Consider the following 56098-nt stretch of genomic DNA (forward strand, 5'->3'; position numbering starts at 1 on the left):
CCTGCCTCTGTAGCCCAGCCAGGCAAGGGCTGGCCCTTGACCTTGGCGAACAGCCGGCCATCGTCGAACGCCCGGTTGATCAGCACCGCAACGCCCTTGTCCTGGCACAGCGGCAGCAGTTCGCGCGCGGCATGTGGCGCATTGACCGAATAGTTGATCTGGATGAAATCCAAGGGCTCGCTGCGCACGATCCTGGCGACTTCATCCTGGCCGCTGTTCAGGTAGTGGGTGATGCCGACGTAGCGGGTCTTGCCCTGTTGCTTGAGTTCACGGGCATAGGGCAGCTGGGTCTGCCAATCGCGCAGGTTGTGGATCTGCAGCAGTTCGACCTTGTCGGTGCGCAGGCTGCGAAGGCTGCCGGCCCACTGCGCTTGCGCATCGGCGAGGCTGTCAGCGGCGATCTTGGTGGCAAGGAAGCACTGCCGGCGCCAACCGCCTTCTTCCAGTAATTGGCCAAGGATACTGTCGGCGCCGCCATAGTTGGGCGAGGTGTCGATGACCCTGCCGCCACCCTGGAAGAAGGCCTTGAGCACCGTGGCCAGCTGTTGGTATTCGGCAGTGTCGGCTTCGACCTCGAAACTGCCAGAGGTACCGGCACCAATCACCGGCAGGGCTTCACCGGTGGACGGGATCTTGCGGGTCATTAGCCCGCTGGGTGCGGCAGCGTGCAACCAGGGGCTTGCGGCCAGCAGCCCCAAAGCTGCGCTGGCGCGCAGGACATCACGACGTGCGTACATGGAAAAGCTCCCGTCATGAATCGGAAACTTTCAAGGCTAGCCGCTCTACCCTGCGCCGGCGAGTGATTCTGTATCTGGATGTTTAGCGATCAGGCCTGCAGCAGCAGGCGCAGGTCCAGGCCGGTATCACCCAGAGGTGGGCACCAGTAGTAGCCGCCGGTCAGTGGCCGGCTGAAACGGTAGAGGCCATCGATGATGCCGTCTTCCAGGCCGCTCATGCGCCGCAGTTGCACTTCGAAGGCATCGAAACTGTGGCCCAGGGCAACGAAGGCAAGGCCTGCGCCTCGCGCGTCGGCCCAGGCGACCGAACGACGGACCATGAACGCTTCAGGTTCGAAGCTTTCCTGGGCGGTACGCTTGACGTGTGCGGATGCCGGGGCGTCGTCGAGTTCTTCGTTATCTGCCAGGCGGCGGCCGATGATGTTGTCCTGGTCTGCCTGGGGCAGCGACTTGAAGTACGTCAGGTCATGCTTCCACAACTGGAACGCGGCAAAGCTGGAACCACTGAGGCCGGGCTGGCCAGCGTCGAGGATGGCCGCTTGCACAGCCTCTTCGTCCACCGGGTTTTCGGTGCCGTCTTCATAGCCGGTCAGGTCGTGCCCGCCCCGGTGCAGGAAGCCGTCGATGCAGTCAGCCAAGTGCAGTGCCGGTGCCAGCGCTTGCTCCAGGGCCTGGGCGCGCAGCAACAAGTCACCCCGCTCGTTACCCCGCAGCCAAAGCCACAGGGCGTGCTGGGTACTTGGGTTCTCGACCGCAGCATCCAGCAGCGGGAAGGCACGCAAGCCCGGGACTTCACGGCCCAAGGCCTTGGCCAAGGGTGCGCCGACGCCAAGGATCAGCTGTTCGCCATCGACCTGCGGCAGCAAGGCGTCGAGTGCAGCGGGCAACGCTTCGGGGGAGTGCAGCGTGAAGAACAGGTGGCGGGCATGGGCCGGCACCGGCGTGGCAAGCAGACCTTGCTGAAACGGCATGACAGGCTAATCCTTGGTAAAAGCGCGCATGCTACTGCGCCGGCACGCCCTTCGCAACGCGGCATGCAGACGCTGCAGGCGACCAGTTCGGTAACAAAAGGTTACCAAGAGATGGCGCTTTGCAATTAGCTATCAATACAGCGCGGCCTACACTTCTCGGAATCCTTCGTACGACGCCTTGACCCGAGAGCCCTCCATGACTGCCTCGCCCCTGCTTACCGCCTTCCTGCCCTTGGCATTGGGCATCATCATGCTCGGCCTTGGGCTGTCACTGACCCTGGCCGATTTTGCCAGGGTGGTGAAATACCCCAAGCCGGTGGTAATTGGCCTGGCCTGCCAGATTCTGTTGTTGCCACTGGTGTGCTTCCTGATCGCCAACGGCTTTGGCCTGGAGTCTGCCCTGGCGGTGGGGCTGATGCTGCTGGCCGCCTCGCCGGGCGGCACCACGGCCAACCTGTTCAGCCATCTGGCCCACGGTGATGTGGCGTTGAACATCACCCTGACGGCGGTCAACTCGTTGATCGCGATCCTTACCATGCCGCTGCTGGTGAACCTGTCACTGGGCTGGTTCATGGCGTCGGACCAGGCCATCCCCTTGCAGTTCGCCAAGGTCATGCAGGTGTTCGCGATTGTGCTGCTGCCGGTGGCGTTGGGCATGTTGATCCGTCGTTTTGCACCGGGCTTCGCTGCACGCATGGAAAAGCCCATGAAGCTGGTGGCGGCGCTGTTTCTGGCCTTCACCATCGTGCTGGCCTTGGCCAAGGATTGGCAGACCGTGCTGGCGTACGCCCCGGTAGTCGGCTTGGCCGCCCTGCTGTTCAACCTGCTGAGCCTGTCGGTGGGCTACTGGGTGCCGCGGCTGCTGAACATTCCCAAGCGCCAAGCCATCGCCATCGGCATGGAAATCGGCATCCACAACGGCACCCTGGCGATCGCCTTGGCGTTGAGCCCTTCGCTGCTGAACAACCCGACCATGGCGGTGCCGGCGGCGCTTTACAGCCTGATCATGTTCTTTACCGCAGCCGGCTTTGGCTGGTGGGTAAGCCGTGGGCACGGCGCAACCACGGCAGAGGCCAAAGGCGAGCCGGTCAACTGAGGTCAGGGCCGGACGCGACGGCTGTGCAATTGGCGCTTCAGCACCTTGAGCGGGGGGGCGTAGAAGAAGCCGAACGACACAGTGCCCTTGCGGCCCTTGATCGCATGGTGCAGACGATGGGCGCGATGCAGCCGCTTGAGGTAGCGATTGACCGGCCGCGGTTTCTGCGGCCAGTGGCGATGGAACACGCCATCGTGGGCCAGCACATACAGCACGCCGTACCCTGCCACTCCCCCGCCCACCCATTGCAGCGGTGCATACCCGCCTTTGCCCAGCGCCACCAGCCCGGCGGCGATCAGCCCCAGCGCCACCAGGTAGAGGTCGTTGGTCTCGAGCATGCCCAGGTGCGGCTCGTGGTGCGAGCGATGCAGCCACCAGCCCCAGCCATGCATGATGTACTTGTGAGCCAGCGTGCCAACGCCCTCCATGGCCACCAGTGTGCCGAACAGCACGGCGAGATTGAACAGCATGTAAGGGCCCGGGCAGTATCAAGGGAAGGCGCAAGGGTAACGACTGCCGGCTTTTTTTTCCATGAAGCCGTGACGGGCTGTAGGCACTTTCTGGATGAAGCCGTTGTCATGTTTTTGCCCTTGACCTCGTCTACCTCGCGGCGTAAGGTCCGCGACGCAATTTCGCATCCCTGAACAGGAGTCCTGCATTGGACAGTAGCCCCAGTCGCTTGCGACAGGCCCACTTGGCGAGCTAGTCCGGCAGTGTCCTGCCACTGTCTCGCCGTCATGGTGTGATGGTGGTTTTCTCCAGCCTTCCTGGCTGAAGCCTTCCTCTTTCCCCTACCCTTTGTGGCCCTGCGCATTTTCTGGTTATTCAACCACGCCAACACGTGATGGCGTTCATGCGGGCCTGTGCCCGTGGAAGAGGTTTGCTATGGATTGGAAAGTCTTTCTGCTGCGCGTCAGCGTCGCCCTGCTGCTGGGCGCACTCATCGGCGCCGAGCGTCAACTGCGTCAACGCCTGACCGGCCTGCGCACCAATGCACTGGTCAGTACCGGTGCCTGTCTGTTCGTGCTGATGACCCAGGCAGTGCCGGGCATGGCCGCCAACGATGCCTCGCGCGTTGCTGCCTATGTGGTGTCGGGCATCGGCTTTCTGGGCGGCGGCGTGATCATGCGCGACGGCTTCAACGTGCGCGGCCTGAACACCGCCGCCACCCTCTGGTGCACGGCCGCCGTTGGCGTACTGTGCAGCCTTGGCCTGCTGCTGGAGGCCACCCTGGGCAGCCTGGCGGTGTTGTGCGCCAACATCCTGCTGCGTGATATCGCCCAGCGCCTGGACCGCCAGGACATCGTGCCGGCCACTGAGGTGGAACAACGCTTCGAGGTGCGCGTGGTGTGCCGCGCCGAGGACGAAATCCAGGTGCGCAGCCTGATGCTGCACAGCCTGGGCGACCCTGAGCTGCGCCTGCAGTCGCTGCACAGTGAGGACCTGCCCAACCCGGCGCGTCTTGAAGTACGCGCCGAGCTGCTTGGCAACCCGCAGGCGCCGGCGCAACTGGAGCGGCTGGTCAGCCGGGTAAGCCTGGAAAAGGGTGTAAGCTCGGTGCGCTGGCAGCTGCAGCCGCAGGTGGCGGCGGCAGACTGACGCCCACCCACCCGACGGCTTGCAGGACCGACTTGTGCTTATACGCCCTACCCTTACCCGTGACATCCCCAGGCTTGCCGAGGTCGAGCGATCAGCCGCTCAGGCTTTCGCCAGCCTGCCGGCGCTGGCCTGGCTGGCTGCAGGTGATGTGCTGGACATCACCACCCATCAGGCCTGCGTCGACGGCGGTGCAAGCTGGCTGGCCGAGGCTGACACCGGACAGATTCTGGGTTTTGCGTGCGCAGGGTATGAGCAACAGGCATTGCACATTCATGAGATCTCCGTGCGCCGTGAGGCGCAAGGGCAAGGTATCGGGCGCAAGCTGCTCGATCAGTTGGTCACGGTGGCCCGCGCATCAGGCGCCCGGGAACTGACCTTGACCACCTTTGCCGACGTGCCCTGGAATGCGCCGTTCTACAGACGCTATGGCTTCGAAACCCTTGACGAAGGCCTGCTGCGCGCGCGGCTGCGGCAGATTCTGGCCAGCGAAGCTGCCCACGGGCTCAAGGGCCGCTGCGCGATGCGCCTGCGTATCGACTGAGCTGCGCACCCTTGCTGTCATGTCAGTTCAGGGGTCTACACCTGCCGCCACGCTATCCGCCAGGCAGTAACGGTCCCGGCCCTGCCGCTTGGCCTGATACAACGCCCCGTCCGCCGCCGCCATCAGGCGTTCGGCGGTGATCGTGTCGCGGGCCAGGTCGCCGATCGCAATCCCAGCGCTGAACGACACGCGCCCCAATGGGCTGCCGCCATGCTCGATCACATGCCGGCGCAGCAGCTGCTGCAGCGCCTGAACGACCAATTCGGCGCCCGGCCCATCAGTGTCGGGCATCAGCAGCGTGAACTCCTCGCCGCCGTAGCGCACCGCCAAGTCCGCCGGGCGCCTCAATGCCTGTTGCAACAGCTCGGCGAAACGCTGCAGGCACTGATCCCCGGCAAGGTGCCCATAACGGTCGTTGTAAGCCTTGAAGTAGTCCAGGTCGAGCATCACCAGCGCCACCGAGTGCCCCTGCCGGCGTGCCCGCCGTAGCTCCGGTGCGAGCACCGCGTCCAGCCGCCGACGATTGCCAAGCCCGGTCAGGCTGTCGGTCAGCGCCAGTGAGCGCAAAGTCTGGTGCGCCTGGTGCAGCGCACGCTCGATGACAATGCGCTCGCGCAGCTGGCGCAAGACAACCCCGCCAAACGCCGCCAACCCCACCAACAGCAGCAGCAAGGCAGCCACCGACTTGATCGCATCGTGCCGCCACGGTGCCACGATGGACTCCCGGGAAAGCCCGGCTTCGACCACCAGCGGGTAACTCGACAGGGCCCGGTAGGCATACAGCCGTGGCGTGCCATCCACTACCGCCACCGCCTCGGCCACCCCTTCGCTGGCATAGGGCAAGTGGTTGCGAAAGATATCGCTGTTGGCCAGTGTCCGCCCCACCATCCTGGAAACGAACGGCCGCCGAACCAGAATGGTGCCGTCGCGCTTGGCCAGTACCAGCGCGCCACGCTCGTCGATCTTGAAATCGCCGTAGTAGCGCACGAACCAGTCCACCTTGATGGTGCCCAGCAATACCCCGGCAAAACGCCCATCGCCATACTCCAGGCGCCGGGAGATGGGGATGATCAGGTCGCCCGTCGAGCGGCTGCGCACCACCGAGCCGATGCGTACCTGGTGATCGGCATGGGTGCGGTGATAAACGAAATAGTCGCGGTCGGCATTGTTGGCATTGGGCGGTATGGCCGCCTGGTCGGTGACCAGCCAGTTGCCATCGGGGCCATACACGAACAGCCCATGCAACTGCGGCATCAGCGCCTTTTGCTGGGCCAGCAAGGCATGCAGCCGCGGGCGATCCATATGCTCGAAGCCGTCACCTTCCAGGCGTTCGGCCAAGGATGCGGTCACTACATCCACCTGGCGTATGGCGTCTTCGGCATGTTGGGCCGTGGCGCGGGCGAGGTTGGTCACCATGTTCTCGGCGTTGCTGAAGGCATGGCGGTAGTCGCGCCAGATGCGCCAGCCCTCCACCACCACGAAAGCCAACATCACCACTACCATGAACGCCAGGACCAGGCGGAACAGCCCCACGGCACGGCCCTCGCTGGTTACCGCGAGGTGCCCTTCATCATCCTGTTGCCTGGCTGCGCACATTCTATTCCCTTGCGATCCCGCGTTCGCCGCTTATCACTATAGTTCAGCGCCGCTTGCGTGACGCCAGTTCGATCCACACCGGGGCATGGTCGCTGGCCTTGGGTTCGTTGCGCACCCAGGCATCTACCCCGGCGGCCTTGAGGTAAGGCGCAAGTTCCGGGTTGAGCAGCAGATGGTCGATACGCAACCCGGCATTACGCTGCCAGTGGTTACGAAAGTAGTCCCAGAAGGTATAGACCCGCTCGTCCGGGTGCAAATGGCGTAGCGCATCGGTCCAGCCCTGGCTTAGCAAGCGCTGGTAGCAGTCTCGGGACTCAGGCTGCAGCAGCGCGTCCTTGAGCCAGGAGCGCGGGTTATAGATGTCGAAATCGGTGGGCACGACGTTGAAGTCTCCCGCCAGCAACACCGGGTGCTCACTCGCGCGCAAGCGGGCTGCATGTTCGATCAGGCATTCGAACCAGCGCAGCTTGTAGTCGAACTTTGGCCCGGGTTGCGGGTTGCCGTTGGGCAGGTACAGGCAGCCGATGACCAGCCCTTGCACGGCGGCCTCCAGGTAGCGGCTCTGCTCATCCACCTCCATGCCTGGGAGGCCGCGGCGCACTTCCAGCGGCTCGCTGTCACGGGCGAGAATGGCAACGCCGTTCCACGAAGGTTGCCCCTGATACAAACAGCCGTAACCCACGGCTTCGAGCGCGTCGCGGGGGAACTGCTGATCGGGCGCTTTCAGCTCCTGCAGGCAGGCGATGTCAGGCTTTTCTCGCTCCAGCCAGGCAATCAAAGCCGGTAGCCGACTGCGAATACCGTTGATATTGAAGGTGGCGATCTTCAGCGCTTTCATGCGTCCGGGTCTTCCACATGCGCCCGCACCGCATCTGCGAGCGCGTTGATGTGCGCCTGGTCGGCCATCGCCTTGAGTTGCAACCAGTCATCCCAGTCGATGGCGCCATCGTCGCGCAGGGCTTCGGCCGTGCGCACCAGCTCATGATGGTAGGCGTCCGGCGACTCGCGCCGGTAACTGACATCGTCATACTGGGCGTACCAGGCCTCAAGCTCGGGGATGCTGCGGTCAATGCTCATGTGCGTGGCTCCTCGCTGCCTGCTTTGAATGTGTTGAGCCCTGCCCTCGCTCAACGTTCAACCTTGCTGGCGAGGTGAGCGCCAGTCGGGAAAAACTTTAAACCTTTAGCGCCTGCGCATGCTCAACCGTACGCGACACTGAAGTCGCGCCAACGGTTAAGGAGTGAAGCATGAGCAGTCTGTTCATCAAGCGCGTGGGGCTATCCATGGCGCTGGGCCTGGCGTCGGTGCATGCAATGGCAGCGAGTTCCGATGATTTCGTCGACGCGGCGACCGAAGCGGGCATCGCCGAAGTGGTAACGGGCAACCTGGCCAAGGAGAAAAGCCAGAATGCCGACATCAAAGCGTTCGCCCAGCAGATGGTCACCGACCATACCCAGGCCAACCAGAAACTCGGCGACATTGCCCGCAAGCTGGACATTTCGGTGCCCGATGAGGCGGCACTGACCGACAAGGTCAAGAAGATGATCCTGGAATGGCGTGAAGAATCCTTCGACAAGTCCTACATCAACAACCAGGTCGACGCCCATGAAAAGGCCGTCGAACTGTTCAAGAAAGAAGCCGCATCGTCCGACAAGGCTGAACTGAAGGCATTCGCCAGCGACACACTGCCTAAACTCGAACAGCACCTGGAGCATGCCAAGGCGCTTCAGGCCAAACACGGCAAGTGAGGCCAGACATGACTAATGATGCATTGCGCGCTGAAGTGTTGACCCGTCTGCTGCACGCCCACCCTGAGGGGCTGGGCAAGGAAGTGCTGGACAACTACCGGGGTGAAAAAGTGGTAGCCGGCATGCTCAAGACGCTTCAGGACGACGGATTGATTCACGACGGCAGCGTCGCTGTCGATGGCAACCACCAAGTCAGCCTGCACTACCCGATCAAGCTGTCCTCTTCGGGCGTGGAAGCCGCTAAGCAATCGCAAGGCTAACCACGGTGAATGCGGGGCCGCTCGGCGGCCCCGTAGCTCACTGGTCTTTCTCGACGTCCCGGGGCGCGATGGCCGGGCCTTGCGGGTCTACCTGGGGGTCGTCCAGATCTGGCGAGTCAGGGTCAAAACCCAAGTCTTCCTTTTTATCCGCGTGATCGGACGAGTGAGGCCCCTTCTCCGGGGTTTGCTTTGGTCCTGGCGTATGCATGGCACTGTCTCCTGTGAAGGTCTACGGAAGAAAGCACCCGCCCGAGGAAGTTTGATTTATCTAAGGGCTTATTTGGCTTGGGTGTGTTCACTCAATTGCGTGTGGCAGGTCTTCAGCGCCTCATCGCGCTCCAGTAGCTCAGCCTCCAGATGCTGCACCTGGCGCACCTGTTCGGCGTGCTGCTCGCGCTTGGCGTCAAGCAACTGCGTTTGCACGTCCAGTTGCCGGCGCATCTCCTCACTGGCGCCTTGGGCCTGGGCCAGGATCGTGCGCAAGCCCTGGATCTGCGCGTCACGCTGCTCCAGCAGTTCGTCACGCGCCTTGCGGTCGTTGCTGGCCTGCCGGTGTTCGCCCAACAAGCGCTCGTTATCGCGGTGCAGTCTGGTCAGTTCATCCTGCTTGACGATCATGCCCTGCTGCAGTTGGCGTATTTCTACTTGCAGTTGCTGCAGCTGCGCCTCGTGGCGGCGTTGCTCCTGCTCGCGCTGCTCACGGCTAGCGCTGCGGTAATGCTCCAGCGCATCGCGGGCGTGGCGATGCTTGTCTTCCAGTGAGCGCACCTGCTCTTCCTTGTCGCCCAGGCGCACCTGCAACTCGCCCAATGCCTGGTTGAGGCTGGCGCTGCGCAGTTGTTCTGCCTGCAAAGTGCTCTGGGTCGAAAGCAGTTTTTCCGACTCGGCGGCCAGTGCAGCGGCCTGTATCTGCTGTTGCTGGTGGCCCGCAGCCAGGGCCTGCTGGGCCAGCTGCAACTGCCCTTCAAGCTGCTCGCGCTGCTGGGTGAAAACAGCTTCGGCCTCTTCGATGCGCGCGTCCGCTTCTTCCTGCAGTTGGCTGGCCAACTGCCCGACAAAGCGCCCAAGCGTCTCGCTCAACCCTGCGGGCCCTGCCTTAGCCACGGCCTGCTGCTCGTTGAGCTCTTTCAGGTAGCGGTGAATGGTGCTTTTCGAGCCCGTATTCCCCAGCTCGATGCGTACTGCATCGATGCTGGGGTTCTCGCCACGGGCGATCAGAGCCTGACGCGCCTGCTGCACCACCACCTTGTTGATACCGCCCCGGGCCATGCTTGCTCCTACGATTTTGTACCATGGTACGTAACATGTAATTACATGCCAATTTTGACTGCGCGGCGAGGGTATTTCAAGTGCTAAATCACATGGAATAATCACGGCTTATCGCATGTGAGGCGCTGGAAATGACAATGTCGAGTGGGAAACGCGTACGGCAGTCGTCAAGTAGCGTCACGCAGAATGCAAAACGCCCCGCCAGGCCAAAGCCTGCGGGGCGTTCGATTGAAGCCTGTAGCGGGGTCAGGCCAAGCGTTCGACCTGCGAAGGTGTACGTCGCATCAGCACCTTGCCATTGCGCACCGACACCAGCGCGTACCCTTGGCTGCGGACCATCTCGTAATCATCCGGCGCCGACAGCAACAGCAGGTTCGCTGGCCGCCCGACCTCGATGCCATAGCGATCCCCCAGGTTGAGCGTACGTGCACTGTTGTCGGTGATCAGGTCCAGGCAGCGTTGCAAGTCTTCATAGCCGAGCATGTGGCAGATGTGCAGCCCGGCCTCGAGGATGCGCAGGATGTTGCCGTTGCCCAGCGGGTACCACGGGTCGACGATGGAGTCCTGGCCAAAACACACGTTCATGCCCGCGCGGTCGATTTCCGCCACGCGCGTTACCCCGCGGCGCTTGGGGTAGCTGTCGAAACGCCCTTGCAGGTGAATGCTCTCGGTCGGGCACGACACAAAGTTGATGCCCGACATCTTGAGCAAACGGAACAGCTTGTAGCAGTAGGCGTTGTCGTAAGAGCCCATCGCCACGGTGTGGCTGGCCGTGACCCGGGCGCCCATGCCCCGCACGCGGGCCTCCTCGGCCAGCACTTCGAGGAAGCGCGACTGCGGGTCGTCGGTTTCGTCGCAGTGCACATCCACCAGGCAGCCGGTGCGCTCGGCCAGGTCCATCAGGAATTTGACCGACGACACGCCCTGGTCGCGGGTGTTCTCGAAATGCGGAATACCACCGACCACATCGGCGCCGATGGCAACTGCTTCGGTCATCAGCGCCCGGCCGTTGGCGTACGACTCGATGCCTTCCTGGGGGAAGGCGACGATTTGCAGGTCGACCAGGTGGCGCACCTCTTCACGCACCTCGACCATGGCCTTGAGCGCGGTGAGCTTGGGGTCGGTGACGTCGACATGGGTGCGTACGTGCTGAATGCCGTGGTCGACCAACATGCCGATGGTCTTGGTGGCGCGGGTCTTGATGTCTTCGTGGGTGGTGATTTCCTTGCGTTCGGCCCAGCGCTCGATGCCTTCGAACAAGGTGCCACTCATGTTCCACTTCGGCTGGCCGGCAGTGAGGGTGGCGTCGAGGTGGATGTGCGGCTCGACGAAGGGGGCTACCACCAGGTTCTGCCCGGCATCCAGGTCATCGCTGGCCCCTGGTGCCACCGTACCGCTCTGGGGCTGGATACTGGCGATGCGGTCGCCGTTCAGTTCGATGCGAAACAAGCCAGCCTTGCCCCGCAGGCGTGCATTGATGATGTTCATGGCGTTACTCCTTGCCTTGGGCTTCGGTCATGCGCCAAACCAGCATGGCCACCGAAGCGTTCATACGAAAAAGCGGATCGTCCAGGGACTGGCCACTCAGTTGTTCGATGCGTTGAATGCGTTGGTTGATGGTATTACGGTGCAGCCCCAAGCGCTGGGCGGCCTTCAGCCCATTGCCATTCTCCTTGAGCAGGGCGTCGAGGGTATGCACCAGGGTATTGGGATGCTTGCGGCCCGGCGCGATCAACGGCCCAAGTGTCTGGGCGACGAAATCGTCGATCAACGAGCGATCGACGATACCTTGCAGCAGGCGCAGTACACCCAGTTCGCTGAAGTCGCAAAAGCCGTTGGCCGGGCGCAGGTTTTGCGCCACCTCCAAGGCCTGACGCGCCTCGTTGAGTGCATGGCGGTAGTGGGCACACTCCTCGGCACGGCTCGACAGGCCCATGTACAGGCCCAACTCCCCGGCCACAGCGACCAATTGCCGGTGCAGCGCGGCCAGCGTGGCTGGCAGGCCGGCAGCGTCCGGCAGCAACAGCACGAACAGGTCACCCGGCAAGTGCGCGGTCACGGTGCCCGGCCTACCACGGCTCCACGCTTCCAACTGGTCTTCCAGGGCCTGGCGAACGCCTTGCCACACCCGCTCCCCCTGGGCCAGCCCATGGCGCTCGAACAAGCCATCGACGCCCGACAAGCGCAGCGCCAGCAGACGCCGCGGCTCGTCCAGCGCCAGTGCCAGGTGGGCCGCGCGTTGCCGGGCGATCGCCAGGCTTGGATAGTCACCGGTCAACAGCTGGCCCAGGATATCGTTGCGCGAACGCCGCACCTGGGTCATTTGTACCAGCGCCGTCCCGATCAGGTGGGTGACCACCACCATCTTCAGCGCATAAGGCTGCTCGATCAACGGCAAGCCCAGTTGCTCGGCACGCGTGAGCACGTTGGCCGGGATACCCTGGATGTACGTACCACCGGTAAGGATAACCAGGCCCGCGATGCCCACGGCCTCGCCGTCCTCCACCAGGCTCAGCAGGTTGGCCTCGCCACGCGGGTGGTTGATGCCCGTAACGAACACCAGCTCGCCGCCCATCACCCACTCGGCGATGCCTTCGTTCTCGGCTACATAAGGCCAGCGCACCCACCGCTGCAGGTTGCGCGCGCCAGCGCGCACGGTCATCTCCTGCAGGCCGGGCAGGTGCAGAATTTCATCCAGTGCCAGACTCACGGCTCGACACCCGCCTCGCCTACCACCCGGCGCCGCCCGCTCAGTTCAAGCATGACGATGTAACACAGCGCCGAAGCAGCAATGCCCACCAGCGGCGCGACCCAGGGCGAGGCATACGCCAATACCGCACCTACGGCATAAGCAAAAAGCCCCACCCGGTTGTAACGCGGCAGGGCCGTTGCGCCCAGCGCCGGATACTGGCCGCGGTGGCGGTACCAGAAGTCGGCCATGATTACACCGCCCACCGGCGGAATCACCGAGCCCAGCAGCACCAGGAACGGGATCAGCATTTCGTACATGCCGCCGATGGCCAGCATGATCCCCACCCCGGCCGCGACCAGTGTCGCGGTGCGCCGGCGCTCGCTGCGCAGCAGGTGGCAGGCCGCTGCCGACACGTTGTAGAGGGTCGGGCCCTGAATCGTCCACAGGTTCAGGCACAACATCACCACGGCCGCGAATGACAGGCCTTGCAGCAGCATCACCTCGACGATGTCGGCCTGCTGATACACCATCGCGCACCAGGCCCCGGCGACCACCATCAGGCCATTGCCGAGCAGAAACGCGACGATGCTGGCCACCACCGCCACCCGCCCGCTGCGCGCCAGGCGCGTCCAGTTGGTGGCTTGGGTGGCGCCACTGGCGAAGGTGCCGAATACCATGGTCACGGCCGCCGAAAAAGTCATGGTTTCGTGCGGCACCACCGCGGCCAGGCCGGCAAACCCACCGGCATCGCGCGTGGCGATGTACATCGACACCAGCAGCAGCGCGAACATCAATGGCACCGAAACCCGTGATAGCACGTCCAGCCCTTTGAAACCGATGATGGCCGTGATACTGAAGCCCAAGCCGAACAGCACCATCAAGGGCACGGCAAAGCCCCCTGCCAGCCCCAACAGCTTGACCAGCACGATTGCCACCGTGGCCGTGCCCCAGGCGTACCAGCCGAGCTCAGCGAAACCCAGCAGAAAATCCGAAAGCCGGCTGCCCGCCTCACCAAAGCAGAAGCGGCCCATCAGCACGGTGTTGAGGCCGCTGCGTGACGCGATGAACGCCAGGGTGGCGGCATACAAAGCCAATAACGTGTTGCCGACCGTGGCCACCCACAGCATGTCGGCAAAGTTGAAGGCCATGCCCAGCTTGCCACCGGCGAACATCGTACCGGTAAAGAATGTGAAGCTGAACAACACCATGGCAATGGGCAACAGGCCCTTGCGGGAAGCGCGCGGGGCTTCGCAAAGCGGGAATTCGGTAGGTGAGCTCATTGCACGGGGCTCCGGGTGGTAGTTGGAGCAGGTAGAGCAATATGCGGGCCGCTTTCACAGCAGGTGGCAACCCTCGAAATGGGTGGCGAACGGCACAGCATAAGATGTGCACTGTGCCTATTAAAGCAGGGCTCATCCGAACAGGGTGTGTGCTTGATGCCTTGATTTGATGCAGCTACGCACCAAAGGTGAACAATACTGGGTAGTTTTTACCCAGCCCGGCGGCGTTGCCCAGGCGGCTTCATACAGCCTAGTAAAATCAGTTACTTAGGTTTTTTTTGATTACAATGCGTGCCCGTCTCTGAAATCTGCTTTCCCCCATGAAAAAACTGCTCTACGCCGTATCCCTGTTTCTCGCCGTCAACCTCCCCGCCTTCGCCAACCCGCCTTCGACCTTCACCGAAGCCAAGGTCGTCGCCAAACAGAAGATCTACCTGGACCAGGCAAGCAGCGCCATGGGCGACCTGTATTGCGGTTGCAAATGGACCTGGGTGGGCAAGTCGGGTGGGCGCATCGACGCCGCCTCCTGCGGATACGAGACCCGCAAGCAGCAAAACCGCGCCGAGCGTACCGAGTGGGAACACATCGTGCCCGCCTATACCTTCGGTAATCAGCGCCAGTGCTGGAAGAACGGCGGTCGCGAGCATTGTGTCGATGACGACCCGGTCTTCCGCGCCATGGAAGCCGACCTGTTCAACCTGTACCCGGCCGTGGGCGAGGTCAACGGTGACCGCAGCAACTTCAACTACGGCATGGTTGCCGGCAACGCCGGCCAATATGGCCAATGCCCGACCAAGGTCGATTTCGTACAGCGTGCTGCCGAACCCCGTGACGAAGTCAAAGGCCTGGTTGCCCGCACTACGTTCTACATGTTCGACCGCTACAAGCTGAGCATGTCGCGCCAGCAGCAACAACTGCTGATGGCCTGGGACAAGCAGCACCCCGTCTCGGCCTGGGAGCAGGAGCGCAACCGGCGCATCGCCGCCATCATGGGGCACGCCAACCCGTTCGTGACCGGCGAGCGCAAATGGACAGCCGACTACAAGCCCGTTGGCAGCGGCGTTGTGCAAGCCCTGCCGGCCAAGCCCGGGAAGGACGCGGCCAAGCCCAGCCTGGCCAGCAGCGCAGCGACCGGCGCAGTGCTCGGCAACCGCAACAGCCATGTCTATCACCTGGCCAATGGTTGCCCGGGTTACACCCAGGTGGCCTCGAAGAACCAAGTGATGTTCGGCTCCGAAGGCGAGGCGCAGGCTGCGGGCTATCGCAAGGCTGGCAACTGCCGGTAACGGCCGCGCCCTGTCGGGTCAGCGCCTGGGCGTTTCGTTCACCAGGTTCGCCGGGCGTTCACCGGCCAGCGCGCTGAGCAGGTTGTCTACGGCGCAGCGCGCCATGGCCTCGCGGGTATCATGCGTCGCCGAGCCGATATGCGGGGTCGCCACCACGTTGTCCAGTAGCAATAGGGGCGAATCGTTCGGCAAGGGTTCCTGAACGAACACGTCCAAGCCCGCGCCACGGATACGCTTTTCACGCAAGGCCGCGATCAGCGCGGCTTCGTCCACCACCCGCCCCCGTGCAATGTTCACCAGAAACGCCTGCGGCTTCATCAGTGCCAACTCGCGGGTGCCGATCAGGCCCTCGGTGCTGGTACTCAGCGGTACGGTCAGGCACACGAAATCCGCCTGTTGCAACAGATCGTCCAGGCTGCAATGGCGCGCGTCGTAAAGCGCCTCCACCTCTGGCTTGGGGCGTGGGCTGTGGTAGAGCACGCGCATCCCGAAGCCGGCCGCACCGCGCCGCGCCAGCGCTTGGCCAATGCGCCCCATGCCGACGATGCCTAAGGTCTTGCCATGCACGTCGCTGCCAAAATGCGCCGGCCCGAGGCTGGCCTGCCACTGGCCGTCACGCACCCAGCCCGCCAGCTCCACCACCCGACGCGCACTGGCCAGGATCAGGGCAAAGCCAGTATCGGCGGTGGTTTCGGTGAGTACGTCTGGGGTGTTGGTCAGCATGATGCCGCGCCGGGTCAGGTCGGCAATGTCGTAGTTGTCGACCCCCACCGACACACTGGCGATCACCTTCAATTGCGGGGCCAGGTCGAGCAGGTTACTGTCCAGGCGCAGGCTCGCGCCCAGCAGCCCCTGAGCGCCGGGTAAGGCATCACGCAGGCGGGCCAGGCCGTCCGGCCGCGTGGTATCCACCCAGGTCACTTCAACCTGTTGTTGCAGGCGCGCCATGAGGTCGTCGGACAGGCGTTTGTACAGCACGATTCGCTTTTTCATACCAGGGTTTCCTGTTGGCTCATTGCCAGGTGGGAGCCGCCCCGTTTGGCACGGCCAGGCGTTTGGGTTGTTTTCAGCGCTGCCGTGAGCGCGACGGCGGTCAGCAACGCGCCGCACATAAACAGATAAGAGGCGCCCGGCCCGCCGGTGGCGCCATTGAGGTAACCCACCAGCCAAGAGCCGCCGAAGGAACCCAGCGCGCCCATGCTGTTGATCAGCGCCATGGCGCCACCGGCAACGTTGCTGGGGAGGATTTCCGGGACAATCGCGAAGAACGGGCCATAGGGCGCGTACATGCAGGCCCCGGCGATCACCAGCAGTGCGTAGGACCACCAGAAATGCTCGCTGCCCAAGGCATACGAGCCATAGAAGGCCAGCGCCGCGATCAGCAAGGGTGGCCAGACGAAACGCTTGCGCTTCTGCAAGCGGTCCGAAGCCCAGGACACCCCGACCATGGCCAGCACCGCTGCCAGATACGGCACCGACGACAGCCAGCCCGCCTGCACGATGTCGACGTTCGCCGCCTGCTTCAGAATCGAGGGCAGCCAGAGCACGAAGCCATAAACCCCGATGCTCCAGCAGAAGTACTGCATCGACAGGATGATCACCTGCGGCGAACGGAACGCCTCGCGGTAGTTTTTCACAGGCTTTATGCCCTGCTGTTCCGCTGCCAGGGCTTGCTCCAGGCTGGCCTTTTCCTGCGCGCTCAACCAGTTGACCTGGGCTGGCCGGTCATCCACCAGGCGCCACCAGAAGAACGCCCAGATCACCGCCGGCAGGCCTTCGATGATGAACATCCAGCGCCAGTCGTAGTGTTTGATGAGGTAGCCCGACACCACCGACATCCACAGGATGGTCACCGGGTTGCCGAGCATCAGGAAGGTGTTGGCCCGCGAGCGTTCGGCGCGGGTGAACCAGTGGCAGAGGTACACCAGCATCGCCGGCATTACCGCGGCTTCCACCACCCCGAGCAGGAAGCGGATGCCGATCAGCATGTACACATTGCTGATCATGCCCGTCAGGGTAGCCAGGCCGCCCCAGAGGATCAGGCTGACGAAGATCAGCTTCTTCACGCTGCGTTTTTCGGCGTAGATGGCGCCGGGTACCTGGAAGAAGAAGTAACCGAGGAAGAACAGCGCCCCCAGCAGCGACGACAGCACCGGGGTGATCTTCAGGTCGTCGGCCATGCCGGAAGCGGCGGCGAACCCATAGTTTGCGCGGTCGAGGTACGCCAGGCTGTAGGTGACGAACACGATCGGGATGATGTACCACCAGCGGCGGCGCGCGAGACTTGTCGTTTGCATGATGTGTGCTCCTGAGCTTTTTGTTTTTGTTGCAACAGGTACCAAGGGTTCGGGATCAGGCCGTCAAGCGCGCCTGCGCAGGTCGTGCTCCTCCAGTTCGCGGCGCAGCGGCAAGCCTTCCATATCGCCGCGCGACTGCACGGCGCGGCTGCCACACCAGTTGCCGCGTGCCACCGCCTGCGGCAGTTCGCGGCCTTCGAGCAAGGCACTGAGTACACCGACGGCAAAGGCGTCACCGGCGCCGACGGTGTCCACCACCTTGGCCACCGGCACCGCAGCCACCTGGCCCTCGCATCTGCCGGTGCGAAAATAGGCGCCCTCATCACCCAGTTTGATCACCACCAGCTCCACCCCTTTGTCGAGGTAGAACGCGGCGATGTCCGCCGGGGTGTGCTGGCCAGTCAGCAGGCGCCCCTCCTCCAGGCCGGGCAGCACCCAGTCGGCCTTGACAGCCAGGGCGTTGATCTCGCGGACCATGCACGTGCGGTCTGGCCACAGCGAGGGGCGCAGGTTGGGGTCGAACGAAATGCTGCGCCCGGCCGCGCGCATGGCGTCCACCAGCGCGTGGGACAACGCCCTGCACCCGGTCGAAAGCGCCAAGGGGATGCCGGTGGCGTGCAGATGCCGGGCCTGCAGCCAATGCGGGCGGACCTGGTTCGGCGATAGCAGGCTGGCAGCGGAGTGGCCGCGGAAGTACTCCACGGCGGGGTCGCTGCCATCCTCGCAGCGGGCCTTGAGCTGAAAGCCGGTGGGGTGTTTGCAGTCGACTTCGACATCAGTGCAGTCCAGCCCTTCGCGGCGCAGGCTGTCGAGAACGAAGCGGCCCAGCGAGTCGTTGCCGACGCGGCTCAACCAGCGGACCTTGAAGCCGAGGCGCGACAGGCCGATGGCCACGTTGCTGTCGGCCCCAGCGATACGCTTGCCGAACTGCCCGACCTGCGCCAGGTCGCCGGTCTGCTCGGCCACGAACATGGCCATGGTCTCGCCAAAGCACAGCACGTCATGCTCATGCATGGCTCACCTCCTCGCCCAGTTTGGACAGGGCGGCGACCTGAGCACGGGTCAATGTCAGCAAATCGTCGCTGACCAAGGGGTATTCCACCGCACGCACCACACCGGGCGTGAACTCGCCCAGCAAGGCCTCCCAGGCCTGCAGGTCTTCAACGTGCGGGGGCACTGCGGCCAGCCGGCCGTCAGGCTTGCGTTCGACCGCCTTGCAGTGCACATAACGCACCCAGCGCCCAAGCGTGCGGGCCGCTTGCTGCGCCGATTGCGCTTGCCATTGCCAGTTACCGATGTCGAAGGTCATGCCCAGCGCCAGGCCAAGGTCGTCGGCGCGCTGGAAGAACCGGCGCATCGGCTCGATGCGCCCGCCCTGCTCGGTCTGGTCGTTTTCGACCAACAACACAGGGCCGTCGTGAGGTATCAGCGTTGCCAACGCCCCCACATCGCAGCGGTCGTTGTAGTGCCCCAGGGACACCTTCAACGCGACCGCGCCTAGTGCGCGCGCCAACGCCAGTTTCTGTGTCAGCCGGGCATCGGGCAGGCCTTGCTCGGTCCACAGTTCAAGGGGTGTCGAGTAAAGGCATTCGAGCTTTGACGCGGCGATGGCGTTGGCCAGCGCGGCGGTGTCCGGCGCACTGTCGAACAGCTCTTCGCGAAATTCGACACGGGCAACGCCTGCGGCGGCGAGCAAGCCCAGAAAGTGCGCCTGACCGCGCTGGCGTACCAAGGTGGCGCCGTAGCTGGAAAGACTGATGGAAACGGGGTTCGAGCGCATTGTTATTGTCCTTATGAAACCGGTTTCATTTTTCGACACGGCCTAACCGCCACGTGCCTGTGGTTCATTCGCGTGAGTGTGTTGAGCCTCGGATGATCAGGTCGGCTTTGAAGTCGATACGTCGGGGTGCCGCGCTTTCGCCGCGCAGACGGTCGAGCAGGCAGTTGAAGGCGGCCACGCCGATTCGCTCGGTGGGCTGGGCCAATGCGGTGATGCCGCTACCGACCAAGGGGTACCAGTCCAGTTCGTCGAGGGCGATCAGGCCGACGTCCTCGAACAAGCTGCAACCCGAGTCGTGCAGGGCGCGGGTAACGGCCAGCGTGGCCACGCCGTTGCAGGTGAAGATGGCCTGCGGGCCATGGCCGCTGGCCGCAAGAAACGAAGCCAGGCCGGCTCCCAGGCCTGGGGTGACTTCCAGCACCTGGTGGCGCATCCCTGAACGCCGGCTGATGGACGCACCGAACGCCTGCACCCGCTCAACACGCGAGCTGGTGCCGTCGAGGGGTTCGGTGACTGCCAGAATGTCGCGGTAGCCCTGCGCCTGCAGGTGGTCCAGGGCTTGTTCGACGGCATCGGCATTGTCCAGGCCGACCAGGTCGACCTTGAGCTCCGGCAATTGGCGGTCGACGAGGACCATGGGGATTTCGCGCTGCAGGTTGAGCAGTTCGCCGGGATGATGGCCGAGGGTGTTCACGATCAACCCCTCGACGTTGTAAGACTGCAGGGCCACCAGGTGATGGCGCTCCTGCTCGTCGTCGCGGTTGGTGTTGCACACCACCAGGCTGTAGCCGTGCTGGCGGCAGGCGGTTTCGACGCCATGCATCACCGCCACCGAATAAGGGTTGAGGATGTCCGCCACCAACATGCCGATCAGCCGGGTCTGCCCGCGCTTCAGGCCTCTGGCCATCTGGTTGGGGCGATAGCCGAGGCGCTCGATGACCTCTGCCAGGCGCTTGGCGGTGGCCTCGGCCAGCAACTGGCGATCACCCCCGATGTAGCGCGAGACGGTGGCTTTGGATACGCCGGCGACACGGGCTACTTCGCTGATGGTCACCCGCTCACGGGTATTGGCAAGCATGTCGGTCATCGGTGTCCCTTGTGATTATTGTCGGTGACGGTATGAAACCGGTTTCAATACATCAAAACCGGCGCATTTAGTCATCTACCGTTCGTCGGGATTTACCTTGACCAAAGCGTAAGGGGCGCAGAGCGCCCCCTGAGGGTTAATGGGTTGTCACCTGCCCAAGGTCATCCCCCGACGTATGCTTCATGTCATCGGTCCGCAACTTGGCGACCTCGCCCGCCTTCACCGCCCCACCTTGGTTCCCCCAGCTGGTGCGTATGAAACTGACCACATCCGCCACTTCCTGGTCACTCAACCGCCAACCGAACGCCGGCATGGTCAAGTTCGACGGGGCCGTGTGTGTGGCAGGCACCGTGCCGCCGGCCAGTACCACATGGATCAGCGAGGTCGCATCGGCCGTCTGCACCACCGGGTTGCCGGCCAATGCCGGGAATACCCGGGTATAGCCGTGGCCATCGGTACGGTGGCAGGCCGCGCAGTTATCGATGTACACCGACGCGCCGGGCTTGCTGTCATCGCCGTTCCAAAGCGCTTGTGCGACCTGCTTGTCATACACATGCGGCTTGTCGTCAGGATTGCTCGCGGGCAACGTCTTGAGGTAACGGGCAATGGCGGTGAGGTCTGCGTCGCTCATGTACTGCATGCTGTGCTCGACCACATCGCTCATGCCGCCGAACACGGCGCTGCGCTCGCTTCGGCCAGTCTTGAGGAACTGCACCAGTTGCGCTTCGCTCCAGCTGCCCAGGCCATCCTTGTGGTCGCCGCGAAGGCTCTTGGCGATCCAGCCCTCAAGCGGGGCGCTACCTGCCAGAAACTGCTCGCCATCCTGCGGGCTCAGCGCCTTTTCCTGCATAGTCAAGGCGCGCGGGGTATGGCAGGCACCGCAGTGGCCAAGCCCCTCGACCAGGTAGGCGCCGCGATTGACCACCGGGTCGGCAGCCGCCGAGGCCTGCCAGGCTTTCACTTCTGGGGCGAACAACCCGCGCCAGATCGCCAACGGCCAACGCATGCTCAACGGCCATGGAATATCCGTCGCCTTATTGGGCTGGGCAACCGGCTCGACGCCTTGCATGAAGTAGGCATACAGCGCACGCATGTCTTCATCGTTGACGCGCGCATACGAGGGGTACGGCATGGCGGGGTACAAGGTGCTGCCGTCCTTGCCGACGCCATGGCGCACGGCCTGGTCGAAGTCTTCAAAACTGTAATGGCCGATACCGCTGGCGTCAGGCGTGATATTGGTCGAGTACACTGTGCCGATGGGTGTTTCCATGGGCAGCCCGCCTGCGAACGGCTTGCCGCCTTTGGCCGTGTGGCAGGCCACGCAGTCACCTGCGCGCGCCAGGTATTCGCCCTGCTTGATCAGCGTACTGTCGGCCTGAGCCGTCAGGCTTGCAGCGCACAGGGCCGTTGCGATCAACATTGTCTTCATGCTCATCGCTCCTCAAGCCTGAACCAGTGGGCCAGGGTTTTTCAGGTACTGCTCGCGGATCGCGCGGGCAGACCAATACGTCAGGGCCGCCACCAGCCCGGTCGGGTTGTAACCCAACCCCTGCGGGAACGCAGACGCCCCCGGGACGAAGACGTTGGGCACGTCCCAGCTCTGCAGGTAACGGTTCAGTGCGCTGGTCTTGGGGTCGGTGCCCATGATCGCGCCGCCGTTGAGGTGAGTGGTCTGGTAGCTGGCGGTGTTGAAGTGTTCCTTGACCTTTTTGCCCAGCACGGCAATGGACTTGGGGTTCATCGCCTGGGCGACCTTGCTGAGTTTGTCGACCATGAACTGGTTCATCTTGATGTCGTTTTCCTGCCAGTCGAAGGTCATGCGCAGCAACGGTTGGCCGAAGGCATCGCGGTAGGTTGGGTCCAGGTCCAGGTAGTTGCCCCGGTACGACTGGTGCGCGCCATGTGCGTCCATTGACACCTGGTGGGTGTAGTAGTCGGCGGTGGCCTTTTTCCAGGCGCTGCCCCAGGCGGGCGTGCCGGGCGGGTTGGCGATGCCGGCGATCGGGCGGCTGCCGGCCTGGTTCACCCACATGGGCGAGCCGCCGACGAAACCATATGGCCCGTGGTCGAAGTTATCTGCGTTGAAGTCATCGATCGCAATGCCGTTGCCACCGGCGCCGATGAAGTTGTTGGTGTAGGTGTCCTTGTCGAAGAACGCCTTGACCGTGCCCATGTTCTGGTAGGCGAAGTTGCGCCCGACCACGCCTTCGTTCTTGACCGGGTCGTACGGTTTGCCGATGCCCGATAGCAGCATCAGGCGCACGTTGTTGAACTGGAAGGCCGCGAGGATGACCAGGTCCGCCGGCTGCTCCACTTCCCGCCCTTGCGCGTCGATGTAGGTCACGCCGGTGGCGTTGCGCTTGCTGTCGTCCAGGTTCACCCGCAACACATGGGCGTTGGCGCGCAGCTCGAAATTCGGTACCTGGCGCAGCGCCGGCAGGATGTTCACGTTGGGCGAGGCCTTGGAGTACATGTAGCAGACGTAGCCACTGCAGAAACCGCAGAAATTGCACGGCCCCATCTGCGCCCCGTAGGGGTTGGTGTAGGGCCCGGAGGTATTGGCCGAAGGCAGGTTGTACGGTTTGTAGCCCAGGCTGGTCGCGGCCTTTTCAAACAGTTTTGCCGACACCACGTTCTTCTGTGCGGGCAGCGGGAACGGGCTGGAGCGATCAGCGGCATAGGGGTTGCCGCCCTTCCCCGCGCCGACCACCGTACCGTTGACGGTCCAGGCCTGGCCCGAGGTGCCGAAGACCTTCTCGGCAAAGTCGAAGTAAGGCTCAAGCTCCTGATACGTGACGCCGAAGTCCTGAATGGTCATGTCTTCGGGGATGAACGCCTTGCCGTAGCGTTCTTCGTAGTGGCTGCGCATGCGCAGCTCGATCGGGTCTACCCGAAAATGCACACCAGACCAGTGCAGGCCCGCGCCGCCTACGCCCTTGCCTGGCAAGAACGCGCCCAGCTGGCGGTTGGGCAACGCGACATCGTTGACGCTGTGGCGGATGGTGACGGTCTCTTTCGACACATCGACGAACAGCTTCTTGCGCACGCTGTAGGTGAGTTCATCGATCACCTGCGGGTAGCTGCCCTCGGGGTAGGTATCCTGCATCGGGCCACGTTCCAGGGCAACGACCTGCAGCCCTGCTTCGGTAAGCTCCTTGGCCATGATCGCGCCGGCCCAGCCGAAACCGACGATCACAGCATCAACTTTCTTCAACACATTCGCCATGGTTCAGGCCCTCTCGCCGCGGATGGACACAGCCGGGAACGGATACGGCTCATTGCGCTCGACCCAGTCCATGAAGTCGGCCCGAGCACCGGGGAAACCGATCTGGGTCCAGCCCACCATGCCTTTGTTGCCGCCGTGAACCGGGTCGCAGAAGAACCCTTCGCGGGTGTTCTGCACCAGCAAGCTGAAAAACAGCTTGGCCGGAAGCGCGTCGAAAACCAGCTCACCGGCTTCCACCTTGGCGAGAATACGGTCCCGGGTAGCGCTATCTTGCGCAGCAAAAACGTGTCCGGAGTTGGCTTTGCACCAGTCATCCACGGCGGCGATGCCCAGGCGATAGATCTGTTGCGGGCTGAGTTGCAACTGATAACCCAACTCTGGGGCGGCGTCGGCATTGAACGGCCCCTGCATGTACCACTGCGCGCCGGTTGCATACGGGGTATTCATCTGGCGGTCGATGAATTCGGCGGCGCCGGCCTCAAGCGCGCCAGGGCCAAGCTCATCGGCGGGGATGATACGGGCAACAGCGGCTTGCAGAAACGCCCACTCCTCGGCGGTAAAAAAGGTCGGCTGGTAGTGCCCCGCCGGCGGCGTGGCAGGCACTTTGGGTGCGTGCTGCGGGGCCGCAAGCAACTGGCTGGCACCCACGCCCAGCCCCGTGCTGGCCACGGTCACGACGGGTATCAGGGTCAAGGTCTTGCGCAGGAAGTCCCTGCGTGGGTTATCGGGGGCATGCTCAGGCATTACGAATCCTCATCGGCTTGGGGGCGGCCTCGATACGAACCGTCTGATGTTCAATGTGGGGGGGATCTTGATAGGCCATCAAGAAGACAGCCGAATAATCTAACGCGTTCAGAAATGTTTTGAAACCGGTTTCATGCTTGACTTTCTGGCCACAGCTAAAGCCCAGCTGCGGGAATCCGTGGCTCGCCAAGGTTTTTCACACCCGGCACTTTAAAGCACCCACCGCCTTCTCTAGCCGCAACCAATAGTTTCCTAGCAAAGTAGAAAACGAAACTTCCTACAACTGTTTAGGACGCTCAATACTCTCCAGTGAACTGATTCCTCGTTAGTGTTCAGGCTCCAGCTAAATGCTTACGTCTGATCGCGCGGGTGGCCCATGCCCTTTGCAGACGCTGCCTGACTTTCGAGGGAATCCGCATGCCCAGCCAGTCCGACTTTTACTTCACCTTCCAGCCGCTGGCTGGTCAGAGTGAATTCGAAGTGGTTTCGTTCGAACTCAACGAAGCGATAAGTACACCCTACCAGCTGAACCTGGAGCTGATCAGCTTCGACGATGAAGTCGATTTCGGCCAACTGCTCGACAAACCTGTGCTGTTTACCATTTGGCGTGGGAAGCGCGCGCTGCGCTACGTGCACGGCCTGGTCAGCACCTTCAGCCAAGGCGACACAGGTTTTTGCCGCACACGTTATCGCGCCTTGGTCGAACCCATGCTGGCGCGCGCCGGGCTGCGCTCCAACTGGCGCATCTTCCAGCAGAAGACCGTGCCGCAAATACTTGAAATCATGCTTAAGCGCCAAGGCATCCTTCATTTTCAGCTGAACAGCAGCGGCGAGCATCAAGTACGCGAGTTCTGCGTGCAAGCCGGTGAAACCGATCTCGCTTTCATCGCCCGCCTGGCTGCCGAAGAAGGGTTCGTCTACCGCTTCGAGCACACGCCGAAGCAACACATGCTGCTCTTCACCGACCGCTTGCTGTGGCTGGGGCAGATCAGCCGTGGTGTCATCCAGCGCGACGACGATGAAGGCTTCGATGACGACGACATCGACCCCAACCAGGTGCTGTACCGCTCCAACCGGGGTGGGGACCAGGCCATGCCTTGCCTGCACCGGTTGCGCTACAGCGAGCAGGTGCGTACTGCGCGCCAGGTGCAACGGGATTACACCTTCACCAACCCGGCCTACCGGCAGGAGCATCGCGCAGAAGCCAGTGACCTGAAACATCAATCTACAGCGTACGAGTACTTCGACTACCCCGGCCGCTACAAGCGTGACGCTGTCGGCGTGCCCTTCACGGCCACCCGGATCACCGCTCTGCGCCATGATGCCCGCATTGCCGAAGTGGAAGGCGATGATGTGCGCCTGCAACCGGGGCTGAGTTTCACCCTGATCGAGCACCCTCGGGACGACTTGAACGTGCACTGGCGTGTGATCAACGTGCACCATGAAGGTACCCAGTTTACCAGCCTGCAGGAGGAAGCCGCGGGCGCCCAGCAAGGTACTCGTTACTCGCAGGCCGCAGTGCTGGTGCCGGGCAGAGCCGAGTGGCGCCCGGCGCCGCTGGCCAAGCCGCGCATCGACGGCCCGCATATGGCAACCGTCGTCGGCCCGCCTGGCGAGGAGATCTATTGCGATTCGTGGGGCCGGGTCAAGGTCAGCTTCCCCTGGGACCGGGAGAGCGAGAACAATGAATTCAGCTCCTGCTGGGTGCGGGTTTCGCAAGGCTGGGCCGGTGGTAGCTGGGGCTCGATGGCCATCCCGCGTATCGGCCAGGACGTGATCATCCAGTATGTCAACGCCGACCCGGACCAGCCGATGATCACCGGCCGTACCTACTGCGGGAATCAGCTTCCGCCCTACGACCTGCCCGAACACAAGACGCGCATGACCATCAAGAGCCAGACCCACAAGGGCGGTGGTTACAACGAGCTGCGCTTCGAAGACGAACTGGGCCGACAAGAAGTGTTCATCCACGCAGAACGGGACCAGAACAACGTTGTAAAGCACAACGAAACCACGCAGGTCGGCAACGATCGCGCCGAACGCGTGGAGCAAGACGAAACGATTTCGATTGGCCGGGACCGCCGGGAAGATGTCGCCCAAGACGAGTCACTCAGCATTGGCCAGAACCGCGTACACGAAATTGGTAATGACGACAGCCTGTCAATCGGCCGAACCCATACCATCGTCACAGGGCAGGACCGGATCGAAAAAGTTGGCAATCACCGCCAGGACTTCACCAAAGCCAACCACACGGTAGAGATCGGTGGCCACCTCGAACAAGTGGTGGCAGGTCATAACCTATTGCAAACCGGGGAAGCCATCCGGCACACCACCAAGGTGTACGACATACAGGTCAGCGAGAGCCTCACAATCAGAAGCCCGGGCGGGCTGCTGCGGATCGATGGGGCCGGTGTGACGTTGGATGGCGTGGCACTCGCGTTCAGAGGGCCGGTCAGCCAGCAGGCAGTGGGCAGCCAACGTACAACGTCGACCGCCGGCATACCGGAGCCCGGCGAGCCCATTTGCCTCAGCTGCATGCTGAAAGCGATCGCGGACGGCCACAACATGATCCGCATGGGGGGCACCCACTGATGCCGAGCCCTTTCGTCAGAGCACTGGTCGAGGTACTGAGAACCTCCGATCGGTATCGCCTGAGCGCCATTGTCGAAATGGCCGATCTTTCACCTCAAATTCGTGAAGAGCTGACCGAGTATTACTCGGGGCGCTGTTGGCCACTGTTGCAGCAAGCTCAATTCAGCAACTTGCGAGCAGTAGGGCCCTGGCTATTCGGTTCGCGCCCCGGTTCTGATGTCTCAGCCCAATACGACTTTCAATGGCAGCTCGAACAAGGCGCAGTGGGTGCGGTATGCGGCTGGATAGTCAGCGCGTTGCCACCTGGCCTGCTCGCCCGACACTTGAGCCAGGCCAACATCGTCACCGGTGCAGATGGCCACGCGTACCTTATGCGCTACCACACCGCTGCAGCCCTTGGCGTGCTGGCTGCACACCGCCAGTTGCCTGGGGTCAGCGAGTGGTTGGCGCCTATCTATCACTGGTGGGCACCCGTGGCGGACCCGCACAAAACACTGTGGTTGAAGATAGCCGGCGGCAACCAAGCGCCACCTGCACAGATCACGCCCATCACGCTGGACGATAACTGCTGGGCTGCATTGGCGGGAGACCCACTGAGCTATCAACTTGCCGAGATACTGAAGGGCGAGCAGTCCTGCCCCACCTTGGCCGCTGCTTGCCACGGCACACGGGTTGGCCTGATCCAGCACTACCTCGATCGGGCACGTGAGCAAGGCCTGGACCGTGAGGAGGACCTCATCACCTATGTACTGATGACGGCGCGCGACGGTGAACATCTGAGCACATCACCGGCCTGGCAGGACGCAATCGCTGCGACACGCGAGCAGCGGACCGCCCTTATCGACAACGTGCAGCAATACCTGCGCACCAAGGCCTGAGGCCCCCCATGGACTCGCTCACCCAAACGCTCGAACTGTGCAGACGTGTTACAGCCGGCTACCGCCCAGCACTACGTAACAGCCCTGTCGCCGATTGCACACGCCGTTTCGAACTGCTGCCCCTGCGCTATGCCGCTATCGGCGGCAACTCGGCACAGCGCGCCCGCTTGCCCAAGTTGCCAGGCTACCTCAGCCCCTTTCAGGATGTGGGTGAACTGACCCACTCCAGCTATGCCATCCGCCCGCTGCGCGAAGGCTTTCTCTACCTGCTGATCAAACGCTACAGCGCGCCGGCCTACGAATGGCACAGCCAGTACCGCGTAGCGCCCAATGGCTCACTGCTGTACATCAACGCCGACGCCCCTTGGGAGCCTGCCCCCAGCACAGGCAACCTGGACGAAATCCTGAGCGCCTTCGGTTGGACCATCACCCTCTACGACCTGGACGACATCCAGGAACTGCGCCCGTTGTTCAGCCCCTCCCCACTCACGCCGCGCATGCTCGACAACTACCGCGTGCTGGAAGACGAATATCGCAACAGCCTGCCCTCCATCGATATCGCCCGCTTCATCCAGCCTTCGGATGCACCGCCTCAGCCAAACGTACTCAAGCACGATCAACTGGGCTGGGTGGCTGACTTCAAGGCGCAAGACGATGCACAGCTGCAGGCGCTGCTGGACCTGCAGCCATTCAACAACGACCAGATCGTATCGCCGCATGCCTCACGGCAAGCCCTGGCGCCGCTTATGAATCAAACCAAACCCCGTGGCGCCGCCATCGTGATCGAAGACGCCATCGGCATCACTCAGGAGCTCAATGCCTGGCGCAACGCAGCCGTCGACGAGGTGAAGACGACATGGCTGCAGCGCACCGTGGAACCTGGCGTGGACAACGAGCGCAAATTGCTGGTCGCGCAGTCGTTCCTGGAAATAGAAAAGCTCTACCCGCAGATGGTAGCTGAGCAGATCGTCAAGCGTCAGGTCATGGCTGAGACCATCCGCAACCAGCCAGCCACGCCCGTGGAGTTCTATGCGTTTTCCGAACGCGCAAGGCAACAGGCCGACGCCCATGACGAACGCATCAAACCTCATCTCGCGCAGTTCGAGCGCGAAGTCCGTGCCAAGGTCCAGGCCCGTCAGGATGCTGGCGAATTCAGTAAGAAGTTCGACGATAAATACGGCCATCTGGTCGACCGCCAGGCCATGCACGATCAGCTCGAAGGCTTCGAGCAGGCGATGCAGCAGGCCCAGCAGGCTGCACAGGACCGCGCCAAGGACCATGCCCACTGGGTGACAAGCGAGCGTTTGCTACAAACGCTGGACCGCTACGACAACGCCGACCTGATCAATGGCTTGGCCTTTGCCGAACAGACCGGCCAGTGCGTGATCGGCATGGAGCTCAGCGAACTGGGCACGGCCATCCTTGACCACTGGTGGCGCAGCGATGTGGCGGACCGCTGCAACCTGGCGATGCGCGGCATCACCTATAACCAGGACGACATCCGGGAAGCGCTAGCAGCGTTGCAGGAAGCGGCCAAGGCCGAACCGCCGGCAGAGACATCGTTCGTGTTGCGTGAAGCGCTCGCCCGCCAAGCGCACATTGCGGCGAATGCCTTCGGGCGTATCAATACGCTGTATGAGGAGCTACAGAGCAGGAACAGCACTGCCAGCATCGGTTTGCATGCCTGGTACGTCGCGCTGGGACGGCAGGTGCTGCGTACCGGGTCACCAAACAGCATGGACCGTGCCCTGCACCATGGCCTGCGCCTGACATTGTTTGCCTCGGTGCATGAAACGGCTGTCGACATTCGCCTGGGCGACGCTGCTCGCAGTGGGCAACCACTGAATGCACAGCGCAGCGGTGCTCAGGTTGCACGCTATCTGGATCAGGCCTGGGCTGAAGGGCTGATGCAGGCCAACAACAGTGATTTCTACAAAGTGCGTGTCTCCGGGTTGGTTTGCCTACTGGAAGGGATGCTGATGGCATTCAAGGCGCGAGAGCTGCCCGACAGTGATGCGCGGGTGAAGACCGAGCTTTTGGCAGCGGCCATGACCACGGCTGCGGCCGGGTTTGAAGTTGGCGCCAGTTATGTGGATCAGGTGGTGGTGAGGTATGGCGCGAATAGCGTGACCGGGAGAGGCGCTGCGGCGACGTTGGGGAGATTGAAGCTTTGGGGGGCTGGTCTGGCGGGCATGGGAGGGATGGTATTGGCGTGGTGGGATTTCGCCGATGCGGCTGAACATTTTAACTATCGTCAAGACGATCTTAACGGGAAAAGCACAACAAAATCCCAAGCTTTGGCCCCCGCTTATGCATTGAGATCCCTGGCAACTATTACACTTTCCTTCGCAGAGGCAGGAACAGCCATCGCAATCGCCAAACCTTTTTTTGACTATCTATCTCACAACGCAAAAACTAAACTTGTAAGAATGCTGGCCTCATCGTCGGGAGTGCTTGCAAAAAAATTGGGTGCACAAGCTGCTCGCCTCCTACTAGCGCGTTTGGTACTGGGAGCTTTTTGGATAGGTCTCGCCCTGACGATAGTAATTTATCTTTTTGAAGACGATGCTTTGGAAAAGTGGTGCAAACGCAGCTGCTTCCGGATCGGAAAAAATTCGAAACTCTTTGAGGAACTAGAAGAGTTGAGCGCTCTCCATGCAGCTTTCAGTGAGGCCTTATAATGTACTTGGTTGAATGGGGCTTCTGGCAGATGGCAACAGAGTCAGAGAACGCACGGAAGGCGTACGAAGCAGAAATGACACCTGCAGAAAGACGCTCTAGCCAAGATTATTATGAGGGTGACTTGGAAGAAGAAATACATTTTCAACAGGTCAGCGACAAGCCTCACACACGCGGCCCTATTTTTGCTTTCAATGAGAGATTTCTTGAAATGCGCTGTGGCGGCTCCGAAGACAAGCGAGGCCTTATCACCCTTATCACATTAGGCGGAATCTTACCCGGTATCATTGTTGGAATAGTTATTGCTGTAGGTTCTATTTGGCTAGATATCACCAGGCCCGGCCCAAACTCTTTTTTAGGAGTGGTACTTACAATTGTCTTGGGGTTGGTTTCAGGAGCTGCATTATACTTCTACTCAAAATACGGCATAAAAATTAGCCGATTCGAAATACTGACCAGCCGCCATCTGCTCATTCGCTTCAACCGAATAACACAGCAGGTCCACCTGCATAGACCAAGCTATTGCGGCGGCATCGTAACATTTCCCTGGAAAACCACCGGAAGCACAGGTCTTGATCCAGAAGACGACTCGCTGAGCGTCGGAATGAGACTTGGCTTGATCTGGCACCCCAGCCGTACCGGCCTTCCCCACATGGAAATGGCCCTACTCGGCAAACAAGGCCAAGGCGGCAGTGAACTCCGTGATGAATGGGAATTCATCCGCCGCTACATGGAAGAAGGCCCGCACGCCGTCCCCCGCCCCCGCCTGAGCACTCAACTGCCCTCACCCATCCAGGCATTCAGCGCCCAGTTCGAAGGCCTTGGCCGTTTCTTCCGCAATAGCAGTTGGCTGTTCAAACTTGCAATGCTCATGGTCTGGCCCGCTTTCGTCATCATCGGCACCGCGCACTGGGTCAGCCTGCTGCTGTGCTGGCGACCCCGCTGGCCGAAGGTGATCCGTGAGGCCGGTTTGCCTGGTAAACCCGTGCCTTCACCCACTACCTTGAGTGACTACCCGCCCGAAATCCAAGAGCGACTGCTCGCCAATGCCGACCGCTGGCAGCTCAAACCTGGCAAGCGCCCAGTGAAAAAGCCACGTAAACCGCGTACACCCAAAGCGCGAAAAATACCGACATAAAAGCTCACGCAAGCAGCGGACCGCCCTTATCGACAACGTGCAGCTATACCTGCGCACCAAGGCCTGAGGCACACACCCATGGACTCGCTCACCCAAACGCTCGAACTGGGCAGACGTGTTACAGCCGGCTACCGCCCAGCACTACGTAACAGCCCTGTCGCTAAGTGCGTGTCTCCGGGCTGGTTTGCCTACTGGAAGGAATGCTGATGGCATTCAAGGCACGAGAGCTGCCCGACAGTGATGCGCGGGTGAAGACCGAGCTTTTGGCAGCGGCCATGACCACGGCTGCGGCCGGGTTTGAAGTTGGCGACAGTTATGTGGATCAGGTGGTGGTGAGGTATGGCGCGAATAGCGTGACCAGGAGAGGCGCTGCGGCGACGTTGGGGAGATTGAAGCTTTGGGGGGCTGGTCTGGCTGGGATGGGAGGCTTCGTGCTGGCTTGGTGGGATTTTGCGGATGCATCTGAGCATTTCAAGAATAGTCTGGATGGACCTATCGGACAGAGCAAAAAAAACTCCAAGCTCTTGGCTATTACCTATTTTGTACGAGCGGCGGCGACTATCACACTCACACTGGTTGAATTGGGAACAGCCGTCGCAATTGCCAAACCACTTTTTGACCATTTATCCCGTAACGCTAGGACTAAGTTTGTAAGGATGCTGGCCTCTGCCGCCGGATCACTCGCCAAATCACTAGGAACGCAAACCGCCCGCCTAGTACTTGCCCGCTTAGTTTTAGGTGCCTTCTGGGCAGGCCTAGCCCTAACGATATTGATTTATTTGTTTGAAGACGACAGCTTGGAAAAGTGGTGCAAGCACAGTAGCTTTCGCATTGGAAGAAGCTCAAATGCCTATGAAAAACAGGAAGAATTAATAGCATTGCATTCAGCGTTCAGGGAGGTTTCATAATGTATTTGATCGAATGGGGATTTTGGCGAATGGCAACCCAGTCTGAATCTGCACGCGACGCGCTCGAAGCAGAGATGACTCCTGCGGAAAAACGTGCTGATCAAGATTTTTACCAGCGTGACTTAGAAGAAGAGATGCATTTCCAATCCGTAAGCGAAACGCCTCATACTAGAGGTCCCGTTTTCGCTTTTAACGAGATATTTCTGGAAATTCGATGCGGAGGGTCTGAAGAAAAACGTGGTCTTATTACGCTCGCGACTCTTGGAGGGATTGCGCCGATCATCGTTATGTCTGCAATCATGACCATTGGCTTTATATGGATGGACATAACCGATCACGAAAGCCGCTCATTAATCACGATACTCACCACACTTATAATGTTATTTATCTCGGCCACTATATTTTACTTGTATTCGAAATATGGCATACATCTAACCCGACTGGAAATGCTGACCAGCCGCCATCTGCTCATTCGCTTCAACCGAATAACACAACAGGTCCACCTGCATAGACCAAGTTATTGCGGCGGCATCGTAACATTTCCCTGGAAAACCACCGGAAGTACAGGACTCTACCCAGAGGATGACTCGCTCAGCGTGGGAATGAGACTTGGCCTGATCTGGCATCCCAGCCGCACCAGCCTTCCCCACATTGAAATCGCCCTACTCGGCAAACAAGGCCAGGGCGGCAGTGAACTCCGTGATGAATGGGAATTCATCCGCCGCTACATGGAAGAAGGCCCGCACGCCGTCCCCCGCCCCCGCTTGAGTACCCAGCTACCCTCGCCCATCCAGGCATTCAGCGCCCAGTTCGAAGGCCTTGGCCGGTTCTTCCGCAATAGCAGTTGGTTGTTCAAACTCGTAATGCTCATGGTCTGGCCCGCTTTCGTCATCATCGGCAGCGCGCACTGGATCAGCCTGCTGCTGTGCTGGCGACCCCGCTGGCCGAAGGTGATCCGTGAGGCCGGGTTGCCCGGTAAACCAGTACCTTCACCCACCACCTTGAGTGACTACCCGCCCGAAATCCAAGAACGCCTGCTGGCCAATGCCGACCGCTGGCAGCTCAAACCTGGCAAGCGCCCAGAGAAAAAGCCACGTAAACCGCGTACACCCAAAGCGCCAAAAACGCCGACATAGAAGCGGGCTACGCACAAGCCCAACCGGTTCTAGGGAGTGGGTCGCAACCACCGGCCCAACCCCCAATGCTGGGGATACGGGGCCCATAGGCAAGTTGCCGATAAACCTGACGAAAAGTCTGCAGCCCTTGCGCCGCAAGGCCTGCAGCCCGACAACCACGGTTTGGCACGCCTATTGCCGATCTCCTGCCAGACGCCCCAAGTCCATGGGCCCGTTTGCAGGAGGAATTGACTCATGCACCGACCGATACCCCACCCGCTGGCAGTGGCGATTTTCGCCGGCATGCTCCAGCTCCCGGCGCAGGCTGCGTTGAACGCTGTCGACCCCGGTCCCTATAACCTTGGCAACGGCAACTTTGCAGGTTGGTACCAGGATAGCCACGGTCGGACCCTCGACCTGTGCCTGACCAAAGCGGTGAGTTCCAGGGCCGCCGGCGCGCCCGGCGCACCGGCGTACATGTGCACACTGCTGCCAACCCCCGGGGTGTTCGATGACACCCAACCCATCGCCTTCCCCACCAACTTCCCCGACGAGGCCTTCTGGTTTACCGCTGACGCCGCCATCGTCGACGCGGCACGCGGCATCGACCTGAGCTACGGCACGGCCATCGAGGCGGCGTTCGCCGCCGAAGAACCGGTCGAAGGCGATCAAGTCAGCTTCGCCCGGGTGCGGATCCGGGTGGATGTGCCGACGGCAGGCACCTACGTGGTCACCCACCCCTATGGTGTCGATGTGTTCGATGTACCGGCCGGCGGGCGTCGGGCAATCAACATGACCCGCGACATCGGCATCGCCGGTGCAGGCGACTTTACCGGTGCGCTCAAAGGCGATGTCGGCCCGTTCCTGCGCAGCGTAAACGGCCCTTACACCGAGGGCAGCGAACGCTTCATCGGCGACCCGAACCTGGAAGAGCGTGTGACCGGCAGCCCGTTCAACACCAACTTCGTGCGCATCGAAGGCCCCGGCGGCATCGACCTGCGTACCGAGCTGTTCTCGATCTCGGGCAAGCTCTCCAACGTCGCCCTGCCTACCCCGTTGATGCCGCTACGCACCACCTACTCGCGGCGTGCCGAAAATGGCGACCTGCGCGCCCAGCAAGATGTGTTCGTCATGGCCCCGCCGCCGCCTGCGACCGTTACCCTGACCAGCCAGACCCCAAACCTGAGCCTGACCGAAGCCAACGGCACCGGTGCCTGGTATGCCCAGTCGGTTCTCAACCCAGCGGTGCCAACAACGCTGGTGCTGACCGCCGACAACAGTGTGGCCATCCCGACCAGCAGCCTGACCACAGCCAACCTGCCACTGACCGACCTGGTGACCATCACCCAGGCCGAATACCGCCTGTCAACCGGCCAGCTGACGCTGGTCGCCAGCACCAGCGATGAAACCAGCCCGCCTGTGCTGACCGCCCACACCGCCAACGGCACGTTGATCGGCAACCTCAGTGGCAACGGCGCCGTGAAGACATTGAGCACAACCCTCTCGCCCATCCCCCCGGCCAAGGTGCAAGTCACCAGCGCCAATGGTGGCAGCGACAGCGAAGACGTGGTGCTGGTGCCATGAACAGACAAAGGCTCAGCCTTCAAGGAGGCAGCATGAACACTTGGCCACGCCGTGCGCTGTTCGCCGCCGGTTTTTCCCTCACCGTCACCAGCGCCGCCTTTGCTGCGCTGTCCGATGTCGACCCAGGCCCGTACACCTTTGCCACTGGCGGTTATCCCATGTGGTACAAGGACGCCAACGACCTGTCGCTGGAGTTGTGCCAGTCGCGGGCCACCAGCACCCGAGCACCTGGTGGCCCCGGCGCCCCTGCCTATATGTGCACCCTGCTGCCCGAACCTGGCATCTATGACGATACCCTGCCGCTGGTATTCCCCGATAACTGGCCGCCAGAGATGTTCTGGTTCCTGGCCGAGACCGAGATACCGCAGGTAGGCAACAGTGGCTACGAGCTGGAAGTATACGTCGCCGGCCTGGAAGCGGCGTTTGCCGCCGAGAACCCGGTGGACGGCGACCAGCAGAGCTTTGCCCGCATCCGAATCCGCGCCTCGGTGCCGCGCACAGGCGTCTACACCATTACCCACCCTTATGGGGTAGAGACGGTCAACGTCACCACGGCCGGGCGGCGGGCGATCAACATCACCCGCGACATCGGTATCGGCGCGCCAGGCAACTTCCGCGGGCCACTCAACGGTAACCTCGGGCCTTGGCTACGCGGCGTCGGCGGCCCCTATACGGCGGTCAACCCGGACACCGGCTCGACCGAAACCTTTATCGGCGACCCGAACATCACCGAAGCGGTGGTCGGCAGCCCCTTCAACACCAACTTCGTGCGCATCGAAGGCCCACCTGGCGCCATCCAGACCAACGCCTTCACGGTGTCCGGCAAAGTGCTCGATCAACGCGCGCAAACGCCCGTCACCCTGGAACGTGCCACCTACTCGCGCAACGGCGCCGGGACCCGTGTCGAGGTCTTTGCCAAAGCGCCCAACAATGCCAGCGTGTGCATGCGCAATGGCTTGGCATTGATCGGCTCACCGCCTTCGCCTTGCCAGTTCAGCCTGCTGCCGGACAACAACGGGCTGTTCTTCAGCCAGCAACTGAGCCAGGCCGCGCCGCCACCGGTGGTGGTGGTTACCGGCAGCAGCGCCACCGGCACCACACAGCCAACGGCGTTGTCGAGCAAGCTCAGCGATGTGGTCAAGGTAAGCACCGCACGCTACGACTGGGCCAACAAACGCCTGTTCATCGAAGCCCGCTCCAGCGACGAAGTGGCGATCCCTGACCTGGTGGCCCAAGGCTACGGACGGCTGTCCAAGTCCGGCACGCTGCAAAGCCTGACGGTCAACGATATTGCCCAGCCGCCTGCGACCGTCACGGTCAAATCTGGCCATGGCGGCAGCGATGTCGAGCCTGTAGTGGTGGTGGGCAATGCGCCTGTCGAAGCCGCCAACCAGCCACCGCTGGCCCAGGCCGATATTGGCAGCACTAGTGTCGGGGTGCCGCTGAGCCTGAACCTGCTGCTGAACGACAGCGATCCGGATGGCAACGTACCGCTGACCATCAGCGACCTGACCCAACCGGGTACCGGCCTGGGCGGCGTGGTACTCAACGGCAGCACGTCGGTGACCTACACCCCGCCAGTCGGGGCCACGCAACCGCTGGTGGCCACCTTCAGCTATCGGGCCGTGGATGCCAAAGGCCTGAAGTCGGAACCGGCAACGGTTACGGTCAATGTCGCACCCAACCAGGCGCCGACCGCAGCCGCTCAAACCGTCGCCACGCTCGGTGTAGCGCTCACCATCAACGCGCTGGCCGGCGCTACCGATCCAGAAGGCAATCTGCCCCTGGTGGTTGCCAGTGTGACCCAGCCGGCGGCAGGCAGAGGGACCGTCAGCACTGACGGCACCACTGTCACCTACACACCACCGGCGACCGTCACGACGGCCTTCACCACCACCTTCACCTACCAGGTGCGTGACGCGCTGGGGGCGCTGTCCAACAGCGCCACCGTCACCGTCAACGTGTCGCCACGCCCCGCCGCCGAGACCTTCGCGGTCACCGCAGCCACGGTCACGGCACGCTCCAACAACCGTTACAACTGGGACATCAGCGGCACCTCATCGGTGACCACCGGCAACGTCGTTACCGTGCGGGTCACCACCACCACAGGCGTGCAGACATTGGGCACCACCACGGTACCGGTCACCGGCCGCTGGCGCCTGGCCGTCAGCAACAGCACCACGGTGATCCCGACCGCCGCGCCGACGGCGACCATCACCACCAGCCCAGGCACCACCCGCACCGTCAACGTAGTCGTGCAGTGAAAGGCCGGAGAACGCCATGAAATGCCTGTATCCACTGCTGCTCTGCCTGGCCCTGGCGGGCCAGGCCAGGGGGGCCGAAGACCTGATGGACAACGCCGACCTTGCGCCCGGCAGTGACCTCGGCGACCCCGTGATCATCCGTCTGTTACCGGTCGGCGCCGGCCAGGCCGCGGTGATCGAGCAGCAAGGCAACGGCAACCGCGCCGCCCTCGACCAGAACGGCCAGGCCCTGCTGGGCCGCATCGTCCAGGCCGGGGGCGCACAGGAGGCGTACATCCTGCAAGAAGGCAGTGACCTGATGGCCAGCATCAGCCAGCAGGGTAATGGCAACAGCGCGTCGATCCGCCAGAGCGGCAGCAGCAACAGCGCTGCCATCGACCAGATCGGCAACGACAACAGCGCCAGCATCGTGCAGTCCGGCACGGGCCTCAACAGCTCCGTGACCCAAGCCGGCAATGGCCAGCATGTTCAGATCACCCAATACCGATAGACCTGGAGGCACCACCATGTTCAAGCTCGCTCCCCTAAGTGCCGCTATCGTCCTGGCCCTTGCAGGTCAGGTCATGGCTGCCGACAGCACTTCGACGCAGACTCAGGACGGCAAGGAAAACATTGCCGAAGTGACCCAGACCCTCGCACCGTTCGCCTCGGCCACCCAGACCCAGACCGGCAAGGGCCACAACCACCTGGCAGTGCAGGCCGACAGCACCAGTGATATCCAGCAGAGCGCTACCGGCTCGTACAACGCAGGGTACGCCGAGCAACTGTTCGAAAACGGCAGCCAGATCACCCAGCAGTCCGGGGGCAGCTACAACGATGCCTTCGCCAGCCAGTCGCTGGGCGAAAACAACCAGGTCCTGCAGACCCAGCAAGGCAGCGAGAACCACTCGACCGTGTGGCAGGACACCCAGCTAGGCAGCCAAGTCACCACCCTGCAATCGGGCCAGCGCAACGAAGCCTTCGCCGAGCAGATGTTCGGCGGCAGCAACAACCAGAGCCTGATCATGCAGGCCGGCGCCGACAACTATGCCGCTGCCGAGCACCTGACCCACAACGACGGCAACATCCAGATCTACCAGGACGGCAAGGAGAACTGGGCCTACGGTGACCAGCGCGACGGCCAAGGCGGCACCATCGGCCTCAACCAGACCGGCACTGGCAACTCGGTAGAGGTATGGCAGGACACCCAGGTGGGCAGCCAGGCCAACGTCACTCAGACCGGCCAGCTCAACGAAGGCTACATCGACCAAAGTTTCGGCGAAGCCAACAAGGCCAGCCTGACGCAAAATGGCAAGGCCAACGCCAGCTGGTCGGATCAGTTCGAGAGCAACAACTCGACCACTACCATTTCGCAGAAGGGTAGCAACAACCTGCACTACACCTACCAGAACGGTGAAAACCTCAACCTGACCGTGACCACCCAAGGCAACGGCAACAAAATCACCGCCAGCAACTGGAAAGGCGACAAGATGGGCGGCCAGTTTGGTACCAACCAGACCGCCGTTATCAACCAGTACGGCAACGGCAACGGCGTCAACCTGACGCAGAATGGTGACAACCAGCTGGCCACGCTGAACCAGACCGGCAACAACAACGCGATGCAGACCAAGCAGGCCGACAGCAACAACGAGCTGTTCTTCGAGCAGAACGGCAGCGACAACATCCTCATCGCCGACCAGCGTGGCACTGACAACTATGCCTTCGGCAGCAGCGAAGGTACCGGCAACTCCATCACCTTGGACCAGTCCGGCTACAGCAACCAGAGCCACACCAATCAGCTCTACGGTAGCGGCAACGAGGTCACCATCAAACAGACCGACAGCGTCAACGCCGCCTACGTGACCCAGGGCGGCCAGGGCAACAAGGCATTCGTCGACCAGAGCGGTATCGCGCAAACCGCCACCATCAGCCAGCTGGGCAGCGCGAACACGGCCACTGTGACTCAAAAGTAAGCCCTTCCCCCTTGGACCGCGGTGCTCACTCTCCCGAGTGCCGCGGTTCCTTTTTGTTGCAGCGGGCTTGGCGCGAATAGGCCATGCACGCCAACAGCATTACAATGGTCAGCACCCCATTCGGTGCGCCCGTCATGATCCAGTCCGACCTCGACCTGTTCGGCCCCCAGCCGCAACGCCTGGCCAGCCACACCGTGCTGCTGCCCGGTTTCGCCCTGGCCGAGCTCGAGGCCCTGCTCGACGCCCTGCGCCCAGTGCTGCGCGCCGCGCCGTTCCGGCACATGCAGACGCCAGGCGGCCTGCACATGGCCGTAGCGCTGACCAATTGCGGTGCGCTGGGTTGGGTCAGTGATGCGCACGGCTACCGCTACACCTCCACCGACCCGCAAAGCGGCATGCCCTGGCCTGCGCTACCGCCCGTTCTGCTCAGCCTGGCAGGTCGCGCAGCCGCCATCGCAGGCTTTGACGATTTTGTCGCCGACGCCTGCCTGGTCAACCACTACCTGCCTGGTACCCGCCTGAGCTTGCACCAAGACCGCAACGAACAGGACTACGACCAGCCGATCGTGTCGATTTCACTGGGCTTGCCTGCGGTGTTCCTGTTGGGCGGGTTACAACGCGCGGACAAGACCCAGCGTGTACCGCTGAACCATGGCGATGTGCTGGTCTGGGGCGGTGAGGACCGCTTGCGCTTTCATGGGGTGTTGCCAATCAAACCCGGCGTGCATCCGCGCATGGGTGAACGGCGCATCAACCTGACCCTGCGCAAGGCGGGGTAATGGCGTAAAAACTTGAACATCTTCGCCGGTAAGGCTTCTAAAGATGAGCAGCGTCAGTCTTTTCGAGGAGCCCGACATGACCTACACGCCCTGCCATGGAGCTGCGCACCGATGAAAATGCCCGGCCGCTCTCCCAACGCCTCGCTGCAGCTCGATTACGTACGCGATACGTTATTCGGCCCTGTGGCACAGAGCGTTGAATGCCAATGCCAGCTCGCCGCCATCAACCTGCAGGGCCGCCCTGCGCTGCGTTTGCACATCTGCCCGCCACTGCCCGACAAAGTCGACCGTGCCCACAGCGTGGCGTTCGTCTGGGACGGCCGCAGTTACCGCGGCGTGGTGCGCGACCAAGGCAAGTGCGGCGACGGGGGGCTCAACCTGTTGCTGGAGTTGCAATAAGCCGATCAACGGCGGCCAAGTGGGCTGAACCTGCCGGCAACACCACGTCTCCATAGCACAAGAGCCCATGCCTTCTGGAGATCGCCATGAACAGTCCGTTGCTCAAGCTCTTCACCCACCCATCCGATGCCTGGATAGAGATCCGCCGGGCGGAAGAAGACCACCCGCAGCAATACCTGCCGCGCCTGCTGGCGTTGGCGTTGATCCCTGCCGTGTGCCTATTCGCCGGCACTACCACCTTTGGCTGGAGCCTTGCCGGCGAAGAACGCGTGCGCCTGAGCCTCGCCAGCGCGGCGCAGCTGGCGTGTCTGCTGTATGCCGTCACGGTGGTGGGGGTGATGATCATGGGGGTGATGATCCGCTGGATGTCACGCGGCTTTGATGCACAACCCAGCCTACAGCAATGCATCGGCTTTGCCGCCTACTGCGCGACGCCGTGGTTTTTTGCCGGAGTGGTCGGGTTGCTGCCGATTCGCTGGCTGGCCCTGGTGGCGCTGTTGGCCGCCTCGGCGTATGCCAGCGTGCTGCTGTTCGGCGGTTTGCAGACGTTTTTACGCTTGCGCAAAGAACAGGCCATGCTGTTCGCCGCCTGTGTGTGGGGGGTGGGCCTATTGGTGCTGGTGACCATCCTGGTGTCGATGATCCTGTTCTGGTTCAACGGCCTGATGCCGGAGTATGTGCGCCCGGCCAGCCTGGGCTGACCGGGCTCTACGGGCAGGCTCAGGCAATCGCCCTGAGCGGCGTGGTGGGTTTGTCACGCAGCGCGTGCAATTGCGTAAGCAGGTTCACCACGTCGCGGCAACTGTTGAGGCCCTGCAGGTCTACCCCGCTCAGGGTCACCCCCTCTTCCAGGCTTTTCCCCTGGCCCAGGCGAATGGTCAGGTGAGCGCCATCCGCGCAACTGACTTCGCAGCGATCAGGCAGGCAGGCTTGCTCAATCATCTGCCGCATTTCCAGCATTGAAACGCCTATCAACGACATTGTACGACCCTCTCTGTACTGGATGGCCTATTGGTTAGGTACGCCTTTGCCAGGCAAGGTGCCAATTGATATTGCGCATCCTCCGGCGGCCGTCCATGCGCCGGAGCAATGATCGTGCGGGGAATCATCTAGCACCTTAGTGGAAGATCGCGGGTGGGCCTGTACTGTTCGATCGGCTGCTGGCAGTTAACGACGAGCGGTCTCGGCCGGCATCTGCCCGAACCGTCCGGCATGGAAATCATCGAACGATTCTGCGATTTCTGCCTCGCTGTTCATCACGAACGGCCCGTAGCCAACGATCGGCTCATCGATCGGTTCACCGCTGAGCAACAGCACGCTGGCGTCTTCCAGCGCCTCGATGGCAATGCCCTCACCGCTACGCTCGAACAGCACCAGGCTGGCCGGCCCGGCTTCGCGTTCACCGTTGACCCGCACGCTGCCGCGCAACACCACCAGGGCTGCATTACGCCCCGTCGCGACGGGCAGTTGCACGCTCGACTGGGCGTTCAAACGCATGTCCCAGACATCCATGGCGGTAAAGGTTCGCGCAGGGCCTGGCTGCCCTTGGTACTCACCCGCGATCACCCGCAGGCTGCCACCGTTGCCGTCCAGCGCCACCACAGGGATGTCCGTGGCCAGCAGCGTCTGGTACCCCGCCGCAGCGCGCTTGTCACGCGCAGGCAGGTTGACCCACAGCTGCACCATCTCCAGCGTACCGCCACTGCGGGCAAACGCCGGGGCGTGGAACTCTTCATGGAGGATGCCATTGGCAGCTGTCATCCATTGCACGTCGCCTGGGCCGATCAGGCCACCCGCCCCCGTCGAGTCACGGTGCTCCAGTTCGCCCTGGTAGACGATGGTCACGGTCTCGAAACCACGGTGCGGATGTTGCCCGACGCCGCGCCGGGCGCTGGTCGGGGTAAAGGTGTGCGGGCCGGCATAGTCCAGCAACAGGAACGGGCTGATCTGGCTGGCCAGGTTGTCATAGGTGAACAGGCTGCGCACCGGGAAGCCATCGCCTACCCAGTGGGGGTGAGGGCTGCGGTGAATACCCAGAATCTTTTTCATGAGAAGTCTCCTCTCTTGGCTGGGATCACCTTACCAATGATACCAATCAGGCGGTAGACAGCTGAAATGGCATGCATCGTTCCATCAATAGGACAAACTTCAGTTTAGAAAGCTGAGCACGGACGCTGCTGTCATCGCTGGGTCCTCCTGCATGAAACAGTGCCCACCCGCGACCTGCTGGGCAGTCACGTTCGGGTTCAGCGCCACCAGGCGCTTCACCGAATGTGGCACGAAGGGGTAGGTCTGTTCGCCATACAGCACCCGCGTCGGTGTCTGGATCGCTGCCAGATTCGCCCACATGCGTTTGGGGAACGAACTGAAAATCTCCACCTCGCGGCTGGGCCGACACTTGAGTACCACCGCCTCGCCGCAATCGCCAATGGCATGCTCGACATAGGCTTGCAGCGCCGCATCACTCCAGCCTTTGAAGATACCGCGGCCCTGCAGCGAGGCCAGCGCCGTTTCACGATCGGGCCAATGGCTGCGGCGGCTGGCAGCCTTGCGCGCCAAAGCGTGGCGCTGGTGCAGGCCAACCAGCGCGGCGGCGCCCATCACGCCGATCATGCTGCGGCTGAACAACACCGGGTCGAGCAGCACGGCGCGCTCGAACAACTGCGGCTTACTGGCCAGGATCAGCCCCGAGAGCACGCCACCAAAACTGTGCCCGAGGGCAACACGCGGCACCTCGCCATATTCGCCACGCCCGCGCTCGAACGCCTCCACTGCCAATTCAGCCGTGCGGTTCCAGCCGCGAAACGCACCGCCATGGTCGCTGTCGCCATGGCCTTGCACATCGCACAGCCACAGGTCGAAGTGCTCGCCCAGGCGCATCAGCAACGGCTGGTAGGCCAGGCAGCAGAAGCCGTTGCCATGCAGAAAATGCAGCAAAGGCTTGCCACTGGCCGGCGTACGCCAGCCGCGCAGGGTAAAGCCTTCGGAGCAATGGTGGGACCACGGGATCAACTGCATGGGCTTGCTGTACTCATCGGTCTATGAAAACGCCGATTCTACAAACAGCAGCGGGTATAGCGAAATCACCAGTAGCACGGCCATCAGGACATTGAACAGCATCAGCCAACGCGGGTTCTGCAACAGGTTGCGCAAGGCGCTGCCGAACATGACCCAGACCCCGACGCTGGGCAGGTTGACCAGGGCGAACAGCGCGGCGATGACGACCACGTTCATCACGTACCCCTGGGCCGGTGTGTAGGTGGTGATTGCCCCCACTGCCATTACCCAGGCCTTGGGGTTGACCCACTGAAATGCCGCAGCGCCCCAGAAGCCCAACGGTTTGCGGGCGCTGCCCGAGGCTGTGCCGATCGGCCCCGAGGTGGCGATCTTCCAGGCCAGGTACAGCAGGTAGGCGGCGCCTGTGTAGCGCAGGATGGTGTACAGCGCCGGCCATGCCTTGAACACCTCACCCAGCCCTAAACCGACTGCCAGCACCATGACCATGAAACCGACACTGATGCCAATGGCATGCGGGATCGAACGGCGCACGCCGAAGTTCACGCCCGAGGCCAGCAGCATGGTGTTGTTCGGCCCCGGGGTGATGGAGGATACGAAGGCAAACAGCACAAAAGCTGTCAGCAGGTCGGCAGAGGCAAGCATGGCAGGCATTCCACAATCATTATTGGTGCTGTCACACTAACGGAGTCGCCCTACCTTGCGACCGGTACAATTTCGCTAAATTAAATAGATACAAATACTGTACCGATCTCGTTCAGTTCAAGGAAGCCTGCCCCATGAGCCTCACCATTCGCCCCGCCGTGCGTACCGATGCCGCGCAGATTCTGGCATTCATCACCGAGCTTGCCGACTACGAACGTGCCCGGCACGAGGTCGTTGCGTCTGTCGACGACATCCAGCGCAGCCTGTTTGACGAAGGCAGTACCGTGCACAGCCTGATTTGCGAGCGTGATGGCCTGGCGATTGGTTTTGCCGTGTACTTCTACAGCTACTCGACCTGGCTCGGGCGCAATGGCATCTACCTCGAAGACCTGTACGTGACGCCCGAGCAGCGCGGCGATGGCGCTGGGCGCAAACTGCTGCGCCATATTGCCAGCGAGGCCGTGCAGAACAATTGCGGGCGCCTGGAATGGAGCGTGCTGGACTGGAACGCGCCGGCAATCGGGTTTTACCAGTCGTTGGGCGCCGAGGCGCAGAGTGAGTGGCTTCGGTATCGGCTCGATGGCGAGAAGCTGCTGGCGTTTGCGCGGGGTTGACCCTGGAAACCGCCAGCAGCTCTTTAAAGTCACCTTAAGCAACTTATTAACATATAACTCTAGCTATCTGATTTAGATTAATTTTTTGTGGTGGGGCCAGCCTCCCCCACCACAGTACAGGTGCAATCCCGCTGCCACACCGCTCCGGCGATATCCACTTGCTTGGGCAGCACCTTGTTCTGGAAAAACAGCTCCGCCGTGCGCTGCTGCGCCGCGATGATTTCATTGCTCACCGGTATCACGGGCGAAGCTGGCCGATGGCTGAAGCTGCGCCGTACCACCTCCTCCGGCAACCCCATGAACTTTGCCAGCAACTGAATGCTGCCCGCTTCATCGCTGCGCGTGAGGGCCTCGGCCCGGCTGATCTCATCGAGCAGTTGGCCAACGAACGTTCCATTTGCCTCGACATAACCACGCGCCCCCAGCATGAACGGCCCGATCAACCCCAGCCCTTGGCCGTCGGCCAGCAGCCGCGCCTTGCCCTCCAGGTCGATCGCCGAATAGAACGGGTCCCAGATCGCCCAGGCATCCACGCTGCCGCGCTCGAACGCGGCGCGGGCATCGGCGGGCGCCAGGTACACCGGCTGCACATCGCGGATACTCAAGCCGGCCTTGGCCAGGCTGCGCAGCAACAGGTTATGCGCACTGGAACCTTTCTGCAGGGCAATCCGCTTGCCCTTAAGGTCAACGACGCTGGCGACCGCGCTGCCCTTGGGCACCAGGATCACCTCGGCTTGCGGCTTGGGTGGTTCCGCGCCGATGTACAGCAGGTCGGCACCAGCCGCCTGGGCGAAGATCGGCGGGATGTCGCCGGTGGAGCCGATGTCGAGGCTGCCAATATTCAGAGCCTCGAGCATCTGTGGGCCGGCCGGGAACTCGATCCATTGGACCCGGGTATTGGCAAAACGCTGCTCCAGAAAACCATGCTGCTTGGCCAGGACCAGGCTGATCGAACCCTTCTGATAGCCAATACGTAACGTCGCAGGGTCCGCCGCCTGGGCAGTTCCAACAAAGCTCAGCAGCAGCAAGACGGCAAGGCGTAGCACACGCATCGGTCACTCCTTCCAGTCGGTCGAGGGTTTTTCCCAGAGGTTGATCCCGCCTTCCACGGCGTACTGGTCGATGGCCGCCAGCTCCTCGGGGGTGAACGCCAGGTTGTCGAGCGCGGCAACGTTTTCGATGATCTGCTCGGGCCGGCTCGCGCCAATCAGCGCCGAACTCACGCGCGGGTCGCGCAGCGTCCAGGCCAGGGCCAGCTGGGCCAGGCTCTGGCCACGCTCACGGGCAATGTCGTTGAGCGCACGGGCACGGGCGATGTTGGCCTGCGACAGGTGCTGAGGCAACAACGAGCCACCGCCAGCGCGGTTGACCCGGGCATCGGCGGGAATGCCGTTCAGGTACTTGTCGCTGAGCAGGCCCTGCGCCAGCGCGGTGAACACGATCACCCCGGCGCCGAGCGCGTCGGTGGTGGCCAGCAGGTCGCGCTCGATCCAGCGGTTGAACAGGTTGTACGAAGGCTGGTGTATCAGCAATGGCACTTTCAGTTCAGCCAGCAGTGCGGCAATCTCGGCGGTCTTGCCGGCCGAGTAGGAAGAAATGCCCACATACAGCGCCTTGCCCTGGCGCACGATGTCGGCCAGGGCAATGGCGGTTTCCTCCAGCGGGGTGTCGGCATCGAAGCGGTGCGAATAGAAGATGTCGACGTAATCGAGGCCCAGGCGCTGCAGGCTCTGGTCCAGGCTGCTGATCAGGTATTTGCGCGAGCTGCCGCCCTGCCCGTACGGGCCAGGCCACATGTCCCAACCCGCCTTGCTCGAGATGATCAGCTCGTCGCGGTAGCTGCGCAGGTCCTCACGCAGCAACCGGCCGAAATTGCGCTCGGCGCTGCCATAGGGCGGGCCGTAATTGTTGGCCAGGTCGAAGTGGTTGATGCCGGCATCGAATGCCGTGCGCAGCAAGGCGCGCTGGGTGTCGATAGGCGTCGCGTCGCCAAAATTGTGCCACAGGCCCAGGGACAGGGCCGGCAACACCAGGCCACTGCGGCCGACACGGCGGTAAGGCATGCGCGCGTAGCGCTCGGGGTTGGCGGCGTAGCTCATGGTTGACCTCGTTCGGTAAAGAAGGGATTGGCAGGGCGTTGCAGGCCCAGGTGTTGACGCAAGGTTCGGCCCTGGTACTGTCGGCGGAACAGCCCGCGGCGCTGTAGTTCGGGCACGACCTGGTGGGCGAAATCCTCAAGCCCGAGGGGCAAGTGCGGCACCAGCACGTTGAAGCCATCAGCGCCGCGGCCCTCGAACCAGGCCTGCAGTTCATCGGCGATGTGCGTCGCAGTGCCGATCAGGCTGTAGTGCCCTCGCCCGCCGGCGATGCGCCGGCCCAGCTGCGCCAGTGTCAGTTGTTCGTTGCCGGCCAGTTCGGTAAGCAGTTGCTGGCGGCTGCGCTGGCCATCTTCGGTGGGCGGCAGTTCGGGCAGCGGGCCGTCAAGCGGGTAACCGGACAGGTCGAAGTTGCCGAGCATGCGCCCAAGCAAACCGACGCCTACACGCGGGTCGACCCGTTCCTGAAATTGCTGGAACTTCTCTTCGGCTTCAGCCTGGCTGTGCCCGACCACCACAAACACGCCGGGCATGATCTTCAGCGAATCCTCGTGCCGCCCGTACGCGGCCAGGCGGTCCTTGAGGTCGGCATAGAAGGCTTGGGCGCGGACCAGGCTCGGTTGCGCGGTAAACACCACTTCGGCAGTTTGCGCGGCCAGCTCGCGACCGGCTTGCGAGGACCCGGCCTGAACCAGCACGGGCCGCCCCTGGGGCGAACGTGCAACGTTCAGCGGGCCTTTGACGCGAAAGTGCTCACCGGCATGGTTCAGTGCGCGCACGCCATCAGGGCGGTGGAACAACCCGCTGGCCTTGTCACGCACGAAGGCATTGTCCGCCCAGCTGTCCCACAGGCCCTGTACCACCTGCTGGAACTCACGGGCCCGGGCATAACGCTCGGCATGCGGGATATGCGCCTGGCGGCCAAAGTTGCCGGCTTCGGCGGCCGCATCGGAGGTGACCAGGTTCCAGCCGGCGCGGCCACCGGACAGATGGTCCAGCGAGGCGAACTTGCGGGCCACGTGGTACGGCTCGTTGTAACTGGTGGTGGCGGTGGCGATCAGGCCGATGTGCTCGGTGACTGCGCTCAGTGCCGAGAGCAAGGTCAGCGGCTCGAAGTAGGTGGAGCGGGCGCTGTGGCTGGCCAAGGCGTCAGTTGGCGCGGCGACGCTGTCAGCGACGAACAACGCGTCGAAGCAGGCAGCCTCGGCGATCTGCGCGGCGCGGCGGTAGCTGCTGAAGTCCATGGGGTCGGCCGGTACGTCCGGGTGGCGCCAGGCGGCCACGTGGTGCCCGGTGGCCATGAGGAAGGCGCCCAGGCTGAGTTGGCGACGCATGTCGATCTCCTTGTGAAGGATTAAGGTCGCAAGCAAGCTGTCTGCACGGTGGGTGCTTCTGCCACCCAACCGTGCGTGCCCGGCATGCTGCGGTTAGTCAGAAGTCCTTGCGCACCTGCACGCCGAAGTAGCGCCCGTCATCGCGCGGCACGGAGCGGTAGATATAGTCACCGCCGCTGGCCAGCATCTGCGCATACGACTTGTCAACCAGGTTCTTGCCCAACAACGCCACGCGCCAGCCGTCGTTGTAGTCGGCCAAGGCGATGCTGGCGTTCCAGATGCCGTAGGCGCCTTGCATGGTGTCGGGGTTCTGGTCGAGGCTGAACTGCACCGCGTCCTGCCAGCTGTAGTCACTGGAAAGCTCGACATCCAGGCCGTTGTCCAGCGGGATCACGTAGTCCGCGCGCACGTAGGTCTTCCAGTCCGGGGTAAACGGCAAGTGGCCACCGTCGATGTTGCAGTTGGCGGCCGCCCCTGCCGGGCAGTTGAAGTGATCGACACGGGCCTTGGTGTAGGCCACCGCCGTGGTGAGCTTCAATTGCGACGTGGCCTGGAAGCTGGCGTCCAGCTCCACACCCTGGGTCTTGACCTTGCCGGCGTTGACCAGGCGGGTTACCACCTGGTTGGCCACCGTGTCGAAGAAGTTGGCCTGGTAGTTGTCGTAGTCGGTGTGGAATACCGCCAGGTTGGCCGTCAGGCGGTTGTCTAGCGCCGTGCTTTTCAGGCCGATTTCGTAGGCGTCGGAGGTTTCCGGTTTGAGGGCGTCAGTGTCGCGCGGCTGCATGTTGAAGAACACGTTGTAGGCCGGGCCTTTGTAGCCGCGCGAATAGGTGACGTAGCCAGTCAGGTTGTCGCTGAAGTCGTACTGCAGGCCGGTGCGCCCGCTCCAGCCGTCTTCATCCACCGAACCCGAGCTTGCCGTCGAGGGCTGGATGCCGGTGACCGCAGTGGCCGAGGTAGAGACGCGGCGGTGATCGTATTCCAGGTCGTCGTGGGTCCAGCGCAGGCCGAAGATGGCCCGCAAGTCGTCAGTGAAGTTGAAGGTGTTCTCACCGAACAGCGCGACGCTGTCGTTGCTTGTCGAGTATTCCGCCCGCCCGTTGTTGGCCACGCTGTCGTTGACCGACAGGCGCCGGTAGGTTTCGTTGGAGGTGCCGTGCATGTAGAAGGCGCCGAGCACGTACTCGTTGAACTGCCCTTTGGGCGAGGTCAGGCGAAACTCCTGGCTGTACTGGTCATAGTCCACAGTGCCCTTGTCATGGGAGGCGGTCACGGGCAGCAATGCACGGCGGTCGCCGTCCTGGTACTGGGTGTTGTCCCAGCCGCGCCAGGCGCTGATCGAGGTCAGCGTGTAGTCACCCAGCTGCCAGTCGAGCTGGGCCGACAGGCCCTGGTTCTGGTCTTCGACATGGGTCTTGAAGTCGCTGTTGATGTCGCGGTTGTGGGCACTTGGCGTGACGGGGCGCAGTGGGTCGGCAACCCCGGCACTCGCGCGGGTGATCACACCGCTGGGCAGCGTGTCTTCGCCTTTCATGTAGTCGGCGATCAAGGTCAGGCGCAGCTCTTCGCTGGGTTCGAACTCCAGCTTGCCACGGGCTCCCTTGCGTTGGTAACCGTTGACGTCTTGGCCGTTGGCGACGTTTTCGACATTGCCGTCGTAGTCGCCCCACAGGGTGCTCAGCGAACCCTTGAGCTGTTCGCTGAGGCGTCCACCGATGCCGAAGCGCAGGCGGTTCTCGTCGCCACCGCCAAAGTGCGAGTAGTCCACATAACCCTGGGTGTGCTCGGGGATGGCCTTGCTGACCACGTTCAGCACACCGGCCGAGGCGTTCTTGCCGAACAGCGTGCCTTGCGGGCCACGCAGTACCTCGATGCGCTCCAGGTCGAGCAGGTCGAGGGTAGACTGCCCGGGGCGGCCAAACACGACGCCGTCGACCACCGTGGCCACGGTAGGTTCGACGCCGGGGGATGTGGAAATGGTGCCGACACCACGGATGAACAGCGACGTGTCCTTGTTCGAAGCGCCTGCACGGTAATTGAGGGTTGGCACCTGCTGAACGATGCTGGCCACGTTGTTGCGGTTGTCACGCTCGAGCTGCTCACCGTCGATCACCGATACCGCCACGGGTACTTCCTGCAGGGTGGCCTCGCGGCGGGTGGCGGTGACGGTCACCGCGCCCAGCGCCGTGGCTTGCGCTGCTTGGGCAGGTTCAGCGGCTTGGGCGCCCTGGCCGAAGGCGGCCAACAGAATAGCCGCTACCAGCGGCCGGCGTTGCGTGGTTGGAAACGGAGTTGTCTGCATGCTGCTCACTGCCTTATGGGACCAGACCAGGCCCACATTCACGGGCCGACACGGAGGGTGCTGTGGTTGTCTGGTCTCGCTCGAGCGAGTGGCAGGCGCTTGCCAACAGCAGCGCTTGTTAGCGCTAACATGAACAAGTATCAGAGCCTGTTGCTTAGCACGTCAAATACTTAAAAGTCAGATTGATATGCAATAAAGCTATTTGTCAGCAGCCCTCACGTTAGCGCTAACATCGCGCCATTTCCCCAGGAGGCGAGCCCGTGAGCCAGGCCAAGGATCCACCCCGCAAGCGTCGTGGCGCAGGCCGTGCCACGCTGGCCGACGTGGCACGCGCCGCCGAGGTTTCGGCAATCAGCGTGTCGCGCTACTTCAACCAGCCCGAGCAAGTGTCGCCGCCCCTGCGCGAGCGCATTGAGGCTGCCGTGCAGGCGCTGGGCTATGTCCCTAACCTGGTTGCCGGTGGCCTCGCCTCGGCGCGGGGGCGCATTGTTGGCATGGTGATACCGAACATCTCGGGGCCCATTTTCGCCCAGACCATCCAGGCCTTCAGCGACACCCTCAGCCGCCACGGCTATCAGTTGCTGTTGGCGTCCAGCTACTTCAGCGAAGAACAGGAAGAGAGCGCAGTACGCGCCTTCCTCGGCTGGTCGCCCGCAGCGCTGGTGGTCACCAGCCATTTTCATAGCCCGGCGACTGAAAAGATGCTGGCCGAGGCAGACGTGCCGGTGGTGGAAATCTGGGATTACCGCCCCGAGCGGGCGCCCTTGCAGGTCGGCTTTCTGCATCACCAGGTGGGCGTGCAGGCATGCCGCTACCTGCTGGACAAAGGGTATCGACGCATTGCCTTCGTGCAGAACAGCGCGGCCGGTGACCTGAGTGCGCTGGAGCGGCGCGACGGGTACATCGAGGCCTTGCGCGATGCCGGGCTTGAGCCCTGGGTTTTCGTGCCCTCGGCTGATTGCGCGCCGTTCGAGGCGGGCAAGCAGGCGATGCAAGCGCTGATCCGCCGTGCGCCGCGGCCCGAAGCGATCCTCTTCGCCAACGACAACCTGGCCGCAGGCGCCGTGCTCGCCGGCCAACGTGCAGGGCTGCGGCTGCCGCAAGACATGGCGATCGTCGGCTTTGGCGACTACCCGTTCGCCGACATGCTGTTGCCCAGCCTGACCACACTCAGGCCGCCGTCGCGGGAGATTGGCGAGGTGGCGGCCTTGCGCGTGTTGCAGCACCTGGGCGTGGTCGCCCATGAAGGCGAAGTGCAGCGCCTGAACCTGCTGACGTGCGAGTTGGTGGCCCGCGAAAGCGCCTGACGGGCACTGACCCAGCCGGCCATCACCCGCCGGGTGCAGAACTTCGAGGAAGACCTCGGCGCCACCCTCCTCGACCGCAACACCAAACCGCTCAAGCCCACGCCAATGGGCCTGCGGGTGTATGAGCAATGCAAGGCGATCCTGCGCGAGATCGACTCGCTGCGTGAATTGGTGGCCAATGACGGTGCCCCGTCGGGCACCTTGCGCCTAGGCGTGCCGCAGACCCTGGGCGATGTGGTGCTGCTCGACGCCCTGGCGCAGATACGTGATACCTACCCGGTGCTGCGCAACCAGGTCACCAGCGGCTGGGGCAGCAGCCTGATCGCGCGCATGGAAAACGGCGAACTCGATGCGGCCACCGCGCTGTTTCCGCCCGGCAAAATCTTCCCCGAAGGCATCACCAGCCGCTCGATAGGGCGCATGCCGTTACGGGTAGTGGCGGCCAAGGGCAGCGCCAGCAAGCGCAGTTACAAGTTGAAAGACTGCTACACCCGCGGCTGGGTGCTCAACCCTGACGGCTGCGGTTTTCGCGCGGGGCTGCAGCGTGCCTTGAGCGAACAGGGGCTGAGTTTGTCGATCAACCTGGAGACCATTGGCACCGACCTGCAACTGGGGCTCGTCGCCAGCGGCCAAGGGCTGGGGCTGGTGCCCGAGCCGCTGCTGCAGAGCAGCCGCCATCGGGATGCGTTGGATGTGGTCAACGTGACGGATTTCAAACCGCAGGTGGATGTGTGGCTGTTCCATCCGCGTTATCTGGGCAACCTGCAGGAGCCGGTGGAGCTGTTCGGCGAGATTGCCGGTAATCGCCTGCAGGCGTGACGCTGGCCGCTCCGGCAATGGCAATCACACCGCAATCGCGATGGCCAGCGAACCCGCCGCCTCGGCACTGGGCACGGTGATCGTCACCGGCAACTGCGCCGCTTCCGGCGCATAGGTCACCAACGGCATCTCACCGGCCGAGGCCAGCAGCGCCAGCCGCAACAGCTTACGGTGGCTACTACTTCGGCCGGGTCACCTACAACTTCTGAAATACTTTTCGCGCGCGAACCGCTGTGCAATTGACGCAAAACCTGCCTCGTGGTCTCCTAATGCCTCGCGTTCAGGTGCCCCTTCAGGGGTGAAACGGGAAACCGGTGCGTCACAGGCCCTCGACCAGGGCCGGACAAACCCGGTGCTGCCCCCGCAACGGTAAGCGAGCGAAGCGTCTAGACCACTGTGCCGCATCATCTGGCATGGGAAGGGGCGCTTTTCAGGAGCGCTGCTCCTCCTCGTTAGCCCGGAGACCGGCCTGGCGTTCATGAACAACACCCCGCGGTGGGCGGGCGCTGTCGCATTCCCCTGGGCGGATCACGTTCGGGGCTGCCGCGCTTGCCCGTTGCCCACAAAAAGCAGAGGAACGCGTCATGCCCGTCACCAGCGCCAAACACAGCATTGCCACCCCCGTTACCCTCAGTCAGCGTGTCGTCATCGCCGTCGGCGCCAGCCTGCTCGGCCTGTGCCTGGTCTACTTTGCCGGCTTCTCGCACATCGAGGCCGTGCACAACGCGGCCCACGACACCCGTCACAGCGCTGCCTTCCCCTGCCACTGAGTACGCCCCATGATCACGCGCATCGCCCGTACTGCGGGCTTCAGCGGGCTGCTTGCAGCCTTGCTGCTGACCCTGCTGCAAAGCTTCTGGGTTGCTCCTTTGATCCTTGAGGCGGAAACCTACGAGTCTGCAGCCCCTGCTGCCGAGCATCACGCACACGGCGCCGAAGGGGCCGCGGCGCATGAACACAGCGACGAAGCCTGGTCGCCCGAAGATGGCTGGCAGCGCATCCTGTCCACCACCGGCGGCAACCTGGTGGTCGCGGTCGGCTTCGCCTTGATACTCGCCGCCTTGTACAGCCTGCGTGAGCCCAAGCGCGCGGCGACAGGGGCGCTGTGGGGCCTGGCAGGCTTCGCGGTGTTCTGCCTGGCCCCTACCCTGGGCCTGCCACCGGAGCTGCCGGGCACCGCCGCCGCTGACCTGGGGCAACGTCAGGCCTGGTGGATCGGCACCGCAAGTGCCACCGCGTTAGGCCTAGCACTGCTGGTGTTCGCCCGCCACTGGCTGGTGAAGGCGCTGGGCGCGGTGTTGCTGGTGCTGCCGCATTTCATCGGCGCACCGCAACCTGAGGTTCATCAGAGCCTCGCACCCGAGGCCCTGGAAGCGCAGTTCAAGATCGCCTCCTGGCTAACCAACGCGGCCTTCTGGGTGGCCTTGGGGCTGCTCAGCGCGTGGCTGTTCCGCCGCTCCAGCCAGGCCTGATGGCGGTCGACACCTCGATGCCGGCACTGTACGCCGGCTTCGGCTGCCGCCGGGGCTGCCCGGCGGACACCCTCGAAACCCTGCTGCGCCAGGCCCTGGACCACCACGGCCTGGCACTGCCAGCGCTGCGCGGTATCGCCAGCATCGTCTTGAAGGCCGACGAACCCGGCTTGCAGCTACTCGCCACGCGCCTCGGCGTGCCGTTGCTGCTGTACGATGACAGGCAACTTGCCCCCTACGAACCGCTGCTCAGCCATCGCTCGGTCATTGCCCACGCACACAGCGGTTGCTGGGGTGTGGCAGAGAGCGCGGCGCTGGCCATGGCCAGCCAGCACCTCGGCGCTGCCAGGCTGCTGGTTACCCGCCAGGTGTACGGGCCGGCTACCCTCGCCCTAGCCTGCGGGCGATAATTGCGCCAACCATTCATTGCAAGGATTTTCCATGACGGTCTACTTCATCGGCGCCGGCCCCGGCGACCCGGAACTGATCACGGTCAAGGGCCAGCGCCTGATCCGCCAGTGCCCGGTGATCATCTATGCCGGCTCCCTGGTGCCCGCTGCCGTACTCGATGGCCACCAGGCCGAGACCGTGATCAACAGCGCCGAGCTGCACCTGGAGCAGATCATCAGCGCCATGCGCACGGCACACGCACGAGGCCAGGACGTGGCCAGGGTGCACAGCGGCGACCCGAGCCTGTATGGCGCGATCGGCGAGCAGATCCGCCACCTGCGTGAGCTGGGCATCGACTACCAGATCATTCCGGGTGTCACCGCCACCGCCGCCAGCGCGGCGTTGCTGGGCTGCGAGCTGACCTTGCCGCAGGTCTCGCAAACGGTGATTCTGACCCGCTTCGGCGACAGCTCGCCGATGCCCCCCGGCGAGCAACTGGCCGATCTGGCGCGCCATGGCAGCACCTTGGCCATCCACCTGGGCGTGAAACACCTGCCGCGGATCGTCAGCGAGCTGTTACCCCACTATGGCCAACAGTGCCCGGTTGCCGTGGTCCATCGCGCCACCTGGCCGGACCAGGACTGGGTGCGTGGCACCCTGGAAGACATCGTCGAACGCGTTGCTCTCAAGGATTTTCGCCGTACCGCGCTGATCCTCGTCGGCCATGTGCTGGGCGATACGCCGTTCGCCGAATCGGCCCTGTACCGGGCCGGGCACGCACACCTCTATCGCCCCGGCGACTGAGCATTGCCAGCCTTGGCACTGGCGTAGCAGACTCAAGGCTCCCGCCTGCAAACAGGAGCCATGCCAATGCTGGAACTTCGACCCAACTGCGAGTGTTGCAACGCCGACCTGCCGGGGGATAGCCCGGACGCGTTGATCTGCTCGTTCGAATGCACGTTCTGCCGTACCTGTGCCGACACTCGCCTGCACGGCCGCTGCCCCAACTGCGCCGGCCAGTTGCTGGCACGCCCGACACGGGTCGGCCAAGCGCTGGCCAACAACCCTGCCTCGACCCTGCGCGTAGTCAAACCCCACCCCGCTTGCGCCTGACAGCCCTGCGCAAATAGGCATCGTCACGCCACGCTGGCGGTGCTTATCCCCGTTTTTTGTAGGACTTTTCAACAATTCCTACTAGGTTAATCAACAGTCCTATACTCGGCATTACCAAACTTCGGGAATGGTCGTATCTTGCAGCGCTTCCGATAACCCCACTTGCAGACGTATTCCTGAGTGTTCCAGGAAGCGGACCACACCCCTACAGGAGTTTTCTTGATGACAACCGTCCTGATCGTCGACGACCACCCTATCGTCCGGCTGTCCCTGCGCCTATTGCTCGAACGGGAGCGCTTTAACGTCGTCGGCGAAGTCGCCAATGGCAGCGAAGTCGCCCAGGTGGCGCGTGAACTGCGGCCGGACGTGGTGCTTCTGGACATCGGCCTGCCCGGCCTGGACGGCATGGAGGTGATCAAGCGGCTTCAATGCCTCGAGCCGGTGCCCAAGATCATGGTGCTGACCGGCCAGGCCACCGACCTTTATGTACGGCG

The 56098-nt window shown here is 62.7% G+C and carries 53 protein-coding genes, 2 pseudogenes and 1 riboswitch (2 of these 56 only partly in view); of the genes and pseudogenes, 28 read left to right on the forward strand and 27 right to left on the reverse strand.

The annotated features are described in order from the left end of the window. Window positions 1–737: the 5' portion of an aldo/keto reductase gene (locus tag LJX93_RS13625; RefSeq protein ID WP_227696056.1), read on the reverse strand. The gene continues 172 nt to the left of window position 1, outside the view; the window shows 737 of its 909 coding nt (coding positions 1–737); the start codon lies at window positions 735–737; its stop codon lies off the left edge, out of view. Between the two features lie 89 nt (window positions 738–826). Beyond that, a complete protein-coding gene (locus tag LJX93_RS13630; RefSeq protein ID WP_047583205.1) occupies window positions 827–1708 on the reverse strand; it encodes a Dyp-type peroxidase in 882 nt (293 codons plus the stop codon). 196 nt (window positions 1709–1904) lie between these two features. Between LJX93_RS13630 and LJX93_RS13635 the strand changes: the two genes are divergently transcribed. Then, complete coding sequence (locus LJX93_RS13635; RefSeq protein WP_033697954.1) at window positions 1905–2804, forward strand: bile acid:sodium symporter family protein; 900 nt, start codon at window positions 1905–1907, stop codon at window positions 2802–2804. Between the two features lie 2 nt (window positions 2805–2806). Here LJX93_RS13635 and LJX93_RS13640 read toward each other — a convergent pair whose 3' ends face one another. Then, entirely contained in the window at window positions 2807–3274 is a 468-nt protein-coding gene (locus LJX93_RS13640; protein ID WP_033697955.1) for a sterol desaturase family protein, read from the reverse strand. Window positions 3275–3689: 415 nt separating this feature from the next. Here LJX93_RS13640 and LJX93_RS13645 point away from each other — a divergent pair, with 415 nt between their 5' ends. Beyond that, window positions 3690–4403 carry an MgtC/SapB family protein gene (locus LJX93_RS13645; RefSeq protein ID WP_033697956.1) on the forward strand — a complete coding sequence of 238 codons (714 nt, stop codon included), beginning with the start codon at window positions 3690–3692 and terminating at the stop codon, window positions 4401–4403. A 34-nt stretch (window positions 4404–4437) separates the two neighbouring features. After that, window positions 4438–4944: a GNAT family N-acetyltransferase gene (locus LJX93_RS13650; RefSeq protein WP_033697957.1), complete on the forward strand. Its 507-nt coding sequence runs from the start codon at window positions 4438–4440 to the stop codon at window positions 4942–4944. 27 nt (window positions 4945–4971) lie between these two features. Here LJX93_RS13650 and LJX93_RS13655 read toward each other — a convergent pair whose 3' ends face one another. The 3 genes from LJX93_RS13655 to LJX93_RS13665 are packed head-to-tail and all read right to left on the reverse strand — an operon-like array spanning window position 4972 to window position 7617. Further along, complete coding sequence (locus tag LJX93_RS13655) at window positions 4972–6540, reverse strand: sensor domain-containing diguanylate cyclase (RefSeq protein WP_156310157.1); 1569 nt, start codon at window positions 6538–6540, stop codon at window positions 4972–4974. Between the two features lie 43 nt (window positions 6541–6583). After that, on the reverse strand, window positions 6584–7378 hold the full coding sequence (xth, locus tag LJX93_RS13660; RefSeq protein ID WP_033697959.1) for an exodeoxyribonuclease III: 795 nt from the start codon (window positions 7376–7378) through the stop codon (window positions 6584–6586). Further along, window positions 7375–7617 (reverse strand): hypothetical protein, encoded by a 243-nt coding sequence (locus LJX93_RS13665; protein WP_033697960.1) that lies wholly within the window; start codon window positions 7615–7617, stop codon window positions 7375–7377. The genes xth and LJX93_RS13665 overlap by 4 nt, the downstream gene beginning before the upstream one ends. Window positions 7618–7787: 170 nt before the next feature. Here LJX93_RS13665 and LJX93_RS13670 point away from each other — a divergent pair, with 170 nt between their 5' ends. Then, on the forward strand, window positions 7788–8288 hold the full coding sequence (locus LJX93_RS13670) for a DUF4142 domain-containing protein (protein ID WP_033697962.1): 501 nt from the start codon (window positions 7788–7790) through the stop codon (window positions 8286–8288). Window positions 8289–8296: 8 nt separating this feature from the next. Beyond that, complete coding sequence (locus LJX93_RS13675) at window positions 8297–8548, forward strand: hypothetical protein (protein ID WP_033697963.1); 252 nt, start codon at window positions 8297–8299, stop codon at window positions 8546–8548. A 37-nt stretch (window positions 8549–8585) separates the two neighbouring features. On the opposite strand, the gene LJX93_RS13680 is transcribed toward LJX93_RS13675, so the two are convergent. From LJX93_RS13680 to codB, 5 genes are all read right to left on the reverse strand, one after another. Further along, complete coding sequence (locus tag LJX93_RS13680) at window positions 8586–8756, reverse strand: DUF6021 family protein (protein WP_178119804.1); 171 nt, start codon at window positions 8754–8756, stop codon at window positions 8586–8588. Window positions 8757–8824: 68 nt separating this feature from the next. Next, entirely contained in the window at window positions 8825–9817 is a 993-nt protein-coding gene (locus LJX93_RS13685; protein ID WP_095064453.1) for a DNA-binding protein, read from the reverse strand. A 246-nt stretch (window positions 9818–10063) separates the two neighbouring features. Then, complete coding sequence (gene codA / locus LJX93_RS13690) at window positions 10064–11305, reverse strand: cytosine deaminase (protein WP_033697965.1); 1242 nt, start codon at window positions 11303–11305, stop codon at window positions 10064–10066. Window positions 11306–11309: 4 nt separating this feature from the next. Next, window positions 11310–12527 (reverse strand): PucR family transcriptional regulator, encoded by a 1218-nt coding sequence (locus tag LJX93_RS13695; protein WP_227696057.1) that lies wholly within the window; start codon window positions 12525–12527, stop codon window positions 11310–11312. Beyond that, window positions 12524–13789, reverse strand: coding sequence for a cytosine permease (codB, locus tag LJX93_RS13700; RefSeq protein WP_047583209.1), 1266 nt, complete (start codon window positions 13787–13789; stop codon window positions 12524–12526). The genes LJX93_RS13695 and codB overlap by 4 nt, the downstream gene beginning before the upstream one ends. Before the next feature lie 320 nt (window positions 13790–14109). Between codB and LJX93_RS13705 the strand changes: the two genes are divergently transcribed. Next, on the forward strand, window positions 14110–15075 hold the full coding sequence (locus LJX93_RS13705; RefSeq protein ID WP_227696058.1) for an endonuclease: 966 nt from the start codon (window positions 14110–14112) through the stop codon (window positions 15073–15075). Between the two features lie 18 nt (window positions 15076–15093). Here the strand turns inward: LJX93_RS13705 and LJX93_RS13710 are convergent, their stop codons facing one another. From LJX93_RS13710 to LJX93_RS13745, 8 genes are all read right to left on the reverse strand, one after another. Continuing rightward, window positions 15094–16068 carry a 2-hydroxyacid dehydrogenase gene (locus LJX93_RS13710; RefSeq protein WP_095064450.1) on the reverse strand — a complete coding sequence of 325 codons (975 nt, stop codon included), beginning with the start codon at window positions 16066–16068 and terminating at the stop codon, window positions 15094–15096. After that, window positions 16065–17372, reverse strand: coding sequence for an MFS transporter (locus LJX93_RS13715; protein ID WP_033697970.1), 1308 nt, complete (start codon window positions 17370–17372; stop codon window positions 16065–16067). Before LJX93_RS13715 ends, LJX93_RS13710 begins: the two co-directional genes overlap by 4 nt. Window positions 17373–17435: 63 nt before the next feature. Next, on the reverse strand, window positions 17436–18386 hold the full coding sequence (locus tag LJX93_RS13720; protein ID WP_033697971.1) for a sugar kinase: 951 nt from the start codon (window positions 18384–18386) through the stop codon (window positions 17436–17438). Then, window positions 18379–19152, reverse strand: coding sequence for an AP endonuclease (locus LJX93_RS13725; protein WP_095064449.1), 774 nt, complete (start codon window positions 19150–19152; stop codon window positions 18379–18381). Before LJX93_RS13725 ends, LJX93_RS13720 begins: the two co-directional genes overlap by 8 nt. A 64-nt stretch (window positions 19153–19216) precedes the next feature. After that, complete coding sequence (locus LJX93_RS13730; RefSeq protein WP_033697973.1) at window positions 19217–20239, reverse strand: LacI family DNA-binding transcriptional regulator; 1023 nt, start codon at window positions 20237–20239, stop codon at window positions 19217–19219. A gap of 136 nt (window positions 20240–20375) precedes the next feature. Then, window positions 20376–21659: a c-type cytochrome gene (locus tag LJX93_RS13735; protein WP_371925412.1), complete on the reverse strand. Its 1284-nt coding sequence runs from the start codon at window positions 21657–21659 to the stop codon at window positions 20376–20378. A gap of 21 nt (window positions 21660–21680) precedes the next feature. After that, the gene (locus LJX93_RS13740) at window positions 21681–23465 is read right to left on the reverse strand and encodes a GMC family oxidoreductase (protein ID WP_033697975.1); all 1785 of its coding nucleotides are present in this window, start codon (window positions 23463–23465) and stop codon (window positions 21681–21683) included. A gap of 3 nt (window positions 23466–23468) precedes the next feature. Then, complete coding sequence (locus tag LJX93_RS13745) at window positions 23469–24209, reverse strand: gluconate 2-dehydrogenase subunit 3 family protein (protein ID WP_033697976.1); 741 nt, start codon at window positions 24207–24209, stop codon at window positions 23469–23471. A gap of 417 nt (window positions 24210–24626) precedes the next feature. On the opposite strand from LJX93_RS13745, the gene LJX93_RS13750 reads away from it, so the two are divergent. The 13 genes and pseudogenes from LJX93_RS13750 (at window position 24627) to LJX93_RS13810 (ending at window position 41198) form a co-directional block, all read left to right on the forward strand. Then, window positions 24627–26801 (forward strand): type VI secretion system Vgr family protein, encoded by a 2175-nt coding sequence (locus LJX93_RS13750; protein ID WP_047583210.1) that lies wholly within the window; start codon window positions 24627–24629, stop codon window positions 26799–26801. Beyond that, a complete protein-coding gene (locus LJX93_RS13755) occupies window positions 26801–27679 on the forward strand; it encodes a DUF4123 domain-containing protein (RefSeq protein WP_227696059.1) in 879 nt (292 codons plus the stop codon). Before LJX93_RS13750 ends, LJX93_RS13755 begins: the two co-directional genes overlap by 1 nt. An 8-nt stretch (window positions 27680–27687) precedes the next feature. Further along, entirely contained in the window at window positions 27688–30360 is a 2673-nt protein-coding gene (locus LJX93_RS13760) for a T6SS effector BTH_I2691 family protein (protein ID WP_227696060.1), read from the forward strand. Continuing rightward, window positions 30360–31496, forward strand: coding sequence for a DUF6708 domain-containing protein (locus LJX93_RS13765; RefSeq protein ID WP_227696061.1), 1137 nt, complete (start codon window positions 30360–30362; stop codon window positions 31494–31496). The genes LJX93_RS13760 and LJX93_RS13765 overlap by 1 nt, the downstream gene beginning before the upstream one ends. Before the next feature lie 164 nt (window positions 31497–31660). Beyond that, window positions 31661–32404: pseudogene (locus LJX93_RS13770) on the forward strand (hypothetical protein); the annotation flags it as partial. Further along, complete coding sequence (locus tag LJX93_RS13775; protein ID WP_227696062.1) at window positions 32404–33540, forward strand: DUF6708 domain-containing protein; 1137 nt, start codon at window positions 32404–32406, stop codon at window positions 33538–33540. The pseudogene LJX93_RS13770 and the gene LJX93_RS13775, both read left to right, overlap by 1 nt. A gap of 234 nt (window positions 33541–33774) precedes the next feature. Beyond that, on the forward strand, window positions 33775–35103 hold the full coding sequence (locus LJX93_RS13780) for a hypothetical protein (protein WP_033697984.1): 1329 nt from the start codon (window positions 33775–33777) through the stop codon (window positions 35101–35103). Between the two features lie 32 nt (window positions 35104–35135). Further along, entirely contained in the window at window positions 35136–37367 is a 2232-nt protein-coding gene (locus tag LJX93_RS13785) for an Ig-like domain-containing protein (protein WP_033697985.1), read from the forward strand. 16 nt (window positions 37368–37383) lie between these two features. Then, window positions 37384–37857 (forward strand): curlin, encoded by a 474-nt coding sequence (locus tag LJX93_RS13790; protein ID WP_033697986.1) that lies wholly within the window; start codon window positions 37384–37386, stop codon window positions 37855–37857. A 16-nt stretch (window positions 37858–37873) separates the two neighbouring features. Next, window positions 37874–39319 (forward strand): curlin, encoded by a 1446-nt coding sequence (locus LJX93_RS13795; protein ID WP_033697987.1) that lies wholly within the window; start codon window positions 37874–37876, stop codon window positions 39317–39319. Between the two features lie 134 nt (window positions 39320–39453). Continuing rightward, complete coding sequence (gene alkB / locus LJX93_RS13800; RefSeq protein ID WP_156310147.1) at window positions 39454–40098, forward strand: DNA oxidative demethylase AlkB; 645 nt, start codon at window positions 39454–39456, stop codon at window positions 40096–40098. 111 nt (window positions 40099–40209) lie between these two features. Continuing rightward, complete coding sequence (locus LJX93_RS13805; protein WP_033697988.1) at window positions 40210–40497, forward strand: hypothetical protein; 288 nt, start codon at window positions 40210–40212, stop codon at window positions 40495–40497. A gap of 86 nt (window positions 40498–40583) precedes the next feature. Then, window positions 40584–41198: a Yip1 family protein gene (locus tag LJX93_RS13810; RefSeq protein ID WP_033697989.1), complete on the forward strand. Its 615-nt coding sequence runs from the start codon at window positions 40584–40586 to the stop codon at window positions 41196–41198. A 19-nt stretch (window positions 41199–41217) separates the two neighbouring features. On the opposite strand, the gene LJX93_RS13815 is transcribed toward LJX93_RS13810, so the two are convergent. From LJX93_RS13815 to LJX93_RS13830, 4 genes are all read right to left on the reverse strand, one after another. After that, a complete protein-coding gene (locus LJX93_RS13815; RefSeq protein WP_033697990.1) occupies window positions 41218–41478 on the reverse strand; it encodes a DUF1652 domain-containing protein in 261 nt (86 codons plus the stop codon). Between the two features lie 186 nt (window positions 41479–41664). Beyond that, window positions 41665–42546, reverse strand: coding sequence for a pirin family protein (locus LJX93_RS13820; RefSeq protein WP_033697991.1), 882 nt, complete (start codon window positions 42544–42546; stop codon window positions 41665–41667). A 99-nt stretch (window positions 42547–42645) separates the two neighbouring features. Continuing rightward, the gene (locus LJX93_RS13825) at window positions 42646–43515 is read right to left on the reverse strand and encodes an alpha/beta fold hydrolase (protein ID WP_033697992.1); all 870 of its coding nucleotides are present in this window, start codon (window positions 43513–43515) and stop codon (window positions 42646–42648) included. A gap of 21 nt (window positions 43516–43536) precedes the next feature. Further along, window positions 43537–44166 carry a LysE family translocator gene (locus LJX93_RS13830; RefSeq protein WP_077068416.1) on the reverse strand — a complete coding sequence of 210 codons (630 nt, stop codon included), beginning with the start codon at window positions 44164–44166 and terminating at the stop codon, window positions 43537–43539. 125 nt (window positions 44167–44291) lie between these two features. Between LJX93_RS13830 and LJX93_RS13835 the strand changes: the two genes are divergently transcribed. Beyond that, complete coding sequence (locus LJX93_RS13835; protein WP_033697993.1) at window positions 44292–44771, forward strand: GNAT family N-acetyltransferase; 480 nt, start codon at window positions 44292–44294, stop codon at window positions 44769–44771. A 77-nt stretch (window positions 44772–44848) separates the two neighbouring features. On the opposite strand, the gene LJX93_RS13840 is transcribed toward LJX93_RS13835, so the two are convergent. The 4 genes from LJX93_RS13840 to LJX93_RS13855 form a co-directional block, all read right to left on the reverse strand. Beyond that, window positions 44849–45823 carry an aliphatic sulfonate ABC transporter substrate-binding protein gene (locus LJX93_RS13840; RefSeq protein ID WP_050506060.1) on the reverse strand — a complete coding sequence of 325 codons (975 nt, stop codon included), beginning with the start codon at window positions 45821–45823 and terminating at the stop codon, window positions 44849–44851. Between the two features lie 3 nt (window positions 45824–45826). Further along, on the reverse strand, window positions 45827–46870 hold the full coding sequence (gene mgrA / locus LJX93_RS13845) for an L-glyceraldehyde 3-phosphate reductase (protein ID WP_033697994.1): 1044 nt from the start codon (window positions 46868–46870) through the stop codon (window positions 45827–45829). Continuing rightward, window positions 46867–48201, reverse strand: coding sequence for an LLM class flavin-dependent oxidoreductase (locus LJX93_RS13850; protein WP_033697995.1), 1335 nt, complete (start codon window positions 48199–48201; stop codon window positions 46867–46869). Before LJX93_RS13850 ends, mgrA begins: the two co-directional genes overlap by 4 nt. Before the next feature lie 97 nt (window positions 48202–48298). Further along, window positions 48299–50503 (reverse strand): TonB-dependent receptor, encoded by a 2205-nt coding sequence (locus LJX93_RS13855; protein WP_227696063.1) that lies wholly within the window; start codon window positions 50501–50503, stop codon window positions 48299–48301. Window positions 50504–50763: 260 nt separating this feature from the next. Between LJX93_RS13855 and LJX93_RS13860 the strand changes: the two genes are divergently transcribed. The 8 genes and pseudogenes from LJX93_RS13860 to LJX93_RS13895 form a co-directional block, all read left to right on the forward strand. Further along, window positions 50764–51810, forward strand: coding sequence for a LacI family DNA-binding transcriptional regulator (locus tag LJX93_RS13860; protein WP_047583218.1), 1047 nt, complete (start codon window positions 50764–50766; stop codon window positions 51808–51810). A 6-nt stretch (window positions 51811–51816) separates the two neighbouring features. After that, window positions 51817–52629 (forward strand): annotated as a pseudogene (locus LJX93_RS13865) (LysR family transcriptional regulator); the annotation flags it as partial. A 265-nt stretch (window positions 52630–52894) separates the two neighbouring features. Then, window positions 52895–53117, forward strand: a riboswitch (cobalamin riboswitch). 96 nt (window positions 53118–53213) lie between these two features. Further along, on the forward strand, window positions 53214–53399 hold the full coding sequence (locus LJX93_RS13870) for a CbtB domain-containing protein (RefSeq protein ID WP_027593390.1): 186 nt from the start codon (window positions 53214–53216) through the stop codon (window positions 53397–53399). A gap of 9 nt (window positions 53400–53408) precedes the next feature. Then, window positions 53409–54101: a CbtA family protein gene (locus LJX93_RS13875; RefSeq protein ID WP_227696064.1), complete on the forward strand. Its 693-nt coding sequence runs from the start codon at window positions 53409–53411 to the stop codon at window positions 54099–54101. 17 nt (window positions 54102–54118) lie between these two features. Then, window positions 54119–54511 (forward strand): cobalamin biosynthesis protein, encoded by a 393-nt coding sequence (locus LJX93_RS13880; protein ID WP_033700058.1) that lies wholly within the window; start codon window positions 54119–54121, stop codon window positions 54509–54511. A gap of 31 nt (window positions 54512–54542) precedes the next feature. After that, window positions 54543–55295, forward strand: a complete 753-nt coding sequence (gene cobM / locus LJX93_RS13885) for a precorrin-4 C(11)-methyltransferase (RefSeq protein WP_033698000.1) — start codon at window positions 54543–54545, stop codon at window positions 55293–55295. 66 nt (window positions 55296–55361) lie between these two features. Next, window positions 55362–55604 carry a DUF1272 domain-containing protein gene (locus LJX93_RS13890; RefSeq protein WP_033698001.1) on the forward strand — a complete coding sequence of 81 codons (243 nt, stop codon included), beginning with the start codon at window positions 55362–55364 and terminating at the stop codon, window positions 55602–55604. 222 nt (window positions 55605–55826) lie between these two features. Further along, window positions 55827–56098, forward strand: the start of a protein-coding gene (locus LJX93_RS13895) for a response regulator transcription factor (RefSeq protein ID WP_033698002.1). Its footprint extends 343 nt past the window's final position; the window shows 272 of its 615 coding nt (coding positions 1–272); its start codon is at window positions 55827–55829; the stop codon falls past the right edge of the window.

It is taken from the genome of Pseudomonas sp. HN2-3 (assembly GCF_020691745.1).
Taxonomy (GTDB): Bacteria; Pseudomonadota; Gammaproteobacteria; order Pseudomonadales; family Pseudomonadaceae; genus Aquipseudomonas; species Aquipseudomonas capeferrum.

Bases quoted from the DNA above. Each gene is read 5' to 3' on its own strand.
- LJX93_RS13675 (WP_033697963.1), top strand. From the start codon at position 8,297: ATGACTAATGATGCATTGCGCGCTGAAGTGTTGACCCGTCTGCTGCAC.
- LJX93_RS13720 (WP_033697971.1), bottom strand. From the start codon at position 18,386: ATGCATGAGCATGACGTGCTGTGCTTTGGCGAGACCATGGCCATGTTC.
- LJX93_RS13840 (WP_050506060.1), bottom strand. From the start codon at position 45,823: ATGCGTGTGCTACGCCTTGCCGTCTTGCTGCTGCTGAGCTTTGTTGGA.
- LJX93_RS13755 (WP_227696059.1), top strand. From the start codon at position 26,801: ATGCCGAGCCCTTTCGTCAGAGCACTGGTCGAGGTACTGAGAACCTCC.
- LJX93_RS13775 (WP_227696062.1), top strand. From the start codon at position 32,404: ATGTATTTGATCGAATGGGGATTTTGGCGAATGGCAACCCAGTCTGAA.
- LJX93_RS13850 (WP_033697995.1), bottom strand. From the start codon at position 48,201: ATGCGTCGCCAACTCAGCCTGGGCGCCTTCCTCATGGCCACCGGGCAC.
- LJX93_RS13750 (WP_047583210.1), top strand. From the start codon at position 24,627: ATGCCCAGCCAGTCCGACTTTTACTTCACCTTCCAGCCGCTGGCTGGT.
- LJX93_RS13710 (WP_095064450.1), bottom strand. From the start codon at position 16,068: ATGAAAAAGCGAATCGTGCTGTACAAACGCCTGTCCGACGACCTCATG.
- LJX93_RS13665 (WP_033697960.1), bottom strand. From the start codon at position 7,617: ATGAGCATTGACCGCAGCATCCCCGAGCTTGAGGCCTGGTACGCCCAG.
- LJX93_RS13785 (WP_033697985.1), top strand. From the start codon at position 35,136: ATGAACACTTGGCCACGCCGTGCGCTGTTCGCCGCCGGTTTTTCCCTC.
- LJX93_RS13685 (WP_095064453.1), bottom strand. From the start codon at position 9,817: ATGGCCCGGGGCGGTATCAACAAGGTGGTGGTGCAGCAGGCGCGTCAG.
- LJX93_RS13640 (WP_033697955.1), bottom strand. From the start codon at position 3,274: ATGCTGTTCAATCTCGCCGTGCTGTTCGGCACACTGGTGGCCATGGAG.
- LJX93_RS13635 (WP_033697954.1), top strand. From the start codon at position 1,905: ATGACTGCCTCGCCCCTGCTTACCGCCTTCCTGCCCTTGGCATTGGGC.
- LJX93_RS13830 (WP_077068416.1), bottom strand. From the start codon at position 44,166: ATGCCTGCCATGCTTGCCTCTGCCGACCTGCTGACAGCTTTTGTGCTG.
- codB (WP_047583209.1), bottom strand. From the start codon at position 13,789: ATGAGCTCACCTACCGAATTCCCGCTTTGCGAAGCCCCGCGCGCTTCC.
- mgrA (WP_033697994.1), bottom strand. From the start codon at position 46,870: ATGAGCTACGCCGCCAACCCCGAGCGCTACGCGCGCATGCCTTACCGC.
- LJX93_RS13670 (WP_033697962.1), top strand. From the start codon at position 7,788: ATGAGCAGTCTGTTCATCAAGCGCGTGGGGCTATCCATGGCGCTGGGC.
- LJX93_RS13630 (WP_047583205.1), bottom strand. From the start codon at position 1,708: ATGCCGTTTCAGCAAGGTCTGCTTGCCACGCCGGTGCCGGCCCATGCC.
- LJX93_RS13715 (WP_033697970.1), bottom strand. From the start codon at position 17,372: ATGCAAACGACAAGTCTCGCGCGCCGCCGCTGGTGGTACATCATCCCG.
- alkB (WP_156310147.1), top strand. From the start codon at position 39,454: ATGATCCAGTCCGACCTCGACCTGTTCGGCCCCCAGCCGCAACGCCTG.
- LJX93_RS13795 (WP_033697987.1), top strand. From the start codon at position 37,874: ATGTTCAAGCTCGCTCCCCTAAGTGCCGCTATCGTCCTGGCCCTTGCA.
- LJX93_RS13890 (WP_033698001.1), top strand. From the start codon at position 55,362: ATGCTGGAACTTCGACCCAACTGCGAGTGTTGCAACGCCGACCTGCCG.
- LJX93_RS13815 (WP_033697990.1), bottom strand. From the start codon at position 41,478: ATGTCGTTGATAGGCGTTTCAATGCTGGAAATGCGGCAGATGATTGAG.
- LJX93_RS13835 (WP_033697993.1), top strand. From the start codon at position 44,292: ATGAGCCTCACCATTCGCCCCGCCGTGCGTACCGATGCCGCGCAGATT.
- LJX93_RS13880 (WP_033700058.1), top strand. From the start codon at position 54,119: ATGCCGGCACTGTACGCCGGCTTCGGCTGCCGCCGGGGCTGCCCGGCG.
- LJX93_RS13680 (WP_178119804.1), bottom strand. From the start codon at position 8,756: ATGCATACGCCAGGACCAAAGCAAACCCCGGAGAAGGGGCCTCACTCG.
- LJX93_RS13655 (WP_156310157.1), bottom strand. From the start codon at position 6,540: ATGTGCGCAGCCAGGCAACAGGATGATGAAGGGCACCTCGCGGTAACC.
- LJX93_RS13825 (WP_033697992.1), bottom strand. From the start codon at position 43,515: ATGCAGTTGATCCCGTGGTCCCACCATTGCTCCGAAGGCTTTACCCTG.
- cobM (WP_033698000.1), top strand. From the start codon at position 54,543: ATGACGGTCTACTTCATCGGCGCCGGCCCCGGCGACCCGGAACTGATC.
- LJX93_RS13855 (WP_227696063.1), bottom strand. From the start codon at position 50,503: ATGCAGACAACTCCGTTTCCAACCACGCAACGCCGGCCGCTGGTAGCG.
- LJX93_RS13765 (WP_227696061.1), top strand. From the start codon at position 30,360: ATGTACTTGGTTGAATGGGGCTTCTGGCAGATGGCAACAGAGTCAGAG.
- LJX93_RS13740 (WP_033697975.1), bottom strand. From the start codon at position 23,465: ATGGCGAATGTGTTGAAGAAAGTTGATGCTGTGATCGTCGGTTTCGGC.
- LJX93_RS13780 (WP_033697984.1), top strand. From the start codon at position 33,775: ATGCACCGACCGATACCCCACCCGCTGGCAGTGGCGATTTTCGCCGGC.
- LJX93_RS13820 (WP_033697991.1), bottom strand. From the start codon at position 42,546: ATGAAAAAGATTCTGGGTATTCACCGCAGCCCTCACCCCCACTGGGTA.
- LJX93_RS13805 (WP_033697988.1), top strand. From the start codon at position 40,210: ATGAAAATGCCCGGCCGCTCTCCCAACGCCTCGCTGCAGCTCGATTAC.
- LJX93_RS13735 (WP_371925412.1), bottom strand. From the start codon at position 21,659: ATGTTGATCGCAACGGCCCTGTGCGCTGCAAGCCTGACGGCTCAGGCC.
- LJX93_RS13745 (WP_033697976.1), bottom strand. From the start codon at position 24,209: ATGCCTGAGCATGCCCCCGATAACCCACGCAGGGACTTCCTGCGCAAG.
- LJX93_RS13875 (WP_227696064.1), top strand. From the start codon at position 53,409: ATGATCACGCGCATCGCCCGTACTGCGGGCTTCAGCGGGCTGCTTGCA.
- xth (WP_033697959.1), bottom strand. From the start codon at position 7,378: ATGAAAGCGCTGAAGATCGCCACCTTCAATATCAACGGTATTCGCAGT.
- LJX93_RS13810 (WP_033697989.1), top strand. From the start codon at position 40,584: ATGAACAGTCCGTTGCTCAAGCTCTTCACCCACCCATCCGATGCCTGG.
- LJX93_RS13645 (WP_033697956.1), top strand. From the start codon at position 3,690: ATGGATTGGAAAGTCTTTCTGCTGCGCGTCAGCGTCGCCCTGCTGCTG.
- LJX93_RS13870 (WP_027593390.1), top strand. From the start codon at position 53,214: ATGCCCGTCACCAGCGCCAAACACAGCATTGCCACCCCCGTTACCCTC.
- LJX93_RS13790 (WP_033697986.1), top strand. From the start codon at position 37,384: ATGAAATGCCTGTATCCACTGCTGCTCTGCCTGGCCCTGGCGGGCCAG.
- LJX93_RS13705 (WP_227696058.1), top strand. From the start codon at position 14,110: ATGAAAAAACTGCTCTACGCCGTATCCCTGTTTCTCGCCGTCAACCTC.
- LJX93_RS13725 (WP_095064449.1), bottom strand. From the start codon at position 19,152: ATGCGCTCGAACCCCGTTTCCATCAGTCTTTCCAGCTACGGCGCCACC.
- LJX93_RS13760 (WP_227696060.1), top strand. From the start codon at position 27,688: ATGGACTCGCTCACCCAAACGCTCGAACTGTGCAGACGTGTTACAGCC.
- codA (WP_033697965.1), bottom strand. From the start codon at position 11,305: ATGAACATCATCAATGCACGCCTGCGGGGCAAGGCTGGCTTGTTTCGC.
- LJX93_RS13730 (WP_033697973.1), bottom strand. From the start codon at position 20,239: ATGACCGACATGCTTGCCAATACCCGTGAGCGGGTGACCATCAGCGAA.